At 63.6% G+C, this 54,274-nt stretch carries 46 protein-coding genes and 4 tRNA genes (1 of these 50 running past the window's edge); 31 read left to right on the forward strand and 19 right to left on the reverse strand.

The genetic code is table 11. The features are described from left to right. Positions 1 to 4, forward strand: the end of a protein-coding gene (locus CAF92_RS27495; RefSeq protein ID WP_173015136.1) for a hypothetical protein. The gene continues 164 nt to the left of window position 1, outside the view; the window shows 4 of its 168 coding nt (coding positions 165–168); its start codon lies off the left edge, out of view; its stop codon occupies positions 2 to 4. A gap of 44 nt (positions 5 to 48) precedes the next feature. Beyond that, entirely contained in the window at positions 49 to 2,178 is a 2,130-nt protein-coding gene (locus CAF92_RS20670; RefSeq protein WP_085601791.1) for a mechanosensitive ion channel family protein, read from the forward strand. Positions 2,179 to 2,278: 100 nt separating this feature from the next. Here the strand turns inward: CAF92_RS20670 and CAF92_RS20675 are convergent, their stop codons facing one another. After that, complete coding sequence (locus CAF92_RS20675; protein WP_085601792.1) at positions 2,279 to 2,992, reverse strand: UTRA domain-containing protein; 714 nt, start codon at positions 2,990 to 2,992, stop codon at positions 2,279 to 2,281. A gap of 317 nt (positions 2,993 to 3,309) precedes the next feature. Between CAF92_RS20675 and CAF92_RS20680 the strand changes: the two genes are divergently transcribed. The 6 genes from CAF92_RS20680 (at position 3,310) to CAF92_RS20705 (ending at position 8,618) form a co-directional block, all read left to right on the forward strand. Next, entirely contained in the window at positions 3,310 to 4,374 is a 1,065-nt protein-coding gene (locus CAF92_RS20680; RefSeq protein WP_085601793.1) for an ABC transporter substrate-binding protein, read from the forward strand. A gap of 146 nt (positions 4,375 to 4,520) precedes the next feature. After that, positions 4,521 to 5,327 carry an alkaline phosphatase family protein gene (locus CAF92_RS20685; RefSeq protein ID WP_085601816.1) on the forward strand — a complete coding sequence of 269 codons (807 nt, stop codon included), beginning with the start codon at positions 4,521 to 4,523 and terminating at the stop codon, positions 5,325 to 5,327. Beyond that, complete coding sequence (locus CAF92_RS20690) at positions 5,324 to 6,175, forward strand: ABC transporter permease subunit (RefSeq protein WP_046616725.1); 852 nt, start codon at positions 5,324 to 5,326, stop codon at positions 6,173 to 6,175. Before CAF92_RS20685 ends, CAF92_RS20690 begins: the two co-directional genes overlap by 4 nt. Next, positions 6,165 to 6,959, forward strand: coding sequence for an ABC transporter permease (locus CAF92_RS20695; RefSeq protein ID WP_013971414.1), 795 nt, complete (start codon positions 6,165 to 6,167; stop codon positions 6,957 to 6,959). The genes CAF92_RS20690 and CAF92_RS20695 overlap by 11 nt, the downstream gene beginning before the upstream one ends. Position 6,960: 1 nt before the next feature. Continuing rightward, entirely contained in the window at positions 6,961 to 7,950 is a 990-nt protein-coding gene (locus CAF92_RS20700; RefSeq protein ID WP_046616727.1) for an ABC transporter ATP-binding protein, read from the forward strand. Between the two features lie 14 nt (positions 7,951 to 7,964). Next, positions 7,965 to 8,618 carry an HAD family phosphatase gene (locus CAF92_RS20705; protein ID WP_046616728.1) on the forward strand — a complete coding sequence of 218 codons (654 nt, stop codon included), beginning with the start codon at positions 7,965 to 7,967 and terminating at the stop codon, positions 8,616 to 8,618. 117 nt (positions 8,619 to 8,735) lie between these two features. Here the strand turns inward: CAF92_RS20705 and CAF92_RS20710 are convergent, their stop codons facing one another. Then, on the reverse strand, positions 8,736 to 9,698 hold the full coding sequence (locus tag CAF92_RS20710) for an NAD(P)H-quinone oxidoreductase (protein ID WP_085601794.1): 963 nt from the start codon (positions 9,696 to 9,698) through the stop codon (positions 8,736 to 8,738). A 144-nt stretch (positions 9,699 to 9,842) separates the two neighbouring features. On the opposite strand from CAF92_RS20710, the gene CAF92_RS20715 reads away from it, so the two are divergent. Then, positions 9,843 to 11,924, forward strand: coding sequence for a carboxy terminal-processing peptidase (locus CAF92_RS20715; RefSeq protein WP_161797640.1), 2,082 nt, complete (start codon positions 9,843 to 9,845; stop codon positions 11,922 to 11,924). 118 nt (positions 11,925 to 12,042) lie between these two features. Then, positions 12,043 to 13,020 carry an EAL domain-containing protein gene (locus CAF92_RS20720; RefSeq protein WP_046616733.1) on the forward strand — a complete coding sequence of 326 codons (978 nt, stop codon included), beginning with the start codon at positions 12,043 to 12,045 and terminating at the stop codon, positions 13,018 to 13,020. Positions 13,021 to 13,068: 48 nt separating this feature from the next. Here CAF92_RS20720 and CAF92_RS20725 read toward each other — a convergent pair whose 3' ends face one another. The 4 genes from CAF92_RS20725 to CAF92_RS20740 form a co-directional block, all read right to left on the reverse strand. Continuing rightward, positions 13,069 to 13,437, reverse strand: coding sequence for a hypothetical protein (locus tag CAF92_RS20725; RefSeq protein ID WP_013971408.1), 369 nt, complete (start codon positions 13,435 to 13,437; stop codon positions 13,069 to 13,071). Continuing rightward, positions 13,434 to 13,772 (reverse strand): helix-turn-helix transcriptional regulator, encoded by a 339-nt coding sequence (locus tag CAF92_RS20730; RefSeq protein WP_003257349.1) that lies wholly within the window; start codon positions 13,770 to 13,772, stop codon positions 13,434 to 13,436. The genes CAF92_RS20725 and CAF92_RS20730 overlap by 4 nt, the downstream gene beginning before the upstream one ends. Positions 13,773 to 13,883: 111 nt before the next feature. After that, positions 13,884 to 14,324, reverse strand: coding sequence for a YkvA family protein (locus CAF92_RS20735; protein ID WP_085601795.1), 441 nt, complete (start codon positions 14,322 to 14,324; stop codon positions 13,884 to 13,886). 294 nt (positions 14,325 to 14,618) lie between these two features. Beyond that, entirely contained in the window at positions 14,619 to 15,383 is a 765-nt protein-coding gene (locus CAF92_RS20740; RefSeq protein ID WP_003257347.1) for an FKBP-type peptidyl-prolyl cis-trans isomerase, read from the reverse strand. A gap of 270 nt (positions 15,384 to 15,653) precedes the next feature. Here CAF92_RS20740 and CAF92_RS20745 point away from each other — a divergent pair, with 270 nt between their 5' ends. From CAF92_RS20745 to CAF92_RS20795, 11 genes are all read left to right on the forward strand, one after another. After that, positions 15,654 to 16,391, forward strand: coding sequence for an AraC family transcriptional regulator (locus CAF92_RS20745; RefSeq protein WP_085601796.1), 738 nt, complete (start codon positions 15,654 to 15,656; stop codon positions 16,389 to 16,391). 191 nt (positions 16,392 to 16,582) lie between these two features. Next, a complete protein-coding gene (locus CAF92_RS20750; protein WP_085601797.1) occupies positions 16,583 to 17,656 on the forward strand; it encodes an SDR family oxidoreductase in 1,074 nt (357 codons plus the stop codon). A 4-nt stretch (positions 17,657 to 17,660) separates the two neighbouring features. Then, positions 17,661 to 18,917: an aspartate aminotransferase family protein gene (locus CAF92_RS20755; protein ID WP_085601798.1), complete on the forward strand. Its 1,257-nt coding sequence runs from the start codon at positions 17,661 to 17,663 to the stop codon at positions 18,915 to 18,917. 9 nt (positions 18,918 to 18,926) lie between these two features. Further along, the gene (locus CAF92_RS20760; RefSeq protein ID WP_046616739.1) at positions 18,927 to 19,370 is read left to right on the forward strand and encodes a type II toxin-antitoxin system RatA family toxin; all 444 of its coding nucleotides are present in this window, start codon (positions 18,927 to 18,929) and stop codon (positions 19,368 to 19,370) included. 3 nt (positions 19,371 to 19,373) lie between these two features. Next, entirely contained in the window at positions 19,374 to 20,519 is a 1,146-nt protein-coding gene (locus tag CAF92_RS20765; RefSeq protein WP_085601799.1) for an acyl-CoA dehydrogenase family protein, read from the forward strand. Next, positions 20,516 to 21,343 carry an SDR family oxidoreductase gene (locus tag CAF92_RS20770; protein WP_085601800.1) on the forward strand — a complete coding sequence of 276 codons (828 nt, stop codon included), beginning with the start codon at positions 20,516 to 20,518 and terminating at the stop codon, positions 21,341 to 21,343. The genes CAF92_RS20765 and CAF92_RS20770 overlap by 4 nt, the downstream gene beginning before the upstream one ends. Before the next feature lie 10 nt (positions 21,344 to 21,353). Next, entirely contained in the window at positions 21,354 to 22,325 is a 972-nt protein-coding gene (locus CAF92_RS20775; protein ID WP_085601801.1) for a fatty acid desaturase, read from the forward strand. A 38-nt stretch (positions 22,326 to 22,363) separates the two neighbouring features. Then, entirely contained in the window at positions 22,364 to 23,158 is a 795-nt protein-coding gene (locus CAF92_RS20780) for a DUF3050 domain-containing protein (RefSeq protein ID WP_085601802.1), read from the forward strand. A gap of 73 nt (positions 23,159 to 23,231) precedes the next feature. Continuing rightward, complete coding sequence (locus tag CAF92_RS20785) at positions 23,232 to 24,296, forward strand: HlyD family secretion protein (protein WP_085601803.1); 1,065 nt, start codon at positions 23,232 to 23,234, stop codon at positions 24,294 to 24,296. Next, the gene (locus CAF92_RS20790; RefSeq protein WP_085601804.1) at positions 24,293 to 25,864 is read left to right on the forward strand and encodes a DHA2 family efflux MFS transporter permease subunit; all 1,572 of its coding nucleotides are present in this window, start codon (positions 24,293 to 24,295) and stop codon (positions 25,862 to 25,864) included. The genes CAF92_RS20785 and CAF92_RS20790 overlap by 4 nt, the downstream gene beginning before the upstream one ends. Further along, positions 25,834 to 27,174, forward strand: coding sequence for a TolC family outer membrane protein (locus CAF92_RS20795; RefSeq protein ID WP_046616746.1), 1,341 nt, complete (start codon positions 25,834 to 25,836; stop codon positions 27,172 to 27,174). Before CAF92_RS20790 ends, CAF92_RS20795 begins: the two co-directional genes overlap by 31 nt. Here CAF92_RS20795 and pcaQ read toward each other — a convergent pair. The 4 genes from pcaQ to CAF92_RS20815 all read right to left on the reverse strand — a co-directional run bounded on the left by pcaQ (position 27,165) and on the right by CAF92_RS20815 (position 35,492). Further along, complete coding sequence (pcaQ, locus tag CAF92_RS20800; RefSeq protein WP_085601805.1) at positions 27,165 to 28,097, reverse strand: pca operon transcription factor PcaQ; 933 nt, start codon at positions 28,095 to 28,097, stop codon at positions 27,165 to 27,167. The genes CAF92_RS20795 and pcaQ overlap by 10 nt on opposite strands. 150 nt (positions 28,098 to 28,247) lie before the next feature. Then, entirely contained in the window at positions 28,248 to 28,610 is a 363-nt protein-coding gene (gene nirD / locus CAF92_RS20805) for a nitrite reductase small subunit NirD (RefSeq protein ID WP_085601806.1), read from the reverse strand. Beyond that, positions 28,610 to 31,162 carry a nitrite reductase large subunit NirB gene (gene nirB, locus CAF92_RS20810; protein WP_085601807.1) on the reverse strand — a complete coding sequence of 851 codons (2,553 nt, stop codon included), beginning with the start codon at positions 31,160 to 31,162 and terminating at the stop codon, positions 28,610 to 28,612. The genes nirD and nirB overlap by 1 nt, the downstream gene beginning before the upstream one ends. A gap of 304 nt (positions 31,163 to 31,466) precedes the next feature. Further along, positions 31,467 to 35,492: a bifunctional nitrate reductase/sulfite reductase flavoprotein subunit alpha gene (locus tag CAF92_RS20815; RefSeq protein ID WP_085601808.1), complete on the reverse strand. Its 4,026-nt coding sequence runs from the start codon at positions 35,490 to 35,492 to the stop codon at positions 31,467 to 31,469. Positions 35,493 to 35,757: 265 nt separating this feature from the next. Between CAF92_RS20815 and map the strand changes: the two genes are divergently transcribed. Continuing rightward, positions 35,758 to 36,606, forward strand: a complete 849-nt coding sequence (gene map / locus CAF92_RS20820; RefSeq protein ID WP_085601809.1) for a type I methionyl aminopeptidase — start codon at positions 35,758 to 35,760, stop codon at positions 36,604 to 36,606. A 214-nt stretch (positions 36,607 to 36,820) separates the two neighbouring features. On the opposite strand, the gene CAF92_RS20825 is transcribed toward map, so the two are convergent. The 4 genes from CAF92_RS20825 to CAF92_RS20840 form a co-directional block, all read right to left on the reverse strand. Beyond that, positions 36,821 to 36,897 (reverse strand) — tRNA-Asp (locus tag CAF92_RS20825). 13 nt (positions 36,898 to 36,910) lie between these two features. Beyond that, a tRNA-Val gene (locus CAF92_RS20830) sits at positions 36,911 to 36,986 on the reverse strand. Positions 36,987 to 37,156: 170 nt separating this feature from the next. Further along, positions 37,157 to 37,233 (reverse strand) — tRNA-Asp (locus CAF92_RS20835). Positions 37,234 to 37,246: 13 nt separating this feature from the next. After that, positions 37,247 to 37,322: transfer RNA gene (locus tag CAF92_RS20840), tRNA-Val, on the reverse strand. Positions 37,323 to 37,539: 217 nt separating this feature from the next. On the opposite strand from CAF92_RS20840, the gene rdgC reads away from it, so the two are divergent. The 3 genes from rdgC to sugE all read left to right on the forward strand — a co-directional run bounded on the left by rdgC (position 37,540) and on the right by sugE (position 40,161). Beyond that, positions 37,540 to 38,460: a recombination-associated protein RdgC gene (gene rdgC / locus CAF92_RS20845; protein ID WP_013971401.1), complete on the forward strand. Its 921-nt coding sequence runs from the start codon at positions 37,540 to 37,542 to the stop codon at positions 38,458 to 38,460. A gap of 188 nt (positions 38,461 to 38,648) precedes the next feature. After that, a complete protein-coding gene (locus CAF92_RS20850) occupies positions 38,649 to 39,614 on the forward strand; it encodes a bile acid:sodium symporter family protein (protein WP_085601810.1) in 966 nt (321 codons plus the stop codon). Positions 39,615 to 39,843: 229 nt separating this feature from the next. Beyond that, a complete protein-coding gene (sugE, locus tag CAF92_RS20855; RefSeq protein WP_085601811.1) occupies positions 39,844 to 40,161 on the forward strand; it encodes a quaternary ammonium compound efflux SMR transporter SugE in 318 nt (105 codons plus the stop codon). An 8-nt stretch (positions 40,162 to 40,169) separates the two neighbouring features. Here sugE and CAF92_RS20860 read toward each other — a convergent pair whose 3' ends face one another. Next, positions 40,170 to 42,047: an MFS transporter gene (locus tag CAF92_RS20860; RefSeq protein ID WP_085601812.1), complete on the reverse strand. Its 1,878-nt coding sequence runs from the start codon at positions 42,045 to 42,047 to the stop codon at positions 40,170 to 40,172. A 258-nt stretch (positions 42,048 to 42,305) separates the two neighbouring features. Here CAF92_RS20860 and CAF92_RS20865 point away from each other — a divergent pair, with 258 nt between their 5' ends. Together CAF92_RS20865 and CAF92_RS20870 are read left to right on the forward strand one after the other, a co-directional pair. Then, positions 42,306 to 43,484, forward strand: coding sequence for an MFS transporter (locus tag CAF92_RS20865; RefSeq protein ID WP_046617169.1), 1,179 nt, complete (start codon positions 42,306 to 42,308; stop codon positions 43,482 to 43,484). Between the two features lie 231 nt (positions 43,485 to 43,715). After that, positions 43,716 to 47,192 carry a hybrid sensor histidine kinase/response regulator gene (locus tag CAF92_RS20870; protein ID WP_085601813.1) on the forward strand — a complete coding sequence of 1,159 codons (3,477 nt, stop codon included), beginning with the start codon at positions 43,716 to 43,718 and terminating at the stop codon, positions 47,190 to 47,192. Here CAF92_RS20870 and rmuC read toward each other — a convergent pair. Together rmuC and CAF92_RS20880 are read right to left on the reverse strand one after the other, a co-directional pair. Beyond that, positions 47,164 to 48,537 carry a DNA recombination protein RmuC gene (gene rmuC / locus CAF92_RS20875; RefSeq protein WP_161797643.1) on the reverse strand — a complete coding sequence of 458 codons (1,374 nt, stop codon included), beginning with the start codon at positions 48,535 to 48,537 and terminating at the stop codon, positions 47,164 to 47,166. The genes CAF92_RS20870 and rmuC overlap by 29 nt on opposite strands. 231 nt (positions 48,538 to 48,768) lie before the next feature. Beyond that, complete coding sequence (locus CAF92_RS20880; RefSeq protein ID WP_085601817.1) at positions 48,769 to 49,188, reverse strand: tetratricopeptide repeat protein; 420 nt, start codon at positions 49,186 to 49,188, stop codon at positions 48,769 to 48,771. A 951-nt stretch (positions 49,189 to 50,139) separates the two neighbouring features. Here CAF92_RS20880 and CAF92_RS20885 point away from each other — a divergent pair. The 3 genes from CAF92_RS20885 to CAF92_RS20895 all read left to right on the forward strand — a co-directional run bounded on the left by CAF92_RS20885 (position 50,140) and on the right by CAF92_RS20895 (position 52,507). Then, positions 50,140 to 50,364: a hypothetical protein gene (locus CAF92_RS20885; RefSeq protein WP_003257337.1), complete on the forward strand. Its 225-nt coding sequence runs from the start codon at positions 50,140 to 50,142 to the stop codon at positions 50,362 to 50,364. Positions 50,365 to 50,613: 249 nt separating this feature from the next. After that, positions 50,614 to 51,096 (forward strand): hypothetical protein, encoded by a 483-nt coding sequence (locus CAF92_RS20890; RefSeq protein ID WP_025338041.1) that lies wholly within the window; start codon positions 50,614 to 50,616, stop codon positions 51,094 to 51,096. Between the two features lie 145 nt (positions 51,097 to 51,241). Beyond that, positions 51,242 to 52,507 carry an OmpP1/FadL family transporter gene (locus CAF92_RS20895; protein WP_046617166.1) on the forward strand — a complete coding sequence of 422 codons (1,266 nt, stop codon included), beginning with the start codon at positions 51,242 to 51,244 and terminating at the stop codon, positions 52,505 to 52,507. 42 nt (positions 52,508 to 52,549) lie between these two features. Here the strand turns inward: CAF92_RS20895 and CAF92_RS20900 are convergent, their stop codons facing one another. Then, complete coding sequence (locus CAF92_RS20900; protein WP_085601814.1) at positions 52,550 to 53,479, reverse strand: LysR family transcriptional regulator; 930 nt, start codon at positions 53,477 to 53,479, stop codon at positions 52,550 to 52,552. 113 nt (positions 53,480 to 53,592) lie between these two features. Between CAF92_RS20900 and CAF92_RS20905 the strand changes: the two genes are divergently transcribed. Then, the gene (locus CAF92_RS20905) at positions 53,593 to 53,853 is read left to right on the forward strand and encodes a DUF2798 domain-containing protein (RefSeq protein WP_046617164.1); all 261 of its coding nucleotides are present in this window, start codon (positions 53,593 to 53,595) and stop codon (positions 53,851 to 53,853) included. Here the strand turns inward: CAF92_RS20905 and CAF92_RS27085 are convergent. Further along, positions 53,760 to 54,041, reverse strand: coding sequence for a hypothetical protein (locus tag CAF92_RS27085; protein ID WP_143516185.1), 282 nt, complete (start codon positions 54,039 to 54,041; stop codon positions 53,760 to 53,762). The genes CAF92_RS20905 and CAF92_RS27085 overlap by 94 nt on opposite strands. Between the last annotated feature and the right edge of the window lie 233 nt (positions 54,042 to 54,274).

Genomic DNA, 54,274 nt, shown 5'->3' on the forward strand with positions numbered 1-54,274 from the left:
GTGAACCTCTACACTCGGCCAATCGTTTGACCTGAGGTAGTTTTGCCAGTGCCTGCCCTCCTGCGTTGCCTGCTCCTGCTGCTGTTTCTGTTTGTCACCCCGCTACAGGCTGCGGGCCTGCCAGGCCTGCTTGGTGGCAGCGCGCCCGCGCAGCCAGAGGCCAGCGAACCGCTGGGCAAGTCGCTGGACGAGGTGATCAAGAACCTGGAAAACGACCAGCAGCGCGCCAAGCTGCTGGCCGACCTGAAAAAGCTGCGCGACGCCACCAGGCAATCGCAGCCCACCGTCGAGCAGGGCGTGCTCGGCCTGATCGGTGGCGCCCTGCATGACTTCGAAAAACAGTTCAGCGGCGATGCCAGCCCGTTCCATCGCTGGGCCGCGGAAATCGAACAGGCCCAGGCCGAATTGACCGAGTTGATGGTGCCAGTGCACCAGTGGCCGGCCATTCTGTTCGGCTTTGCCGCCGTCATTGCCGTCTGGAGCGTGCTGGCCTACGCCTTCAACTGGGTCGGCCACCGGGTACGCCTGCGCTTTGGCCTGAGCGAAGAATTGCCGCAACACCCGCGCACCTGGGACCTGGTGCGCTTTGCCCTGCGCAAGCTGGGCCCGTGGCTGGTGGCGCTGGTGTTCACCGTGTACCTGAGCTTCGTGCTACCGCCATCGCTGGGCAAGTCCCTGGCCATGGTGCTGGCCTACGCACTGGTGGTCGGCACCTGCTTCTCGGCCATCTGCGTGATCGCCTTCTCGCTGCTCGACGGCCCCCACCGCCACCGCGCCCTGTACATCCTGCGCCACCAGGCGTTCCGCCCGCTGTGGCTGATCGGCAGCTTCGCCGCGTTTGGCGAAGCGATGAGCGACCCGCGCCTGATGGTTGCCCTCGGCACCCACCTGGCCAACGCCCTGGCCACCCTGGCCAACGTGATTGCAGCGCTGTGCACCGGGCTGTTCATCCTGCGCTTCCGCCGCCCGATTGCCCACCTGATCCGCAACCAGCCGCTGTCACGGCGCCTGACCCGGCGCACCCTCAGCGACACCATCGAGATCCTCGGCAGCTTCTGGTTCGTGCCAGCACTGATCCTGGTGGCGATTTCGCTGTTCGCTACCTTCATCTCGGCCGGCGACACCAGCACCGCCCTGCGCCAGTCGCTGATGTGCACGGTGCTGGTGGTGGTTTGCATGGTGCTCAATGGCCTGGTACGCCGTCACGCCGCCAACCCCAAGCGCGCCAACAAGCGCCAGGCTGTGTACGCCGAGCGCCTGCGCAACTTCGGTTACCTGCTGGTGCACCTGTTCATCTGGCTGGTATTCATCGAGCTGGGGCTGCGCGTGTGGGGCCTGTCGATGATCAGCTTCGCCGAAGGCGAAGGCCACGACATAAGCGTGCGCCTGCTGGGCCTGGCCGGTACGCTGATCGTCGCCTGGCTGGTGTGGATCCTTGCCGACACCGCCGTGCACCACGCACTGGTGCGTTCGCGCCGGGGCCTGGCCAACGCCCGCGCGCAAACCATGATGCCGCTGATCCGCAACGTGATGTTCGTGGTCATCTTCATCATCGCGGTGATCGTCGCCCTGGCCAACATGGGCATGAACGTCACCCCACTGCTGGCGGGCGCCGGTGTGATAGGCCTGGCCATCGGTTTTGGTGCACAGTCACTGGTGGCCGACCTGATCACCGGGTTGTTCATCATCATCGAAGACTCGCTGGCCATCGACGACTACGTGGATGTGGGCGGGCACCTGGGCACGGTGGAGGGGCTGACCATCCGTACCGTGCGCCTGCGTGACATAGACGGCATCGTGCATACCATCCCGTTCAGCGAAATCAAGAGCATCAAGAACTACTCCCGAGAGTTCGGCTACGCGATCTTCCGCGTGGCGATCCCGCACAGCATGAACATCGACCAGGCGATCACGCTGATTCGCGAAGTGGGGCAGAAGCTGCGCAACGACCCGCTGATGCGCCGCAACATCTGGTCGCCGCTGGAGCTGCAGGGGGTGGAGAGCTTCGAGTCGGGGTCGGCGATCTTGCGGGCGCGGTTCAAGACTGCTCCGATCAAGCAGTGGGAAGTGTCGCGGGCGTTCAACCTGGCGCTGAAGCGGCAGCTGGATGAGGCCGGGCTGGATTTGGCGACGCCGCGGTTGTCAGTGCAGGTAGTGACTGCCAGTTCCTCCAGTTAGGGCCTCTTCGCGGGTGAACCCGCTCCCACAAGTACTATGCAAAGGCTGAAACCTGTGCGGTCGCTGTGGGAGCGGGTTTACCCGCGAAGAAGCCAACATTTCATCCAGCCTGGGCGCGGATGCGGATGGCATCATGCCGCCAATACTCCAGGTCACAGTCGATCAGGTGCCCATGCTGGTCACTGTTGACACGGGTGATATGCAACCCCGGGCTTCCCGTCGACACCTTCAAGGCACTGGCCGCCTCCACCGGCAACGCCGTCGGCAAGATCTCGAAGCACACCTGCCCATACCGGATGCCATACACCCGTCCATAAATCTCGGTCAGCGACTGGGCCAGGTCCTGTTCGAGTATCTCCGGAAAGTACCGGGGGTTGAGGTAGTGCTCGGCATACAGCACCGCCCGCCCATCGATCCGCCGTAACCGGCAGATACGTACCACGCTGGACAACGCAGGCAACTGCAAGCGCGCACAGATGGCCGCCGAGGCCGGCTGCAGCCGCGCCGACAACAGTTCGGTACTGGGCACCCGCCCCTGGTCGCGGACCATGGCATGGAAGTGGCTGCGCTCGATCAGGTCGTAGGTCAACCGTTCGGGCGCGACGAACCAGCCGCGACGCTCTTCGCGGTAGATCAGCCCCTGCGCTTCCAGCTGCACCAGCGCCTCACGCAGGGTAATGCGCGTGGTATCGAACACATCGCTGAGCTTGCGCTCGGCCGGCAGCTTGCCGCCCGGCGCCAGCAGGCCGTGCTCGATCTGCTCCTGCAGGGCGTGACAGATGGCTGTTACCGCACGCGGTGGCATCGACTGCATCAAAGGTTACCTATCTGGACTAGTCCAGCCCCAGAACAGGGCACTTGGAGAATAGTGCAAGCCTAGGCAGGGCTGATGAACATCCTGTGACAAAGGCTTTCGCCAGACACTGCCAGAAACGCGCCAAGCCAGCAGAACCGGGGCGGCTCCGTGGTCTACGCTGTAGCTTCAGGGCCTTCATCGGCCCTTCCTTACATCAAACTGTCACGCAAGCAGCCTACCTTGGCTCAAGGTTTGCTGACCTAGACCAACGGTCACCAGTCAACGGCTTCACTCATAACAACCATCGCTAAAGGCACCCACCCAAGGAGCTTCGGATGAAAAAGTTGTTCATGGCGTCACTGCTCGGTTCGGCCATCGCTCTGTGTACCACGGCCATGGCCGCCGACACCGACCTCAAGGCCCTGGAAGAAGCCGCCCGCAAGGAAGGCAACGTCAACAGCGTGGGCATGCCAGATGCCTGGGCCAACTGGAAAGGCACCTGGGAAGACCTGGCCAGCAAGTACGGCCTCAAGCACAGCGACACCGACATGAGCTCGGCCCAGGAAATCGCCAAGTTCGAAGCCGAGAAGGACAACGCCAGCGCCGACATCGGCGACGTGGGTGCCGCCTTCGGCCCGATCGCCGTGAGCAAGGGTGTGAGCCAGCCGTACAAGCCGAGCACCTGGGATCAGGTGCCGGAATGGGCCAAAGACAAGGACGGCCACTGGGCGCTGGCCTATACCGGCACCATCGCCTTCATCATCAACAAGGACCTGGTCAAGGAAGGCGAGCGGCCAACGACCTGGCACGACCTGGAAAAAGGCAAGTACAAGGTTGCCATCGGTGACGTCGGCACCGCTGCCCAGGCCGCCAACGGCGTGCTGGCAGCGGCTATCGCCTACAAGGGTGACGAGAGCAACCTGGCACCGGGCCTGCAACTGTTCACCAAGCTGGCCCAGCAGAAGCGCCTGTCGCTGGCCAACCCGACCATCCAGACCCTGGAAAAGGGCGAGGTAGAGGTGGGCGTGGTGTGGGACTTCAACGGCCTGAGCTACCGTGAACAGATCGACCCCAAGCGTTTCGAAGTGCTGATCCCGTCGGATGGCTCGGTGATCTCCGGCTATACCACCATCATCAACAAGTACGCCAAGCACCCGAATGCGGCCAAGCTGACGCGTGAATACATCTTCAGCGACGCCGGGCAGATCAACCTGGCCAAAGGGCATGCGCGGCCGATCCGTGCCGAGCACCTGAAGCTGCCGGCCGATGTGCAGGCCAAGCTGCTGCCCAACGAACAGTACAAGGCTGCACTGCCGATCAAGAATGCCGAGGCCTGGGAAGCGAGCTCGAAGAAACTGCCGCAGATGTGGCAGGAGCAGGTGATCATCGAGATGGAGTAAGGGGCTATCTTCTGTAGCGCCTGAACAGGCCTCATCGCCGGCAAGCCAGCTCCCACAGGTACCCCACTGGGTCTGAATCCTGTGGTAGACCTGTGGGAGCTGGCTTGCCGGCGATGAAGGCAACGCGGTTTATGATTGGAGCCACCATGCAACACAACGTCATCCTGGTCCTGCTCGACGGCCTCAACTACCAGGTCGCCCACCACGCCATGGGCCACCTGCACGCCTACGTCGAGGCCGACCGTGCCGCGCTGTACCGCGTGGAATGCGAACTGCCGTCGCTGTCGCGGCCGCTGTACGAGTGCATCCTCACCGGTGTGCCGCCGATCGACAGCGGCATCGTGCACAACAACGTCAACCGCCTGTCCAACCAGCGCAGCGTGTTCCACTACGCTCGCGAGGCCAACCTGGGCACTGCGGCGGCGGCCTATCACTGGATGAGCGAGCTGTACAACCGCTCGCCCTTCGACCCGCAGCGCGACCGCCATACCCACGCACCGAAGCTGCCGATCCAGCACGGGCTGTTCTACTGGGACGACCGTTACCCCGATTCGCACCTGCTGGCCGATGGCGAATACCTGCGTCGCCGCCATGCACCCAACTTCCTGCTGGTGCACCCGATGAGCATCGACGATGTCGGCCACCACCACGGCCTGGACAGCAGCCAGTACCGCAACGCCGCGCGCAGCGCCGACATCCTGCTGGCCGATTACCTGCCGGGCTGGCTTGAAGAGGGCTACCAGGTACTGGTCACTGCCGACCACGGCATGAACAACGATCGCTCGCACAATGGCCTGCTGACCGAGGAGCGCGAAGTGCCGCTGTTCGTCTTCGGCGATGCCTTCAGCCTCGACCCTGCGGCCAAACCGCTGCAGACCGAGTTGTGCGGGACCATCTGCGAGCTGCTCGGCGCAGCGCATGACAAGAGCGTCTGCCGGGAGTTGCTGAAGTGACCACACCCAAGAGCAGCAGCGCCCGCGGCCGCTACCTGGCCCTGCTCTGCCTGCTACCGTTCGCCGTGTTCTTCGTCATCTTCCAGATCGCCCCGCTGGCTTGGGTGGCGATCAACAGCCTGCAATCGGAAGCAGGTTGGGGCGTGGACAATTTCAGCAAGGTATTTGCCTCGAAGTTCTACCTGCAGGCCCTGCAACGCAGCCTGGAGATCAGCTTCTGGTCGAGCCTGTTCGGCATCGTCATCGCCACCCTCGGCGCCTATTCGCTACGCCAGGTGGACTCGAAGCTGCGCGACTTCGTCAGCGCCTTCGCCAACATGACCAGCAACTTCGCCGGGGTGCCGCTGGCCTTCGCCTTCATCATCCTGCTCGGTTTCAACGGCGCACTGACCCTGCTGCTGAAGCAGGTCGGCCTGCTGGAGGACTTCAGCATCTATTCCAAGAGCGGGCTGATCCTGGTGTACACCTACTTCCAGATCCCGCTTGGCGTGTTGCTGCTGTACCCCGCGTTCGACGCCCTGCGTGAAGACTGGCGCGAGTCGGCCGCATTGCTGGGCGCCAACCACTGGCAATTCTGGCGGCACATCGGCCTGCCGGTGCTGACCCCGGCCCTGCTGGGCACCTTCGTCATCCTGTTGGCCAACGCCCTCGGTGCCTATGCCACCGTGTACGCGCTGACCACCGGCAACTTCAACGTACTGCCGATCCGCATCGCCGGCCTTGTGGCCGGTGACATAAGCCTCGATCCCAACCTGGCCAGCGCCCTGGCGATGGTACTGGTGGGGCTGATGACGCTGGTCACGGTGGTGCATCAATGGCTGCTGAAAAGGAGCTACCATGCGCGCTGACGCCCGTTCCGGCGGCTGGTACCACCGCGCCGTGGTCTACCTGCTGTTCCTCATCCTGCTGCTGCCGCTGGCCGGCACCCTGCTCTACTCGCTGGCCACCAGCTGGTCGGCCAGCCTGCTGCCCAGCGGCCTGACCTTCAAGTGGTACATCGCGCTGTGGAGCGAGCCGCGTTTCCTGGCTGCCTTCGGCCAGTCGCTGCTGGTGTGCGTGGGCGCACTGCTGCTGTCGGTGGTGCTGATCCTGCCGCTGCTGTTCGTGGTGCACTACCACTTTCCAAGGCTCGACGCGCTGATGAACATCCTCATCCTGCTGCCCTTCGCGGTGCCGCCGGTGGTGTCGTCGGTGGGGCTGCTGCAGCTTTATGGCAGCGGGCCCATGGCCATGGTCGGCACGCCGTGGATCCTGATCGGCTGTTACTTCACCATCGCCCTGCCCTTCATGTACCGGGCCATCACCAACAACCTGCAGGCGATCAACCTGCGCGACCTGATGGATGCCGCCCAACTGCTGGGCGCCAGCACCTGGCAGGCGGCGCTGCTGGTGGTGCTGCCGAACCTGCGCAAGGGCCTGATGGTGGCACTGCTGCTGTCGTTCTCGTTCCTGTTCGGCGAGTTCGTGTTCGCCAACCTGCTGGTCGGCACCCGCTACGAGACCCTGCAGGTGTACCTGAACAACATGCGCAACAGCAGCGGCCACTTCAACAGCGCGCTGGTGATCTCGTACTTCGCCTTCGTGCTGGTACTGACCTGGGTCGCCAACCGCCTGAACAAGGACAAGACCTGACATGAGCTTCGTCAGCGTACAGAAACTGCAAAAAAGCTATGCCGGCAGCCCGGTGTTCGAGAACATCGACTGCCGTATCGAACGCGGCGAGTTCGTTACCTTGCTTGGCCCGTCCGGTTGCGGCAAATCCACGCTGCTGCGCTGCATCGCCGGGCTGACCCCGGTGGACAGTGGTCAGATCCTGCTCGACGGCCACGACATCGTGCCGTTGAGCCCACAAAAGCGTGGCATTGGCATGGTGTTCCAGAGCTATGCACTTTTCCCCAACATGACCGTGGAGCAGAACGTCGCTTTCGGCCTGCGCATGCAGAAGGTGAAGGCTGACGAAAGCCAGGCCCGGGTGCGCGAGGCGCTGGAGCTGGTGGAGCTGGGCAACTTCGCCGGGCGCTACCCGCACCAGTTGTCCGGCGGCCAGTGCCAGCGCGTGGCCCTGGCCCGCTCCCTGGTCACCCGCCCGCGCCTGCTGCTGCTCGACGAGCCGCTGTCGGCGCTGGATGCGCGTATCCGCAAGCACCTGCGCGAGCAGATCCGCGCCATCCAGCGCGAGCTGGGGCTGACCACCATCTTCGTCACCCACGACCAGGAAGAGGCGCTGACCATGTCCGACCGCATCTTCCTGATGAACCAGGGGCGCATCGTCCAGAGCGGCGATGCCGAAACCCTCTACACCGCGCCGGTGGACCTGTTTGCCGCCGGCTTCATCGGCAACTACAACCTGCTCGACGCCGACAGCGCCAGCCGCCTGCTGCAGCGCCCAGTGGCCAGCCGCCTGGCAATCCGCCCCGAGTCGATCACATTGGGCACCAACGGCGAACTGGACGCCGAGGTGCGCAGCCACAGCCTGCTGGGCAACGTGATCCGCTACCGCGTGCGGGTGCGCGAGGTGGAACTGGTGGTCGACGTGCTCAACCGCTCACCGTCCGACCTGCACGCAGACGGGCAACGGGTAAGCTTGTCGATCGACCCCACGGCGCTACGGGAAGTGGCCTAAGGAGAATCAACACCATGGCACTGGCAATTTTCGATCTGGACGAAACCCTGATCAACGGCGACTGCGCGTCGCTGTGGAGCGAGCAGATGGCCCGGCTGGGCTGGGTCGACGGCAAGGACTTCCTGCGCCGCGACCATGAGTTGATGGAGGCCTATGGCAAGGGCCACCTGCGGATGGAGGAGTACATGGCCTTCAGCCTGGAGCCGATTGCCGGGCGTACCCTGGAAGAGGTCGAGCACCTGGTGGAGCCGTGGGTCGAAGAGGTGATCGAGCCGATCATCTACGGCGACGCCTGCCGCTGCATTGCCGAGCACCGCAAGCGTGGGGATCGCATCCTGATCATTTCGGCGTCGGGTACGCACCTGGTCGGGCCGATTGCGGCGCGGCTGGGAGTGGACGAGTACCTGGCGATCGAACTGGAGGCGGTGAACGGGGTTTATACCGGCAAGACCCATGGGGTGCTGACCTATCGCGAAGGGAAGATCACGCGGTTGCTGGAGTGGCTTGACCAGGAGCAGGAGAACCTGGAGGGGGCGAGTTTCTATTCTGATTCGCGGAACGATTTGCCGTTGTTGCTGAAGGTGGATCATCCGCATGTGGTGAACCCCGATGCGGTTTTGCGGGAGCATGCCGAGATCAACAAGTGGCCGATCCTGAGCTGGACTTGAGGGCCATGGAGGCGCTTTGCGCCCCTTTCGCGACACAAGGCCGCTCCTACAGGAGATCGCATTACCTTGTAGGAGCGGCCTTGTGTCGCGATGGGCTGCAAAGCAGCCCCGGCAATCTCAAGCCAGGCCTGGGTCGATCACCATCACCAGCTTGCCCGACACCTGGTTGGTCTCAAGCTCGGCATACGCCGCCTGGGCGAACTCCACCGGGTAGGTATCCACCAGCTGCGGCGACAGGCGCCCTTCGGCAAACAGCGGCCACACCTGCAGTTGCAAATCGCGCAGCAGCTCGGCCTTGAAGCCGTCATCGCGGTTGCGCAGCGTAGAGCCGGTAATCTCCAGACGCTTGCCCAGTACCTGTGCCAGGTCCAGCTCGAACTTGCGCCCGCCCATCAGGCCGATGATCACCCAGCGCCCGTCACGCGCCAGCAACTTGAGGTTGAGCTCGCCGTAACTGGCACCCACCGGGTCGAGAATCACATCGAACGGGCCGAAACCTTCCAGCGCTTCCAGGTTTTCGTTACGTACCACACCACCGGCGGCGCCCAGCGCCTCGCAGTAGGCCAGGCGGTCCTGCGAACCGACGCTGACCCACACAGGGCTACCGAATGCCTTGCACAGCTGGATGGCGGCCGAGCCAACGCCGCTGGCGCCAGCATGTACCAGCACCTTCTCGCCAGCTTTCACGCCACCGAGCTGGAAGATGTTCAGCCAGGCAGTGGCGTACACCTCCGGCAACCCCGCCGCCTCGTGCAGGCTCAGGCCTTCGGGCACAGACAGCACGTGGCGGGCATCCACCACCACTTCCTCGGCCATGGCGCCGCTGGCCAGCAGCGCGCAAACACGGTCACCCACCCGCCAGTCGGCACCGGCGCCCACTTCTTCGATCACGCCGGAACACTCCAGGCCCATGTATGGGCTGGCGCCTGGCGGTGGTGGGTACAAACCTTTCATCTGCAGCAGATCGGCGCGGTTCAGCCCCGCAGCAGCCACGCGAATGCGCACTTGGCCCGCGTCACAGGTCGGGCGTTCGGCCTCGACCCAGGCCACATGTCCGTCAACGCCTTGCAATGCCTTCACAGTGCCTCCATAGTTGAATCATATGACCGAGCCTGGGAACGCCAAGTCCCCAGGCTTTTTGCAGTATGCATCCGGTTTTTTGCAACCGGTGAACAGAAAAGACGGCCTACTATGCGTGATCAATTGTCTCCACGTCGAATCAGCATGAAGCATTTCCTCCCAAGCACCGCCCTGGCGCTGATGGTCGGCCTGGGCAGCCTCACGCTCGGCGGCAATGCGGCGGCCGCCAACAAGTGGGACAGCCTGCAGCCGGACCGCGACGAGATCGTAGCCAGCCTCAACGTGGTGGAATTGCTCAAGCGCCACCACTACAGCAAGCCGCCGCTGGACGACGCCCGTTCGGTCATCATCTATGACAGCTACATCAAGCTGCTGGACCCGGCGCGCAGCTACTTCACCGCCGCCGACATCGCCGAATTCGACAAATGGAAAACGCAATTCGACGATTTCCTCAAGAGCGGTAACCTGGACCCGGGCTTCACCATCTACAAACGCTATCTGGACCGTGTCAAGCAACGTCTGGACTTCGCCTTGGCCGAGCTGAACAAGGGCGTGGACAAGATCGACTTCAACGCCAAGGAAACCTTGCTGATCGACCGCAAGGACGCCCCGTGGATGAAGAACCAGGCCGAGCTCGACGATTTGTGGCGCAAACGCGTCAAGGATGAAGTGCTGCGCCAGAAGATCGCCGGCAAGGAACCCAAGCAGATCCAGGAAACCCTGACCAAGCGCTACAAGAACCAGCTGTCGCGCCTGGACCAGACCCGTGCCGAGGACATCTTCCAGGCCTACATCAATACCTTCGCCCAGTCCTACGACCCGCACACCAACTATCTGTCGCCGGATAACGCGGAAAACTTCGACATCAACATGAGCCTGTCGCTGGAAGGTATCGGCGCAGTGCTGCAAAGCGACAACGACCAGGTCAAGATCGTGCGCCTGGTGCCGGCAGGCCCGGCGGCCAAGACCAAGCAGGTGGCACCGGCCGACAAGATCATCGGTGTGGCCCAGGGCAACAAGGAAATGGTCGACGTGGTCGGCTGGCGCCTGGACGAAGTGGTGAAACTGATTCGCGGCCCGAAAGGCTCGGTGGTGCGCCTGGAGATCATCCCGGCCAGCAACGCCCCTAGCGACCAGACCAGCAAGATCGTGTCGATAACCCGCGAGGCGGTGAAGCTCGAAGAGCAGGCAGCGAAGAAGTCGGTGCTCAAGCTCAAGCAGGACGGGCGTGACTACAAGCTGGGCATCATCGAAATCCCGGCCTTCTACCTCGACTTCAAGGCCTATCGCGCCGGTGACCCGGAGTACAAGAGCACCACGCGCGACGTGAAGAAGCTGCTCACCGAACTGCAGAAGGAAAAAGTAGACGGCGTGGTCATCGACCTGCGCAACAACGGCGGCGGCTCGCTGCAGGAAGCTACCGAGCTGACCAGCCTGTTCATCGAGAAAGGCCCGACCGTGCTGGTGCGCAACAGCGACGGCCGTGTCGACGTGCTGGAAGACGAAAACCCCGGTGCCTTCTACAAGGGCCCATTGGCACTGCTGGTCAACCGCCTGTCGGCCTCGGCTTCGGAGATTTTCGCTGGTGCCATGCAGGACTACCACCGTGCGCTGATCATCGGTGGCCAGACCTTCGGCAAAGGCACCGTGCAGACCATCCAGCCACTCAACCATGGCGAGCTGAAGCTTACCCTGGCCAAGTTCTACCGGGTTTCCGGGCAGAGCACCCAGCACCAAGGCGTACTGCCGGACATCGATTACCCGTCGATCATCGACACCAAGGAAATCGGCGAGAGCGCCCTGCCCGAGGCCATGCCATGGGACACCATTCGCCCGGTGGTCAAGCCGGCAGCCGACCCGTTCAAGCCGTTCCTGGCCCAGCTCAAGGCGCAGCATGAAGCACGCAGCGACAAGGATGCGGAATTCACCTACATCCGCGACCGCCTGGCCCTGACCCAAAAGCTGATGAACGAGAAGACCGTCAGCCTCAACGAACAGGACCGCCGTGCACGCCACGACGAAATCGAGGCCAAGCAACTGGCGCTGGAGAACATTCGCCGCAAGGCCAAGGGTGAAGAGCCGCTGAAAGAACTGAAGAAAGAGGACGAGGACGCGCTGCCGACCGAGGATGAAAACACCAAGCCAGAGGACGATGCCTATCTGTCGGAAACCGGCCGCATCCTGATCGACTACCTGAGTGCAAGCACCAAGGTGGCCAAGAAGTAAGGCACTGTGGCAATGATGGCAAATTAGTCACATATGTCATCAAACAGTCATCGCGCTGTCGTGAAATAGAGGGGCCGGGCGTGGAAACGCCCGGCCCTTTCATTTTCAGGAATACGTCATGACCGTCGCCGAACAGCTCAGTGCCTTGAGTGCCATCCTGGCTCAACGCAGTATTCACAGCCTGTTCCAGCCGATCATGTGCCTGAGCGAGCAACGGGTTTTCGGCCATGAAGCATTGAGTCGCGGGCCGTCCAACAGCCCGCTGCACGCACCGCTGAACCTGTTTACCATCGCCCGCCAGGCCGGCCGCCTGACCGAGCTGGAGGCTGCCTGCCGGGAAAGCGCCTGCCGGCGTTTCAGTGAACAGCAGTTGCAGGGCAAGCTGTTTCTCAACATCTCGCCGGAATCGCTGCTCGAGCCGCACTACCCCTCCGGACAAACCCTTAAACTGCTCGAACAGGTCGGCCTGCCGCCCAGCCGGGTGGTGATCGAGCTGACCGAACATACCCCGACCGACGACTTCCAGCTGCTGTCCAATGCCCTGCACCACTACCGGGACATGGGCTTCTCGATTGCCATCGACGATCTGGGGGCGGGTTATTCGAGCCTGCGCCTGTGGTCGGAGCTGCGCCCCGAATACGTGAAGATCGACCGCCATTTCATCGACGGCATCCATCGCGACCCGCTCAAGCGTGAATTCGTCGGTTCGATATTGCAGATTGCCCGAGCGTCGAAGGCGCAGGTGATTGCCGAAGGTATCGAGCTGGTGGAAGAGCTGGCGGTATTGCTGGAGATGGGCGTGGACCTGGTGCAGGGCTACCTGCTTGGGCGGCCGCAGGAGCTGGGGGCGCGCGAAAGCCGGCCACTACCGGCGCTGATGAACGCTCCGCAAGCCGAACAGCCGACGGTGCGGCTCAATGCCACGATTGGGCAGTTGCTGGAGTTGTTTGGCCGGCACCGGCACCTGGAGGTATTGGAGGTGGTGGATGCCGATGGCAGGGCTTGCGGGCTGATCCACAGGGATGCTTTGCCCGTTGTTCCGGCCTCTTCGCGGGTAAACCCACAGGTAGAACACAAGGCTCAAGACCTGTGGTGAACCTGTGGGAGCGGGTTTACCCGCGAAGAGGCCGGAACAGGCAACGAATCAGGCTGTTTCAGGGTAGCTGTACTCGAACACCCGGACGACTTCGGAGGCATGCCACGACGCCGCCTCCATACCATCCACGGGCCCGGAGAAACGCCCCAGGCGCTCCACGCACTCGAAAAAACCGGTACGCGGCAAACGGCTGGCACCTTGGCTGATTACCAGCGAGCTGCGCAATGGCTGCTCGGCGCGGGCATCCAGCACCGCCAGGTACTCCAGCGCGGCTGTGAGCGTCTGCATGGCCGGGCTGGGCAACTGCAAGCGCTCGATCAGCGCTCGATACGTCAGCAAGTGACGTTGACGACGGGCCAGGTCAAGCTCGCCCAGCAGGTTATCCCAGTGCTGACGGCTGATCCTGACCTGGCTCATGATGGCTCGCTCCAGCCAGCCACCCCCAGATGCCACGCCAGAGCACGGCGGATAGCAGCATCTGGCTGGCGTTCGCCCGATTCGATCATGGCCAGGTACGCCGGGCTTACCCCGACATTGCGCGCCAGTTGCTCAGGGGCAATGCCCTTGGCCTGGCGAATCTGTGCCACTTCGCTGAAGGCCGGCAATGGCGCACTGGCCACATCGCCCTGCGCTTCACTGGCAAGCACCTCGGCTGGTGCCTGCCCAGCGGCCTTGAGCAGTGCCTGGTACTGTTCCCAGGGAACGACGGCGTACTCGGGTTGACCGTCCCGGCTGATGACCTGAATACCCATTACAAACCCCTTTAAAAAGGATTACAGCATGTAATCCGTAGGCATAACCCTTATGCCAATTATATTACCAACTCTGGGGTCTGTGCAGTTGCGCTGCGGTTGCGGCCGGTTTCACTGGGTGTTGCGTTCCAACCGCAGGGCTTCAGGGGTGGCCGGCAGGCGCTCGACCACGCGCAGCCGTTCGGGCGCCTGGGAGTCACGCCAGGCCTTGAAGCGTGCCAGTTCGTCGGCCACGGTCTTCAGCACCCAACCCAGCACCGCGATGTCGTCGAGGAAACCCACGCCCAGCAGCCAGTCTGGGATAGCGTCGATGGGGCTGACGAAATACAGCAGCCCAGCGACGACAGTGACCAGCGCCTTGGGGCTGATGGCGCGGTACTCGCCGCGCCACCAGGCCAGGCATAGCGACTGCAGCAGCTTCACATCTTCACGCAACTGGCCAATGCGCGGGCCTTTGCGGGCGACCGCAAACAGCAAGGCGGGCAACCGGCCACGGCTGAGCAGGCGCTCGGCCAAGGGCAGGAAACGGGCGAAATTCCAGGGTGCGCTCATGAAGCCTCCAAGAGGAAAAGGTTATCCACATTTATTGTGGATAACCTTGTGAACAGGGCGACGTTTCCGACCCCAGGTGCCTGCCAGGCAAGGGCCCCGGTCAGATCGGGCGTTTTTTACACAGTCATTTCATACCGTGGGGTGCGTACGCCGCAAACGGTTTGCGCCAAAAGCATCCTGCTTCCTGACGCTGCATTTCCTCGGACAGTATCAGCAGTTGCAGGTTCGTCCAACCACCCGGCACAAACGAAAACGCCCCGTCAGGACGGGGCGTTTTGCGTGGGCCAGCCAGTGTTACTTGGCAGGCGCTTCGGCCGGGGCCTCGGCAGGAGCTTCCGCTTCCGGCTCGGCGCCTTGCAGCTGGGCCGGATCCTTGATGGCGATCAGTTCCAGGTCGAATACCAGTACCGAGTTGGCCGGGATCAGCGGGCTAGGGCTCTGCGCACCGTAGGCCAGTTCAGCCGGGATGAACAGCTTGTACTTCTCGCCGACGTGCATCAGCTGCAGGCCTTCGACCCAACCCGGGATCACGCCGCTGACAGGCAGGTCGATCGGGCTTCCGCGCTCGACGGAGCTGTCGAACACCTTGCCATCGATCAGCTTGCCTTCGTAGTGGACGGTAACCACGTCGGTCGCCTTGGGCTGCGGGCCGTCGGCCTTCTTGACCACTTCGTACTGCAGGCCCGAGGCAGTGGTGACCACGCCTGGTTTCTTGGCGTTTTCCTCGAGGAACTTCTTGCCGGCGGAGGCGGCTTCTTCGCTGGCCTTGGCCAGGCGCTCTTCGGCACGCTTCTGCAGCGCGGTGAAGGCCTCTACCAGCTCTTCATCCTTGATGCGCTGTTCCTTCTTGCCAACGGCGTCTTCGATGCCGAGGGCTACTGCTTTCGAATCAAGGTCTTCCATGCCTTCCTGAGCCAGGCTCTTGCCCATGTTCAGGCCGATACCGTAGGAGGCTTTCTGTGCCGGAGTCTTCAGCTCGGGGCTGCTGGTCTGTTGATCACAGCCAGCCAGTACCAGGCCAACCAGGGCAACCGCAGCCGCCAAACGATGCTGTTTCATGTAATTTCCTTGTTCATGCGCCATAAGGGCAATCAGGGTAGAAGCCGCGAGCTTATCAGGCGCCCCCAACCCATGGCTACCGGCATAAGAGCCAGTAAAGCCGGATTAGTTCCACAACCTTGCACTCGGCAGAAAAGCCATAATTGCAACGACAGATCATTCGTTACGCTTTGTGTCGACCAAGATATACCATAACGCTATCATCTGCCGCTTTCAGGATACTGGCCCGGATGTGGCCAAGCTATCTAGAACAGGCTTCAGGGATGCACAATGAGATGGGACGGAGCAGTAACCTTCGGTGACTACTGGTTGGGCTACACCGGCAAAAGCGACCAGACCGAAGCCCATGCCCATGTCGCCATCCAGCTGTGCATCGGCCTGCGCTACGACATCACCGTGGAGTTCGGCAAGCAGGTCCTCACCGCGCCCGGGGTTCTGATAGGGCCATCGGTCGACCACCGTTCACTGCCCAACCCGGACCGCGTCGCCTTCCTCTACTTGTATCCGGATGCGCCACTTGGCCGCGCGCTCAAAGCCCTGCTCGACGACAGCGGCAAGGCGGCTGTCAGCCAGGATATCGTCGATTGCGTGCGCCAGGCCGCCAACTTCCACGAGGTGGTGGCAGCCCTGGAGCTCAAACTGGTCCCCCCCGAAAGCTTCGACCCACGCCTGTCCAATGCCCTGAACCTGCTGCGCCAGGACTGGGCCGGCATTGGTGCGGTCTCGCGTGCAGCCAGCGCGGTGGGCCTTTCCAGCCCACGCCTGCGCTTTTTCGCCACGCGACAGATGGGCGTGCCCCTGTCGCAATGGATCATCTGGCGCAAACTCGAACGCGCCTGCCACGCCCTTGCCCATGAAGCCAGCCTCAGCGATGCCGCTGTCGCCGGCGGCTTCGCTGACCAGGCCCACCTCACCCGCACGATGCGACGGATGGTCGGCATGTCGCCCAGCCGCGTCGCCATGGTGCTGCGCAATACAAGCGATTCATTCAAGAATCCACAGTTCTAAATCGCCATCATCCCCTCCAGCCCGCGCCAACCGGGGTCTCCACCATCAGGCGCAGGGCCACTTGCCGGCCATGTGATCACAGGTCGGCTTTTTTAATCGTTCCGGTTCCTTGGCCCCCTTGCGGCGGCCAGGCAGACGGGCGCCATGGCACATGCCAGTTCATCAACCTAGCGAGCAAGGAGTGCTAGCCCATGTCAGGACCCTCGCGGCTGACCGTTTTCCTTACCGGCGGTGCCGGCGTACTGGGTGATACCCTGATCGGCCAACTGGCCGAGCGCTATCACCTGGTCTGCCTGACCCGTCGCAGCAGCATCCGCCATCCAGGGGTAGAAACCCTGCGCGGTGATATCTGCCAACCGCGCCTGGGCCTGTCCGGCGCGGACTACCTGGCACTGACCAGGCGCGTCGACTGGGTCATCCATTGCGCAGCTATCACCCGCCTGGATGGCCACGCCGAAGCGGTGTTCTCGGTCAACTACCAAGGCACCGAACAAGTGCTGGAGTTTGTCCGCGACGCCGATGTGCCGCTGTACCACATCAGCACCGCTTTCACCCACCCGTGCGACTATCACCCCGGCGTGATGCCTTCGACCCCGTACGAAGTGGTCAAGCGCCAGGCCGAGAGCCTGGTTCGCGATGCAGGCGTGCCGGTGTCGATTTTCCGCCCGTCGATCATCATCGGCGACAGCCACAGTGGCCACATGCCCATGCTTCAGGGTTTTCACCTGACCATGGGGCTGATGATGTCCGGCTACCTGCCGATCATCCCGTGCCCGGAGAACGGACGAGTCGATGTGATCGCCCGTGATGTTGCCGCGGCCGGCATCGCCAGCGCACTGGACCAGCGCCTGATCGGCGACGACTACTTCCTCAGCAACGGCCCGCAGGCGCTCGATATCCGCACCCTGCTCGACCTGATGTGCGCAGAAATGCAGGACCAGGGCAAGCCGTTCCAGCGCCCGCGCTGCATGAACCCGGATATCTACGAACGCCTGGTGCGCCCGGTGTTCCTGCCAGCCCTGGAGGAGAACATCCGCGCAGCCCTCGGCCGCGCCACCCAGCTGTGCCGCTACGCCAGCCTGCTGCAGCCATTGCCAAGCTCGCTGGAGCAGCTGTTGCCAGCCCGGCGCCTGGCCATGCGTTCGCCGCGCCAGGAGCTGGCACTGACGCTGGCCCGCCTGTCCCCCAAGCTTTCGGCCATGCAACGCATGCTGAGAACACCGGCCTCAGGTGAGCGCCACGGCGAACTGGCCATGGAGGCCTGAGACGATGAACAGCTTCACTCCCCTGCCTGAAGGGCTGGACGCCGAGCACGTACGCGCCCAGTACCGTGACCATGTCAATGCCGGCTATGCCCGCCTTGCGTCGATGATGAACCTGCCGATCGAGGTAGCCGGCGAAGGCGTCTACCTGTTCGACATGGACGGCAACCGCTATCTGGATGCCGGCGGCTACGGCGTGTTCCTGCTCGGGCATTCGCACCCGCAGGTGGTTGAAAAGGTCAGCCACCAGCTGCACAGCCACCCGATGGCCAGCAAGCTCATGCTCAACCCGTTCCAGGCCCAGGCCGCTGCGGCCTTGGCCGCGGTATGCCCGGCGCCCCTGCAGTATGTGTACTTCTGCAACTCCGGTACCGAAGCCACCGAGGCGGCGCTGAAACTGGCCTGGCTAAACGGTTGCCAACAGGTGATCTCGACCCAGGGTGGATACCACGGCAAGACCCTGGGTTCGCTGGCGGTCACTGGCCGGACGCTGTATCGCTCACCCTTTGCCGACCGCCTGGGCGACAGCCACTTCGTACCATTCGGTGATGCCGATGCCCTGCGCCAGCAGTTGCAGGCGCAGCCCGAACGCGCCTGCGTCATCCTCGAGCCGGTACAGGCCGAGGCCGGGGTGATAGTACCTCCAGCCGGCTACCTGCAGCAGGTGCGCCAACTCTGCGACCAGTACGGCGCTGTGCTGATTGCCGACGAGATCCAGTCGGGCATGGGCCGTACCGGGCGCTGGTGGGCCTGCGAGCACGAGGGCGTGGTACCGGACATCCTGCTGGTCGGCAAAAGCCTCTCCGGCGGCTGCGTGCCAGTAAGTGCCATGGTTTGCACTGCCGACATGCAGGCACCGCTCAATCGCAACCCGCTGATGCACACCTCCACCTTCGGCGCCAACCCGCTGGCCATGGCTGCGGTAATGGCGACCTTGCAGGTGATGCAGCACGAACAGCTGGTACCCCGTGCCGAAGCCTTGGGGCAACGCCTGCGCCAGGGCCTGCAGAACGTGCTGCGGCAACACCCTTGCGGCAACCAGGTGCAACTGCGTAGTACCGGGCTGTTGCTGGGGGTCGAGTTCGCCGATGCCGGCCTGGCGGCCAACATGGTCATGCACCTGATCGACCAACGCATCGTGGTCAACCACTCCCTCAACGATCACCGGGTGATCCGCCTGACGCCGCCTGCCTTGTACAGCGACAGCGACGTTGAATGGCTGCTCGGCGGTTTCGCCCGCGCCCTTGCCCGTACCTTTGAATAGGACACCGAAATGAACGAAGTCAGCCTGAACGCCCATGTACCCAGCCAGAGCGCCGAACAGGTCTACGCCGCCATCAGTAACTTCAGCGCCTATCCACAGTTTTGCGAGTCGGTGCGCAACATCGAAATCGAAGCCGTGCATGAACATGAGGTGCTGAGCAACTGGGAGGTGAACTTCCACAGCGGCATCCTCAAATGGCAGGAGCGTGATGTGTTCGACCCGGCCAACCTGCATATCCATTTCCGCCAGACCGCTGGTGATATCGACCACTTTTCCGGCTCGTGGCAAGTCAGCGAAACCGCCGAAGGCGCCAGCATTGCCTTCCGCTCGAACTTCGACCTGGGTCTGCCGATGCTGGCCGACATGCTTGACCCGGTCGCCCGGCAAGCGATCCGCGACAACATCAGCGCCATCATCCATGGCCTGTTCCCGAACAGCCAGATCAAGGATTGAGCCATGCCCCTGTCACTCCTGCACAACGCCAGGCAGACCTTGCAACGCTTTGCCCCGGACTTTGCCAAACTGCTGACGGAGTTGCCCTTCGAACAGCGCGAAGCCGCTGACAGCCCGGTTGTGGACTGGTTCAAGCATACCGGCCCGGTTGCCTTGCTGGTGCCGAAGGCTGGTGGTGGCCTGGGCGCCAGCGCATGCGAGGCGCTGCAGGTGCAGCTGGCCCTCGGTGCGTTGTCACCTTCACTGGCCGTGGCCAGCACCATGCATCAGTTTTCCGTGGCCAGCCTGGTTGCCGTCGCCGCCCGGGGCGCAGGTGCCGAAGGCCTGCTGTTGTCGGCCATTGCCAAGCAGCGTCTGCTGCTGGCCTCTGGCTTCGCCGAAGGCGTACCGGGAGGCGGCATCCTGGATGCCGGCATGGAAGCCGTGCAGTTGGCTGACGGAGTCCGCCTGAGCGGCAGCAAGCAACCGTGCAGCCTGAGCAGCTCGATGGACCTGCTGACTGCCAGCTACAGCCGCACCAGCGAGGACGGCGAGGAGCTGATGATCGCGCTCATCCCCGCCTCCGCCCCCGGCATCAGCCGCCACCCGTTCTGGGGCAACAGCGCGCTGGCCGCCGCACAGAGCCAGGAGCTGCGCCTGGAGGACGTCTACGTCAGCGACAAGATGATCTTCTCCGCCGGGCTGAAATCGCAGCTTGGCGATGTGCAGACCATCGGTTTCATCTGGTTCGAGCTGTTGATCAGCGCCAGCTACCTGGGCGCCTGCATGGGCCTGGTCGAGCGGGCGATCGACGAGCGCCGCTGGAGCGACCAGCAGCGCGTGCAGCTGGCCTGCCAGCTGCAACTGTGCCTGAGTGCGCTGGAAGGCCTGGCGCACGAGGTGGAACACCTGCAAGGCAACGCCGACGACCTGCTGGCGCGCCTGCTGCTGACCCGCTACGGCATCGAACAGCAACTGGCGAGCGCGTCCGACCTGGCCCACCAGATGCTCGGCGGCCTGTCGTTCATCCGCTCGAACCAGGGCTGCGACTGGCTGGCCAGTACCCGCGGCCTGCAGTTCCACCCGCCCGGACGCTTCAGCATGACGGCCAACCTCGACCGCTACCTGCAAGGCGCCACCTTCAGCATTGCCAATGGAGTCACCCCGTGAAACTGCACAACAAGATCGTCGTCATTACCGGCGCGGCACGCGGCCTGGGCCTGGAAACCGCACGCAAACTCAAGCATCAAGGGGCAACCGTTATCGGCATCGACCGGCTCGAGCCGCATGGGGCACTGAACTTCGATGCCTACTACCTGCTCGACCTGTGCGACCGCGAACGCCTGGACGAAGCTGCTGCCTCCATCCTGGAGCGCTTCGGCGACATCGACATCCTGATCAACAATGCCGGGGTGCTGACCCTGGAACGGGGCGAAACAGGGGTGAACGATGATGTGCGTCGCGCACTGGAAGTCAACCTGCTGGCTCCGTGGCAACTGACCTCGCGGTTCTTGCCGGCATTGCTGCGCAAGCGTGGCAAGGTGGTCAACGTGTCTTCGCTGTTCGCGCTGGTCAACGCCCCGTACGTGGCCGCCTACGCCACCAGCAAGCGAGCCTTGAGCGCCTATTCGGATGTGCTGCGCATGCAGTACCCCGGGCAACTGGATGTGGTCACGGTGTTCCCCGGGTTCATCGACACGGCCATTCACGACCCGGCCGAACGGGTCGGTCTGTCGGTGAAGCGCCTGGTCAGCTTCAAGCGCGGCGAGCGCGTGCTGCTGTCGCTTGAGGAAAAACTCGATGACGCCAGCAATGGCCTGGTGCGTGCCTGCACCCGCCACGACCTGCGCAACCGCGGCCTGACCTTCCTCGGCAGCGTGGCCATGTACACCGCACGCTGGCTGCCAAGCCTGGTGGATGCCTTCATCGGCCTGCGCTTGCGCAGCCTGAGCAAGGCCGGGCAGCTGTCGCTCAAACCCGAACTGATCGACTGAGGCCAGGCCGATGACGCAACTGGCACTGGACAAGCCCCTGCTGCGCCCTGAGCGAAGCCTGCTGACGCCGTCAGCGCTGGAAACCACCCTGGTGATCGGCTACGCGTTGCTGCTGTTCGCCGCACCGCTGGCACTGCTTGTGGCCATCGTCGACCGCGCCCCCCAGGCATGGCCGCTGGCTTTGCCATTGCTGCTGCTGGCGGGCTACGGCCTGTTTCTGCAGGGCATCCTGGGCCACGAGGGTTTCCACTTCAACCTCAGCGACAACCGCCTGTACAGCTGCATGCTGGCGGTGGTGCTGAGCTCGATGCTCACGGGCTTCTGCGTCACCGGCTACTTTGTCGACCACTGGCAGCACCATCGCTACAACGGTAGCCCCCAGGACCCGGACTGGCGCCTGTTGCGGCGCTATCGCCTGGCCGCCACCCGGTTGCTGGTGTCACGCCTGCATGCCACCGCCTGGTATCTGCTGCAAACCGTGCGCCTGGCCCTGCCCGGCGCCAAGGTCAGCGGCACATTGCCACTGCCCGACCGGCAGATCCGTTTGCTGGCCAGAGCCAACCTGGCCTGCCAGCTGCTGTGGCCGGCACTGTGGCTGCTGCTGGCGGCAAAGTGGCCACCGCTGCTGCCTGCCGTGGCGGGCTGCCTGCTGCTGGCCTTGTTGATTTCTGCCCTGAACGCCTACCAGGAGCATGCCTTCGAAACCGATGTAGCGCTGCCGGTGGCCCGCTCGCGTACCGCAGCACTGAGCACCCTGCTGCACCTGGGCTCCAACTACCACCTGGAGCACCACCTGTATCCGCGCGTGCCGTGCTGGCGCCTGCCTCGCCTGCACCGCCAACTGCTCGCCAGCGGTTGGTACGAAGGCCGACAGGCGCTGATCGAACCGCGTTTCTTCGGAGCCTTGCGCTACTGCAAGGCACGTTTCCCCTATGCCGGCGCCTGGCAGACGATGCCACCGCCAGGTAGCCCCGGGCTGTGATGTACGCCTGGCGAGCCCCAAAACTCAAGGAGCCGAGTATGTCTTTTGACGTCGATGAACTGATTGAAAACGAACGCCGCACCCTGCTGGCACACCCACTGTTCGCCCGCATCAGCACTCTGGATGATGTACGCCTGCTGATGGAGAACCACGTCTTTGCCGTGTGGGACTTCATGACGCTGCTCAAGCGCATCCAGCGCGACCTGACCTGCGTCTCCCTGCCCTGGCTGCCACCCAGGCATATCCTTGCCGCGCGGCTGATCAACGAGATCGTCACCGGCGAGGAAACCGACGAACACCCCGACGGCGGCTTCATCAGCCATCTGGAGCTGTACCTTGGCGCAATGGACGAGATCGGCGCCGATACCGGCCCGTTCCGCCAGTTCCAGGCACTGCTGCAAGCAGGCGTGCCCCTTGCCCAGGCGTTGACCAATGTCGACATTCCGCTGCCGGCCAAGGTGTTCGTCAGCAAGACCCTGGAAGTTGCCCTGCACGGCTCGACCGAGCAGGTGCTGGCGTATTTCTTCTTCGGCCGCGAAGACATCATCCCGGACATGTTCGGCGGCCTGCTGCAACGCTGGGCCATCGATGAAGCCAGCGTGCCGATGCTGACCTACTACCTCAAGCGCCACATCGAAATGGACGGCGACGATCACGGCCCGGCAGCCAAACGCATCATCGCCGAGATCGTCAGCGAACCGGCGCAACAGCAGACCCTGGCGAAAAGCGCCGCCGACGCGCTGGTAGCCCGCACCGTGCTGTGGGATGGCGTGCTGGAGCAACTGCATCAGCGCGCGGCAGCACAGGCCCCGTGCGCGCCAGCAACCAGCTGAGCATCACCCCTTGCCTGCGCCCGACGCAGGCAAGGGGTTCTGGCCCCCAACGACATGGACGAGAGCGTGTGACATGGTGAAAGGCAAGTACGCCAAGTTGGCAGTATCGGTGCTGGTCATCGCAGGCCTGGCAGCACTCGGGCTGCAGCGCTGGCAATACGCACGGCAGTACGTCAGCACCGACAATGCCGAAGTGGAAGGCGTGATCATCCCTATCAGGGCGCGGCTGAGCGGCGTGGTGGTGGACGTGCCTGTGCACGAAAACACGCGCGTGAACAAAGGGGACCTGCTGTTCCAGGTGCGCGATGACGAATATCAGCAGCGGGTTGAACAGGCGCGGACCAATTACCTGAGCGCGCTGGTGGCCACCGGGCAAGGCGGCATGCCCGGCCTGGTGGACAGCCAGGTCCGCAGTGCAGCTGCGCGCAGTCAGGCAGCACAGGCCACCATCGGTCAGTTGGCGGCCAATGTCGAACAGGCCCGCAGCGATTATCAACGCACCCGGCGCCTGGCCGACCAGGGCGTTGTAAGTACCCAGGACCTGGAAGCCGCCCGCGCACGCTTCAGCGCCCTGAGCCACCAGCTGCAGGCGGCCCGCGACAACTCCACCGCAGCCCGCGAAGGTACCCTGGCCAACCAGGCCGCGCTGAAAGTTGAAGAGTACCGGATCAAGGCCGCTGAGTCGGCCCTGGCACTGGCCCGCATCGAACTGCAGGACACCCGGCAGGCATCCCCGCAGGGTGGGGTGATCGTGCACAAGGATGTGCAGCCCGGGCAATTCGTGGTGGCCGGTCAAAAACTCTTGAGCCTGGTCAGTACAGAACACATGTGGGTAGTGGCCAACTTCAAGGAAACCCAGATCGGCAGGGTTCGTGTCGGCCAATCTGCACGCATCAGCGTCGATGCCTTCCCGGGGCAGCAGCTGGAGGGCGTGGTACATAGCCTGGTGCCGGCCACTGGCGCGCGTTTCTCGCTGCTGCCACAGGAGAACGCCAGCGGCAACTTCACCAAGGTGGTGCAACGCATCCAGGCGCGCATCGAGTTCCGCCAGCTGCCCAAAGACATGCAACAGGCGCTCAGCCAGGGCATGAGCGTGTTCGTCGAGGTCGATACCCGCGACAGCGGGCAGCCGCTATGAAGTCGCCGTGGCTGGTGGCAGTGACAGTCACCCTGATCTCGATGATGGAGCTGCTCGACGTCACCATCGTCAACGTCGCCATCCCCAGCCTGATGGGCGGTTTCGGGGCGTCGGTGGACGAAATTTCCTGGGTTTCGACCGGCTACATCGTCGCCAACGTGGTGATCCTGCCGGCCAGCGGCTGGCTGTCTGCCTGGTTTGGCCGGCGCCGCTACTACCTGGTGTCATCGGCGCTGTTCGTGCTGGCCTCGCTCGGTTGCGCGCTGTCGCAGGAGCTGTGGCAGATGGTGCTGTGGCGAGTGGTGCAGGGCCTGGCCGGGGGCGGCTTGCTGGGCATCTCGCAGGCGATCATCTACGACGTGTTCCCCAAGGAAAAGGTCAGCGCCGGCCTGGCCTTGTACGGCGTCGGGGTGATGATGGGGCCAACCCTCGGCCCCTCGGTCGGCGGCTACCTGATCGACGAGTTCTCTTGGCACTGGATCTTCCTGATCAACCTGCCGATCGGCGCGCTGGCCCTGCTGCTGGCATGGCTGTGCGTAGGCGATTCACCCAACGAGCGACGCCCGCAAAGCATCGACTATCCGGGCTTCGTGCTGCTCGCAATCGGCGTCGGCAGCTTGCAGATCCTGCTGGAGCGTGGCGAACACTGGGACTGGCTTGAGTCAGACCTGAGCCTGCTGTGCCTGGCACTGGCGCTGCTCGGCCTGATCGGGTTCTGCTACTGGGAGCGGCGGGTGGCCAACCCGATCGTCAACCTCGCGCTGTTCAGCAACCGCGAGTTTCTTCTGGGATCGATCTGCGCCTTCTGCGTCGGTTTCGGCCTGTACAGCACGCTGTTCATGGTGCCTCTGCTGCTGCAGACGCTGCTTGAGCAAAGCGCCTACCAAAGTGGCCTTGTGATCTTCCCCGGTGCCCTGGCCAGTGCGGTCAGTACCCTGGTGATCGGCAAGCTGTCGCAGGAAAACCGCATCGATGAGCGCTACTTCATCTGCGTGGGCATCCTGGTCTACGGCTACGCCATGTACCTGCATACCCAGTTCACCCTGCAAAGCAACCCCGACACCCTGTACTGGCCATTGATCATCCGTGGCTTCGGGCTGGGCATGATCTTCGTGCCACTGACCAACCTGGCCATGCGCCAACTGCCGGCGCAGCTGATCTCGGTGGGCTCCGGCGTGCTCAACCTGATGCGCCAGTTGGGCGGCAGCGTGGGCATCGCCATCGCCGCCACCCTGCTCACGCGTTTCTCCTGGGCACGCTACCGGCAACTATCCGAGCACGTCGACGAAAACAGCCTGCTTGCCAGCGGCTGGGACCTGGCCAACCTCGACCCGCGACGGCTCTCCACCGACCTGCTCGGTGCAGACCAGGCCAACGCCGTACTGGCCTTCATGCAGGCCCAGGAGCAGGCACAGATGCTCGGTTTCAGCATGCTCTTCGGCCTGCTCGGTGCGGTGATGCTGATCGGCGTGCCCATGGTGCTGCTGATGCGCAACTCCCGCCTACCCAAGCCCTCACTTGCAAAGGAGTCCGTGACGTGTTCGGACAAAGCACACGAACCTGCCTAGCCGTGCTGGCGCTGGCTTGCGCCAGCACGGTCCAGGCCAGCGACCTGTACCAGACCTACCAGCAAGCCCTGGGGCATGACCTGGCCTACGCTGCGGCGCAGCAACGTCAACAGGCAGCGGCGCAGAAGGCACCACAGGCGCTGGCTAAATTGCTGCCGCACCTGTCCCTGGAAAGCGGCGCAGCCTGGGTCGACCGCGAACACAGCGGCCCTGCACACCGCAACCGCGACAACTCCAATGCCTACGCGCTGGTATTGATACAGCCCCTGCTGCGCTGGCAGAACGTCGTCGGCCATGAACAGGGCAAGGCCTTGGCCACCGCCGGTGAAATCGACCTGCTCGCTGCGCGCCAGGACCTGATGCTGCGCGTGGCCGACGCCTACTTCGAACTGTTGCTGGCCGAAGACCAGTTGGCTACCAGCCGCCAGCAGGTGCACACCCTCGGCCAGCAACTGGACAAGGCACAGCGCTTGCGCCGCGAAGGCTCGGGTACCGAGAACGAGGTGCAGCGCATCCAGGCCCGTTACGACCTCGCGCAGGCCGAGCAGATTGCCGCCGACAATGCCCTGCGCCTCAACCAGCAGGCGCTGGCCAGGCTGACTGGCAGTATGCCGGGCGAGCTGGCCAGGCCTGATGACCTGGTCTCCTTCAGTGGCCCGCAACCGGCCCGGCTGGATGCCTGGACCGACCAGGCCCGCCAGCACAATCTGAAGGTGCAGGCAGCCGAAGTACGCCAGCTGATCGCCGAACAGGAAGTGGACAAACAACGGGCCGGCCATCTGCCAACCCTCGACCTGGTGGCCGCGCACGGCCGCTTTGCCTCCGTGGGAGGCAGCCTGTACGACGTGACCGTACCCGAGGAGAAGTACACCCAGACCGTGGTCGGTGTGCAGCTCAGCGTTCCCCTGTACGCCGGTGGCGGCACCCAAAGCCGCACGCGCGAGGCACGTGCCCTGCAGGGCGCCGCCGAGAGCGAGCTGGAAGATGCTCGACGCGAGGCAGATTTCATGGCCCGTCAGGCCTACCTCAACCTCACCGGTGGCATCAGCCAGTACCAGGCCCTGCAACAGGCCTTGCGTTCCAGCCAGAGCGATCTGCGCATTACCACGCACGCCTACGAGGCCGGCGCACGGATAAGCAACGATGTGCTGGATGCCGAGCAGCAGTTGACTCGCACGCGCCTGCAACTGGCCCGCCAGCGCTATGCCATCCTGCAGGCACAGTTACGCCTGATGGCGGCCAGCGGCAGCCTGAGCGACGACAGCCTCAAGGCCCTCAGTGCCCTGTTGACGGAGCGGGTTCAAGGGTAGGCACCCTCTCGGTACTGCCCTGCCACCTCGCGCAGTACCTCGCATACCCACTGCCCCGGCAGGCTCTGTGGCAAGGCGGCATTGCGGCAGATACCGACCGAGCCGCCGGGCTCGCGCACGCCCAGGTCGAGTTCGACCAACTCGCCACGGCGAAGGTCCAGCAGCACGGCATCGCGTGGTGCCACCCACAGCGCATCACTGCCCAGCAGGTAGCGTCGGCTCAGGGCCAGTGACAGGGTTTCCAGGCGCTGGGCCGGCATCTGGATGCCACATTGCACGAACAGGCTGTCGGCATGCTGGCGGATGGTGGTGCCTGCAGGCGGCAATACCAACGGGTAACGGCCCACCTGCGCCCGCTCCACCGGCGTGCCGGCCAGCAGCGGGTGGCCGGGCCGCACCACCAGGCTCATCGACTCGCTGTACAGGTGCTCGAACGACAGCCCCTGGATCTGTGGGCTGTCGGTCATGCGCCCGACCACCAGTTCCAGTTCGCCCAGGCGCAACTGGCCGAGCAACTGCGCGCTGACCCCAGTGACCACACTGATCACCAGCGCCTCATGCCGCTGGTGCAGGCGGCACAGCACTTCGGGCATGAGCAGGCCTTCGACTGTAGACAACACGCCGATGCGAACTTGCGACGGCGCCCGCGCCTCGCCACGCAGGCTGCTGACGCCATCGCGCAGGGCCTGCACGCTGGGCCCGGCATAGCGCATGAAACGCGTGCCGGCCGGGGTCAGCTCGACGCCCTGGCGGCTGCGCGCGAACAGGCGCGTTTCCAGCAGGTCTTCGAGTTCCTTGAGGGTCTTGGAGATGGCCGGCTGGCTGATTGCCAGGATGTCGGCAGCCCTGGCCAGGCTGCCCTGCCGGGCAATCTCCAGGAAGCACAGCAGGTGGCGGTACTTGATGCGGGTGTCGAGGTTCATGGGCTCAAGCTTACCGCATGCAGATGACCTGTACGGCCCTTTCGCGGGTAAACCCGCTCCCACAGCGATCTCCACAGTTCTCCAGACCTGTGCAGTACCTGTGGGAGCGGGCGTGCCCGCGAAGAGGCCGGTGCAGGCGGCAGATGACTATCAGGCCACAGCCAACTCCACCGCCTCCCCATTCAACCGCACCGGCCACACCCGCAGGCGCTGCCCGCTATCCTCCAGGCACTCCCCGCTCTCCAGGCTGAAGTGCTGCTTGTACAACGGCGCCGCCACCACCAACTCCCCCTGCAAGCTACCGACCAGCCCGCGGCCGATGATGTTGGCGCCGGACCGCGGGTCGCGGTTGTCCACCGCGTACAGCGGCTGCGCCTGCCCCGGCAGGTAGAACAACGCCACCTGGGCCCCGTCGAGCCAAACCACCACCCCGGAATCGGCCACCAGGTCATCCGCCTGGCACACCGCCTGCCAGTTCTCGTGGGTCTTTACAGCAGCATTGGACAGCTTCATCAGACAGCCTCCTCGACGGTTGGGATCAGGTGCAGCGGCGCAGCAGGCCGGCGCTGTTCGCGTTCGCGCACGAAATGCACGTCCGGGTCGGCGCGGCGGTCGTTGACGAACGTACGGAAGCGCTTGAGCTTCTCGGGGTCGTTGAGGGCGTTGGCCCACTCGCATTCATACTGGTCGACCACATGCTGCATCTGCGCTTCCAGCTCGCTGGCCAAGCCCAGGCTGTCGTCGATGATCACCTGCTTCAGGTAGTCCAGCCCACCTTCCAGGTTCTCGCGCCACACCGAGGTGCGCTGCAGTTTGTCGGCGGTGCGGATATAGAACATCAGCACGCGGTCGATCAGGCGCACCAGGGTCTCGTCGTCGAGGTCGGTGGCGAACAGCTCGGCGTGCCGCGGGCGCATGCCGCCATTGCCGCACACGTACAGGTTCCAGCCCTTGTCGGTGGCGATCACGCCGATGTCCTTGCTCTGTGCCTCGGCGCATTCGCGAGTGCAACCGGACACCGCGAACTTGAGCTTGTGCGGGCTGCGCAGGCCTTTGTAGCGGTCTTCCAGGCGCAGGGCCATGTCGACGCTGTCCTGCACGCCGTAACGGCACCAGGTGCTGCCAACGCACGATTTCACCGTGCGGGTCGACTTGCCGTAGGCATGGCCGGTTTCGAAGCCGGCCTCGATCAGCTCGCCCCAGATCAGCGGCAGCTCGTGCAACTGGGCGCCGAACAAGTCGATGCGCTGGCCGCCGGTGATCTTGGTGTACAGGTCGTACTTTTTCGCCACCTGGCCGATCACGATGAGCTTGTCGGGGGTGATTTCACCACCGGGGATGCGCGGCACCACCGAGTAGGTGCCGTTCTTCTGCATGTTGGCCATGAAGGTGTCGTTGGTGTCCTGCAGCGGCACCAGCGCCGGGTCCATGATCGGCTGGTTCCAGCACGAGGCGAGGATACTGCCCACCGCCGGCTTGCAGATGTCGCAGCCAACGTGGCCCTTGCCGTGGCGTTCGAGCAGTTCGTTGAAGGTGCGGATACCCTCCACCCGTACCAGACCGTACAGTTCCTGGCGAGTGTAGGCGAAGTGCTCGCACAGGCTCTTGTCCACCGCCACGCCGCGGGCGGTCAGCTCATGCTCGAACACCTGCTTGAGCAGTGCCGCGCAACCACCACAACCGGTAGCTGCTTTCGTGCAGCCCTTGACTGCGGCAAGGTCGCCGCAGCCGCTGTCGATGGCGGCGCACACCGCGCCCTTGCTGACGTTGTGGCACGAGCAGATGGTCGCACTGTCGGGCAGCGCATCGGCGCCCAGGGCCGGTGCATCACCGCCTTGCGGCAGGATCAGTGCCGCGGGGTCGGCTGGCAGGGCGATACCGTTCTGGGCGTATTGCAGCAGGGTGTCGTAGTAGCTGTTGTCGCCGACCAGCACCGCACCGAGCACGTGCTTGCCGCTGGCATCCACCACCAGCCGGCGGTAGGCGCTGTTGGCTTCGTCGATGAAGCGGTAGCTGCGTGCGCCAGGGGTAGCGCCATGGGCATCGCCGATGGAGCCGACATCCACGCCCAGCAACTTGAGCTTGGTAGACATGTCGGCACCGGTGAATTCGCCAGTGCTTTCCCCCATCAGCAATGCCGCCAGGTTGCGCGCCATGCTGTAGCCCGGGGCGACCAGACCGAACACGCTGCCGTTCCACGAGGCGCACTCGCCGATGGCAAAGATGCGTGGGTCGCTGCTGCGGCAATGGTTGTCGATCACCACGCCACCACGCGCGGCGATGTCCAGGCCACAGGCACGGCCCAGGGCATCCTGCGGGCGGATACCCGCGGAGAACACGATCAGGTCGGTTTCCAGGTGCTCGCCGCCATCGAAGTTCATGCGGTAGCGGTAGTCTTCACCCGCACTGATCGACTGGGTGGCACGCGACAGATGCACGCCAACACCCAGCGCTTCGATCTGTGCCTTGAGCGCGGCACCGCCCTCGCCGTCCAGCTGCACCGGCATCAACCGTGGGGCGAACTCCACCACGTGGGCTTCCAGGCCCAGCGACTTGAGGGCGTTGGCTGCTTCCAGGCCAAGCAGGCCACCGCCCACTACCACGCCACGGCGGGCACTGGCTGCGGCAGCGCGGATGGCGTCGAGGTCGTCGAGGGTGCGGTAGACAAGGCGGGCATTGCCGCTGGAACCTTCGATCGGCGGCACGAAGGGGTAGGAACCTGTGGCCAGCACCAGTTGGTCGTAGCCGTAGCGGCCCTCGGCGGTGACCACTTCGCCGCACTCACGGTCGATTTCCAGCACCGCTTCGCCGAGGTGCAGGTGCACCCCGTTGCTGCCGTAAAAGTCCTGCCCGCACAGGGCCAGGGTTTCGGCACAGCTGCCGCCGAAATACTCGGACAGGTGCACGCGGTCATAGGCGCGTTGGCGCTCTTCGCCGAACACATGCACTTCGAAGCGCTGCAGGGCGCCGCGGCTGACCAGTTGTTCGACACAATGGTGGCCGACCATGCCGTTGCCGACGATGACCAGTCGCTCTCGTTGCCCGCTGCTCGCTGTTGCCTTCATAAGCCGATCCTCGATCAAAAAAAAAGCGCCTGGAGCCGAAGCTCCAGGCGCCTTTGCCTGTATTCATCACGGAAGGGGCCCGGGTTGATCGCCGTTGATCAGTGGGCTTTGTTGTAACTGGGATAAAGCAGGGAGTGTGCCAATTGGGTTGCCTGTGCCGGCCTCCTCGCGGGTGAACCCGCTCCCACAGGGGATCTCAACATCTTTCAGACCTGTGCAGTGCCTGTGGGAGCGGGTTCACCCGCGAAGAGGCCGGCACAGGTCATGCACATTCACAGTGCACAACACCCCATCCCGGTGCACATCAATACACATCCCGCCGATACCGCTTGGCCCTGCCCAGCGCTTCGACATAAGCCGCAGCAGCCCCTGCATCCATGCCGCCATGCTCGGCGACGATCGCCCGCAACGCCGCATCCACATCCTTGGCCATGCGCTGCGCATCGCCACACACGTAGAAGTACGCCCCCGCCTCCAGCCACTGCCACAACTGCGCGCCCTGTTCGAGCATGCGCTGCTGCACATAGACCTTCTCGGCCTGGTCGCGTGAAAACGCCGTGTCCAGACGCAGGTGCCCTGCAGCCTGCCAGGCCTGCAGCTGCTCCTGGTAATAGAAATCGGTGGCCGCGTACTGCTCGCCGAAGAACAGCCAGTTGGCCCCTTTCGCCCCACGTGCCTCTCGCTCTTCGAGAAAGGCCCTGAACGGCGCAATGCCGGTGCCGGGGCCGACCATGATCACCGGCACGCTGTCATCCTCGGGCAGGCGAAAGTGCTTCGACACTTGCGGGAAAATGGCCACTTTCAGCGCCTGCGCACGGTCGGCAAGGAAGCTTGAACACACCCCTTTGCGCGCTCCATAGCGCACCGTGGAAACGGTCAGGTGCACCTGCTGCGGGTGTGCCAGCGGGCTGGAGCTGATCGAATACAGGCGCGGCTGCAACGGTTTGAGCAGCTTCAGCCAGCTGGCCAGCGGCAGCTTTTGGGGGAAGGCGCGCAGCACATCGACCAGTTGCCGTCCCCACAACCAGTCCTGCAGCTCGGCCTTGCACTCGGGCTGCAGCAGGCGCTGCAGGTCCGGGGCATTGCCGGCGAAGGCCAGCAGCTGCTGCGTGGTGACCCTGGCAATCTCCAGGTGCGCTTGCAGGGCTTCGGTCAGCGGCATGGCGGGTTGGCCTTTCAGCTGAACCATGGTCTGGCCATCGAGCTGCATCAACACCAGCAGCTCGTCGACCAGGGCCGGACAGTTGCGCGGCCACACGCCCAAGGCATCACCGGCGGCATAGGTAAAACCGCTGCCGCTCAGGTCGAACACCAGTTGACGGGTTTCCTTGCTGGCACCCGGGCCGTTGAGCAGGCGGTTTTCCAGCAAGGTGGCAGCCCAGGGTTGCTGCTTGCCATAGGTCGCCACGGGCGCAGGCTCGGTGACCGCTTGCAGTGCAGCAGCGCTGCCTAGCGTAGGCAGCAGCGCATCCAGCCAGGCGGCGAAGGCGTCGTCGAAGTCCGGCTCGCAGTCCACCCGCTGCAGCAGGCGCCGCCCGCCCAGCTCGGCCAGGCGTTGGTCGAGCTTGCGGCCAAAGCCGCAGAACTGGTCGTAACTGGAGTCGCCCAGGGCCAGCACGGCAAAAGGCAGTTCGGCGCAGTGGGCGCCCTCCTCGCCCTGCAAGGCCTGCCAGAACGCCGCTGCGCTGTCGGGCGCGTCGCCATCGCCAAAGGTGCTGGCGATCAGCACCACGCTGGCGGCGCCCTGCAGTTGGCGCGGGCTGACCGCTTCCATGCAACTGAGCTGCACGTCGAGGCCGGCACCGCGCAGGCGCTCGGCACAGCGTTCGGCCAACAGCTCGCCGTTGCCGGTTTGCGAAGCCCAAAGCACCTGGTGCCGTGGTGCTATCAACGCTGCATCGGGCAGCACCGCCGGCTGGGCGAACAGCCCGGCCAGCAAGCCATCGATGAACAGCCGGCGGTTTGCGGCCAGCGGCGCACTGGCCGGCAGGCAGGGCACGCCCTCGGCGCGCGCCTGGTCCAGGCCTAGCAGGAAGCCTTGCAGATAATGGCGCTCTTCCTCGGCCAGCACCGGGGCTGGCAGGGTGTCCAGGCCAAGCAGACGGGACAGGGTGGCGGTCGGCATGCGGGCAGGCTCCGGATTGGCAGTGTTCAGATCAAGGGCTTCGATGCGCTCACCGGCAACCCGCTCCAGGGTCACGGCACAATGCTTGAACGCCGGCTGCAACGACAGCGGGTCGACCGCATCGCAGGTCACGGCGTTGATCGCCAGTTGCTCGCCGACCAGGTCGTTCCAGTGGAACGGGGCAAAGCAGTTGCCAGGCATGACCCGGTCGCTGATCCGCGCGGGTAGCACGGCCTGCCCGCGGCGCGAGCGAATGGCCACCTGGTCCTTTTCGGCGATGCCTAGCCGGGCAGCATCTTCGCGGTGGATTTCCACGAAGGGGCCGGGCTCCAGCTTGTTCAGCGCCGGTACCTTGCCGGTCTTGGTCAGGGTGTGCCACTGGTGCTGCACGCGGCCTGTATTCAGCACCATGGGGTAATCGGCATCCGGCAGTTCCGCTGCTGGCAACCAGGGCCGGGCCAAGAAGCGGGCCTTGCCGCTGGCGGTCGGAAAGGCCAACACCGGGCACTCGCCCTGGGCATGGTGCAACAGCGTCTGGCTGCTGCCGTCGTTGCGATAGCGCAGCGGGCTGCGCGGGTTGTCACGGCCCGGGGCGCAGGGCCACTGGCGCGGCTGCTCGCGCAGTTCGGCATAGCCGATGCCACGTAGGTCGTAGCCGGTGGTTGGGTTGTGAAAGCGGCGAATCTCCTCGTACACAGCTTCCGCATCGGGGTAGTCGAAGGCGTCGGCGTAGCCCATGGCACAGGCGACCCGGGCGATGATCTGCCAGTCTGGCAGGCTCTGCCCGGGCGGCTCGACGGCGCGCGGCATGAGAGTGAGGTTGCGCTCGCTGTTGATCATCACGCCCTCGCCTTCGGCCCACAGCGCAGCCGGTAGCAGGATGTCGGCGTAGCGGTTGGTCTCGGTGTCGAGGAAGGCATCCTGGGTAATCACCAGTTCGGCCTGACGCAGGCCGTCGATCACCTGCTGCCGGTTGGCGACACTGGCCACCGGGTTGCTGCAGATGACCCAGCAGGCCTTTACCGCACCGCTTTTCATCTGCTCGAACAGCGCCACCGTGCCATCGCCGCCTTCGCTGCGCAGGCTGCCCGGAGGCAGTTGCCACTGCTGCTCGACGAAGGCGCGGTCTTGCGCCACCAGCGCCGAGCGCTGGCCAGGCAGGCCAGGGCCCATGTAGCCCATCTCGCGGCCCCCCATGGCATTGGGTTGGCCGGTCAGCGAAAACGGCCCGCTGCCGGGGCGGCAGATGGCGCCAGTGGCCAGGTGCAGGTTGCAGATCGCATTGGTGTGCCAGGTGCCGTGGATGCTCTGGTTCAGGCCCATGGTCCAGCAGCTCATCCAGTTGCTGGCGCTGCCGATCCATTCGGCTGCCCTGATGATGTCGGCCTCGGCCAGCCCGGTTATTGCGGCCACCCGGTCAGGGGTGTAGTCATCGAGAAAGGCCGGCAGGTCGTCCCAGCCTTCGGTGTGGCGGGCGATGAAGTCGGGGTCGGTGTGGCCGTTACGCAGCAGCAGGTGCAGCAGGCCGTTGAGCAAGGCCATGTCGCTACCGGGGCGCACCTGCAGAAACAGGTCGGCCTTGTCGGCGGTGGCGCTGCGCCGCGGGTCGACGACGATCAGCTTGGCCCCCGCCTTGACCCGGTCGAGCAGGCGCAGGAACAGGATCGGGTGACAGTCGGCCATGTTGGCGCCAATCACCAGGAATACGTCGGCGTGCTCGAAGTCCTGGTAGCTGCCGGGCGGGCCATCGGCACCGAGCGACAGCTTGTAGCCGCTGCCGGCACTGGCCATGCACAGGCGCGAGTTGGACTCGATGTGGCGGGTGCGGATAAAGCCCTTGGCCAGCTTGTTGGCCAGGTACTGGGCCTCCAGCGACATCTGCCCGGACACGTAGAGCGCCACGGCGTCGGGGCCGTGCTGATCGATGATGCCGCGCAAGCGCGCAGCGGCGGCGGCGATGGCCTGGTCGATGCCGGTACGCGCTGGCTGCTGGCTGCGCTGCTGGCGCACATAGGCATCATTCATGCGCCCGGCGGCGGTCAGCGGCAGGTGTGCGGTGAGGCCTTTGGTGCACAGGCGGCCGAAATTGCTGGGGTGCTGCTTGTCGCCGCTGATCTTGCCAACCTTGCCATCGGCAACGCTCATGACAATGCCGCAACCGACGCCGCAGTAGGGGCAGACGCTGCGCACTTCGCTGTTGGCCATGGGCGGGCTCCTGTAGGGAACGCAAAAAGGCGCCGGCTGCCCTGCTTGCTAGGCAAGCGGGGCAACACGGCGCCTTTGTCGTGAAGTTTTGTGGGCTGTCGACGTTGATAGCCCTGGATGGAGGTGAAACAGCAATTTATGGGCCAGCTGTGCCGCCCCTTTCGCGGGCATGCCCGCTCCCACAGGGATATCGCAAGGCCTGAGGGCGTTGCTGCACCTGTGGGAGCGGGCGTGCCCGCGAAGAGGCCGGTACAGGCTATGCACCATGCAATGGCAACCCCACACCCCATGGCGCTATGCTGGGGCACATTCCAGCACGAGCCACTGCCCTCCGCCCATGTCCCAGGTGATTATCAAGACCCCCGCCCAACTCGACCTGATGCGCCGCGCCGGCCAGCTGCTTGCCCAGGTGTTCGCCGACCTCGACAGCTTCATCCGCCCCGGCGTGACAACCATGCAGATCAACGACCGCGCCGAGGCGTTCATCATCGGCACGCTCAAGGCTCGCCCGGCGAGCAAGGGCCAGTATGGCTTCCCCTATTCGCTCAACACCTCGGTGGACCATGTGGTGTGCCATGGAATGCCCAAGGTCGGTGAAGTGCTGAAAGAAGGCTCGATCATCAACGTCGACATCACCCTGGAACAAGGCGGCTATATCGCCGACTCGTCGAAGATGTACAGCATCGGGCCGATCAGCGATGAGGCGCAGCGCCTGATCGACACCACCTATGGCGCGCTATGGAAAGGCATCGAACAGGTACGCCCCGGGGCTACGCTGGGTGATATCGGCCATGCCATCCAGACCCATGCCGAAGCGGCGGGCTACAGCGTCGTGCGTGAGTATTGCGGGCATGGCATTGGCCAGCAGATGCATGAAGGGCCCGAGGTGCTGCACATTGGCCAGCGCGGGATGGGCCTGAAGTTGGAGCCGGGGATGGTGTTTACCATCGAACCGATGATCAACCAGGGCGGACGCGGGACGCGCACGCTGAAGGATGGCTGGACGGTGATTACCCGCGACCACAGCTTGTCGGCGCAGTGGGAGCATACCGTGGCGGTGACCGAGGATGGGGTCGAGGTGCTGACCTTACGGGAAGAAGAGCGTCGCCGCTGAAATTGCTACAGATCCTCTGAGGGAGCGGGTTCACCCGCGAACACCGGCAAAGCCGGTGCCATGCACCGTGTCGCATTCTTCGCGGGTAAACCCGCTCCCACAGGGGCCAGGCAGCGCCTGTTGGTTTTTTGCTCAATGCAGAAACAAAAAAAGCGACCCTAAGGTCGCTTTCTCTGTTACTTCCGGGTGTTCAGTAGGCCCTGGAAGTGGAATATGGCGCAGCGGACGGGACTCGAACCCGCGACCCCCGGCGTGACAGGCCGGTATTCTAACCGACTGAACTACCGCTGCGCTAAACATCGAGTGGTGGGTGATGACGGGATCGAACCGCCGACCCTCTGCTTGTAAGGCAGATGCTCTCCCGGCTGAGCTAATCACCCATGTCTCTCGGTGTGGCGCGCATTCTACGGGCGACTTTCCGCTCTGGCAAGCACTTATCAAACTTTTTGCAAATTTCTCGAAAACACCAAATCACAGGCACAAAAAAAGCGACCCTGAGGTCGCTTTCTCTGTTACTTCCGGGTGTTCAGTAGGCCCTGGAAGTGGAATATGGCGCAGCGGACGGGACTCGAACCCGCGACCCCCGGCGTGACAGGCCGGTATTCTAACCGACTGAACTACCGCTGCGCTAAACATCGAGTGGTGGGTGATGACGGGATCGAACCGCCGACCCTCTGCTTGTAAGGCAGATGCTCTCCCGGCTGAGCTAATCACCCTTCGTCTCGGTGTGGCGCGCATTCTACGGACGGCCCCGTACCCTGGCAAGCACTTTTTAAACTTTTTTCAAAAAAAACCTCAGGTCTTTCAAAGACCTAGCGTTGCCACGTGCATCTTTACATCCAGCCACAGCTACTGGCACTCCGACAGGGTTGGCCTGAGAGCACCGCTCGGAGAATAATGCCCGCCTTATGCATTAAGGAGAGATTGCCCCTCATGTGGTTCAAGAACCTGCTGACCTACCGCCTGACCCAGGAAGTCCCGTTCGAGCCTGAAGCGCTGGAAGCGGCCCTGGCCAGCAAGCCGGCCCGCCCCTGCGCCAGCCAGGAGCTGACCACCTATGGTTTCGTCGCGCCATTCGGCAAGGGCGAAGACGCTCCCCTGGTGCATGTCAGCGGCGAGTACCTGCTGATTGCCGCGCGCAAGGAAGAACGCATCCTGCCCAGCAGCGTGGTCAACGACGCGGTGAAGGAAAAGGTGGAAGAGATCGAGACCGAGCAGATGCGCAAGGTCTATAAAAAGGAACGCGACCAGATCAAGGACGAGATCATCCAGGCCTTCCTGCCGCGCGCGTTCATCCGCCGCTCGATGATCTTCGCCGCCATTGCCCCGCGCCTGGGCGTGATTCTGGTCAACTCGGCCAGCGCCAAGCGTGCCGAAGACCTGTTGTCGACCCTGCGTGAAGTGATGGGCTCGCTGCCGGTGCGCCCGGCCACCGTGAAAATCGCACCGGTTGCCACCATGACCGAGTGGGTCAAGTCGCAGGAAGCTGCCGAAGGGTTCTATGTGCTGGACGAATGCGAACTGCGCGACACCGCCGAAGATGGCGGTATCGTGCGCTGCAAGCGCCAGGACCTGACCGGCGAGGAAATCCAGCTGCACTTGAGCACCGGCAAGGTGGTTACCCAGCTGGCCCTGGCCTGGCAGGACAAGCTGTCGTTCATTCTGGATGACAAGATGGTGATCAAGCGCCTGAAGTTCGAAGAGCTGCTGCAGGAGCAGGCCGAGCAGGATGGTGGCGATGAGGCTGCCCAGCAGTTCGATGCCAGCTTCCAGCTCATGATGATGACCTTTGCCGAATTCCTGCCGGTGCTGTTCGAGGCGCTGGGTGGGGAAGAGATTCCGCAAGGGGTCTGACTGGTTTTGAAATGCCGGTGCTGGCCTGGGATATATCCTCAGACAGTACTGGCCTCTTCGCGGGCTTGCCCGCTCCCACAGGTACACCACAGTTTCTGAGTACTGTGGTGTACCTGTGGGAGCGGGCAAGCCCGCGAAGAGGCCAGTGAAATTCTTGAAGCTATGAAAACAGAAAAGGAATTGCCCCCATGCGTGCCCTCGCCGCCCTCAGCCGCTTCGTCGGCAATACCTTCGCCCTGTGGGTGCTGGTGTTCGCCGTACTGGCCTTCCTGCAACCGCAATGGTTCGTCGCCTTGAAGGTGGCCATCGTGCCGCTGCTGGGCCTGGTGATGTTCGGCATGGGCCTCACCCTCAAGCTCGATGACTTCGCCGCCCTCGCCCGCCAGCCCTGGCGAGTGATGCTGGGGGTGGTCGCGCACTTCGTGATCATGCCGGGCATGGCCTGGCTGTTGTGCCAGCTGTTCCACCTGCCGCCGGAAATTGCCGTGGGCGTGATTCTGGTTGGCTGCTGCCCGAGCGGGACAGCGTCGAACGTGATGGTCTGGCTGTCCCGCGGCGACCTGGCGCTGGCGGTGGCAATTGCCGCGGTGACCACCCTGCTCGCGCCGCTGCTGACCCCTGCGCTGATCTGGTTCCTGGCCTCGGCCTGGCTGCCGGTGTCCTTCATGGACATGTTCTGGTCGATCCTGCAACTGGTGATGCTGCCGATCGTGCTCGGCGTACTGGCCCAGCGGCTGCTTGGCGCGCGGGTGCAGGCGGCGGTGCAGGTGCTGCCGCTGGTGTCGGTGGTGAGTATCGTGATGATCGTGTGCGCGGTGGTGGCGGCCAGCCAGGCGAAAATCGCCGAGTCGGGACTGCTGATAATGGTGGTGGTGATATTGCACAACAGCTTCGGCTACTTGCTGGGGTACCTGACCGGCAAGCTGTGCAAGCTGCCATTGGCACAGCGCAAATCGCTGGCGCTGGAGGTGGGCATGCAGAATTCCGGGCTGGGCGCGGCACTGGCGGCGGCGCATTTTTCGCCGCTGGCTGCGGTGCCGAGTGCGTTGTTCAGCGTTTGGCACAATATTTCCGGGGCGCTGCTGTCGACCTGGTTCCGGCGCATGGGGGAACCTGTGGCAGAAGCTGAAGGTGGGGAGCCGGCCAGGCATTGATGTTGCCTGCACTGGCACTTTCGCGGGCACGCCCGCTCCCACAGAGATCTCCACAATCTTCAGACCTGTGCAGTACCTGTGGGAGCGGGCGTGCCCGCGAAAGGACCGGCACAGGCTTGCCCCTAGGGCTGCAGGTGTGCACCATGTATCCACTGTGAGGACGACCTCACGACGCACCGCGTGACCATTCCGGGGACGGCCCCATCATTCACAACGATGGAGATACACAATGTCCTGGGTCATCCTGTTCTTCGCCGGCCTGTTCGAGGTCGGCTGGGCCGTCGGCCTGAAATACACCGATGGCTTCAGCAAGCCACTGCCCACCGTCCTCACCGTCGCCGCCATGGCCATCAGCCTGGGCCTGCTGGGCATGGCCATGAAAGAGCTGCCGCTGGGTACCGCCTATGCCATCTGGACCGGTGTTGGCGCTGTCGGCACGGTGATCGCCGGCATCATCCTGTTCGGCGAGTCCATGGCCCTGGTACGCCTGGTCAGCGTGGCGCTGATCGTTACCGGCCTGGTCGGCCTGAAAGTCAGCGCCAGCTAACCCCCCCCTTAGCGCAGGTTGCCGCGCAGGCGGCTGACCTGCTCACGCAAGGCTTCTGGCTGCGCCGCCTCCACCGGGATGGCGGCGCCTGCCACGATGGTCACCCGCGACCACAGGCGCTTGAAAAAGCCCTTGGCCGGGTCACGACTGAAGAAGCTGCCCCACAAACCCTGCAAGGCCAACGGAATGACCGGCACCGGGGTTTCTTCGAGGATGCGGTTGACGCCGCCCTTGAACACATCGATCTCGCCATCCCCGGTCAGCTTGCCTTCAGGGAAGATGCATACCAGCTCGCCATCGGCCAGGTACTCGGCAATACGCGCGAAAGCACATTCGTAGATGGCCAGGTCTTCGTTGCGCCCGGCAATCGGGATGGCGCCTGCGGTGCGGAACACGAAGTTGAGTACCGGCAGGTTGTAGATCTTGTAGTACATGACGAAGCGGATCGGCCGGCGGATCGCCCCGCCCAGCAGCAGCGCATCGACAAACGACACGTGGTTGCACACCAGCAGCGCCGCGCCTTCGTCGGGGATGCGTTCGAGGTCGCGGTGCTGAACCCGGTACATCGAATGGCTGAGCAGCCAGATCAGGAAGCGCATGGTGAACTCGGGCACGATCCTGAAGATATAGGCGTTGACCGCGATGTTGAGCAGCGACACCACCAGGAACAGTTGCGGGATGGTCAGCTCGGCCAGGCCCAGCAGGATGATGGTGAGCACTGCCGACACCACCATGAACAGGGCGTTGAGGATGTTGTTGGCAGCGATCACCCGGGCGCGCTGGTCTTCGGCGGTGCGGGCCTGGATGAGTGCGTACAGCGGAACGATGTAGAAGCCGCCGAACACTCCAAGGCCGACGATCGACAGAAGGATCCACCAGGCCTGGCCCATGCCCAACAGCGCCAGCCAGTCATGCGGTGCCGCCGCAGCCGGCACATCGCCGGAGTGCCACCACCAAAGCAGGCCGAACAGGCTCAGCCCGAACGAGCCGAACGGCACCAGGCCGATTTCCACCTTGCGCCCGCTCAGGCGCTCGCACAGCAGCGAACCCAGGGCGATCCCCACAGAGAACAGGGTCAGCACCAGGGTCACCACGGTGCCATCACCGTGCAGCCAGTCCTTGGCATAGGCAGGGATCTGCGTGAGGTAGATGGCACCGACGAACCAGAACCACGAGTTGCCGACGATCGAGCGCGACACCGCCGGCGGCTGCCCAAGGCCCATGCGCAGGATCGCCCACGACTGCCTGAAGATGTTCCAGTCCAGCGACATTTGCGGCGAAGCGGCAGCGGCCCGCGGGATCCAGCGGCTGGCCAGGTAGCCGAGCACGGCGGTGCCGACCACGCCACCGGCCACCACGGTGGCATAGCTGTCGGCCGACATCATCACCCCGGCACCGATGGTGCCGGCAAGGATGGCCAGGAAGGTACCGGTTTCCACCAGCCCGTTGCCGCCGACCAGTTCTTCCTCGCGCAGTGCCTGCGGCAGGATCGAGTACTTCACCGGGCCGAACAGCGCCGAGTGGGTCCCCATGCCGAACAGCGCCACCAGCATCAGCGCCAGGTGGTTGGTGATGAAGCCGAGCGCGCCTACTGCCATGATCGCGATCTCGGCCAGCTTGATGGCCCGGATCAGCGCATCCTTGGCGAACTTCTCGCCAAACTGCCCGCCCAGCGCAGAGAACAGGAAGAACGGCAGGATGAACAGCAGGGCGCACAGGTTGACCCAGATCGAACGGTCACCCTCGCCCAGGCTGAGCTTGAACAGGATCGCCAGGATCAGCGACTGCTTGAACAGGTTGTCGTTGAAGGCACCCAGCGACTGGGTGATGAAAAACGGCAGGAAACGCCGCTTGCCGAGCAAGGTGAATTGCGAGGAGTGACTCATCGTCCTTGGTCCTGAGGGCTTTTCAATTGGAGGCGCGCCGGGCGCGACAAGCCACAAATCTGCATGGGAAATGCGCTGGCTGGCAAGCGCTCAAGGAGTTTGCAGGACTGTACCGGCTCTTTCGCGGGCACGCCCGCTCCCACACGGATATCACATCGCCGCACCTGTGGGAGCGGGCGTGCCCGCGAAAGGCCTGCGCAGCAAGCCTCTGTTGGCATATGCTGGCGCCCGGCAAAACAGAACAACAAGGATGTGGTCATGCTCGCCGCCATAAAACGCTACCCGCACACCGTACGCCTGCTGCTCACCACCACCTTCACCCTTACCGTCGCTCGCGCCCTTACCCTGCCCTACCTGGTGGTGTACCTGGCCGACAACTTCCAGCTGCCAATCAGCCAGATCGGCCTGCTGATCGGTGGTGCGCTGATCATCGCCTCGCTGCTGAGCCTGTATGGCGGCCACCTGGTGGATACCTTGCGCAACCACACACTGGTCAGCGCCAGCACCCTGCTGTTTGCCGCGGCCTTCATCGGCGCGGTCGTCAGCAATTCGGCGCTGCTGTTCTTTCTCTGCCTGGTACTGATCAACCTGGCCCTGGCAGTGGTCGACATCGCCGCCAAGGCGGGCTTCTGCGCCTTGCTGCCGGTGGAGGAACGGGCCGAGGTGTTCGCCATCAAGTACACCCTCAGCAACGTCGGCTACGCCGCCGGCCCGCTGCTGGGCGTGGCCATGCTGGAGCTGAACGACCATATGCCGTTCATCGCCTCCGCCCTGCTCGGCCTGGCTATGTGCCTGGCCTACTGGCGCCTGGGTGACCGCAGCCTGCAAGCCAATGCGCCGGACAAGCCCGGGGCCGGCTTTGGCCAGGTGGCGCTGGGGCTGGCCCGTGACCGGCGGCTGGTATGCTTCACCCTGGGCGGGGTGCTGAGCGCGGTGGTATTCGGCCAGTTCACCGCCTACCTGTCGCAGTACCTGGTGGTGACCAGCAGCCCGGCCGAGGCGGCGCGTCTGATCGGTTACCTGGTGACCACCAACGCAGTGACGGTGATTGCCCTGCAGTACCTGATCGGTCGCCGCATCAGCCGCCAGCGCCTGATCCCCTGGTTGCTGGCCGGCATGGGCCTGTTCATCGCCGGGCTGCTGGGCTTTGCCCTGGCCGGTTCGGCGCTGGCGTGGTGCCTGGCGATGCTGGTGTTCACCCTGGGCGAGATCATCGTGATCCCGGCCGAGTACATGTTCATCGACCTGATCGCGCCGGAGCACTTGCGTGGGGTGTATTACGGTGCGCAGAACCTGTCCAACCTCGGCGCGGCGCTGGGGCCGGTGATGGTGGGGTTTGCCCTGGTGCATCTGTGGCCAGGGGCGATCTTCTACCTGCTGGTGTTGTCGGTGATACTGGCGGGGGTGTTTTATTGGCTGGGTACCCGCAAAGGATGATGTCTGCTCTGCTGGCCTCTTCGCGGGTGAGCCCGCTCCCACAGGAACAGCGCCCCTTTCGAAGCCTGTGCAGTAACTGTGGGAGCGGGTTCACCCGCGAAAGGGCCGGCACAGGTTAAAGAGAACCCTGCGACCACCTGCCACTGCGACCATCGTCTGCGCTGACGAAGCGGCACCTGCGTGCCAGACTGATTGATCGGGACCGCGTTATCTTTTTGCTTCGGAGTATTCATGTCGTTGTCCAGCGGGCTGATCGCCGTGGTCGCCCTGGCCTATATGGCCATCATGTTCGCCATCGCCTTCTACGGCGACCGCCGCAGCACGCCGTTGCCGCCGAAGCTGCGTGCCTGGGTGTACAGCCTGTCGCTGGCCGTGTACTGCACCAGCTGGACCTTCTTCGGCGCGGTCGGCCAGGCCGCCGAACAGCTCTGGGCATTCCTGCCGATCTACCTTGGCCCGGTGCTGCTGCTGATCTTCGCGCCCTGGGTGCTGCAGAAGATGGTGCTGATCAGCAAGCAGCAGAACATCACCTCGATCGCCGACTTCATCGCCGCGCGCTACGGCAAGTCACAGTCCCTGGCAGTGGTCGTGGCGCTGATCTGCCTGATCGGTGTGCTGCCGTACATCGCTTTGCAGCTCAAGGGGATCGTGCTGGGCGTTAACCTGCTGATCGGCGCCAATGCCGACGCTACCGGCACCCGCGTGCAAGACACCGCGCTGGTGGTGTCGCTGGTACTGGCACTGTTCGCCATCGTCTTCGGTACCCGTAGCCTGGACGTGACCGAACACCACCGTGGCATGGTCCTGGCGATTGCCTTCGAATCGCTGATCAAGCTGCTGGCCTTCCTCGCCGTAGGCATCTTCATCGTCTTCAACCTGTATGACGGCTTCGACGACCTGTTCAGCCAGGCCCGCCAGTCGATCCACCTGCAGGACTATTGGCAGGAAACCATCAACTGGCCGTCGATGGTGGTGCAGACCGCCGTGGCGATGATGGCGATCATCTGCCTGCCACGGCAATTCCACGTCACCGTGGTGGAAAACATCGAACCCCAGGACATGCGCCTGGCACGCTGGGTATTCCCGATGTACCTGGCGCTCGCCGCGCTGTTCGTGGTGCCGATCGCGCTGGCCGGGCAGATGCTGCTGCCGGGCACGGTAATCTCCGATTCGTTCGTTATCAGCCTGCCGCTGGCCGAGGCACACCCGAGCCTGGCCCTGCTGGCATTCATCGGTGGTGCCTCGGCGGCCACCGGCATGGTCATCGTCGAGGCCGTGGCGCTGTCGACCATGGTCTCCAACGACATGCTGCTGCCCTGGCTGCTACGCCGTACCAACGCCGAGCGGCCGTTCGAGGCGTTCCGCCACTGGATGCTCTCGGTACGCCGAGTGACCATCGTGGTGATCCTGCTGCTGGCGTATGTCAGCTATCGTCTGCTGGGCTCCACCGCCAGCCTGGCGACCATCGGCCAGATCGCCTTTGCCGCCGTGACCCAGCTGACCCCGGCCATGCTCGGTGCACTGTACTGGAAACAGGCCAACCGCCGCGGTGTGTTCGCCGGCCTGGCCGCAGGTATTTTCCTGTGGTTCTACACCTTGGTGCTGCCGATTGCCGCGCACAGCGTGGGCTGGTCGCTGCAGCTGTTCCCAGGGTTGGCGTGGCTGCACGGCAACCCGCTGAGCCTGCCGATCAGCCCGCTTACCCAGGGCGTGGTGCTGTCGCTGGCGGGCAACTTCACCCTGTTCGCCTGGGTTTCGGTGCTGTCGCGCACGCGGGTGTCCGAGCATTGGCAGGCCGGCCGCTTCATCGGCCAGCAGACCAGCGCCAGGCCCAGCAGCAAGCCGCTGCTGGCGGTGCAGATCGACGACCTGCTGACCCTGGCCTCGCGCTTTGTCGGCGAAGAACGCGCCCGACAGAGCTTCATCCGCTTCGCCTACCGCCAGGGCAAGGGCTTCAACCCCAACCAGAACGCCGACGGCGACTGGATCGAACACACCGAACGCCTGCTGGCCGGCGTGCTCGGCACCTCGTCGACCCGCGCCGTGGTCAAGGCCGCCATCGAAGGCCGCGACATGCAGCTGGAAGACGTGGTGCGTATTGCCGACGAAGCCAGCGAGGTGCTGCAGTTCAACCGCGCCCTGCTGCAAGGGGCCATCGAGAACATCAACCAGGGCATCAGCGTGGTCGACCAGAACCTGCACCTGGTGGCCTGGAACCGCCGTTACCTGGAACTGTTCAACTACCCCGACGGGCTGATCAGCGTGGGCCGGCCGATCGCCGACATCATCCGCTACAACGCCGAGCGTGGCCTGTGCGGCCCGGGCGAGGCGCAGGTGCATGTGGCGCGGCGCCTGCACTGGATGCGCCAGGGCCGTGCGCACTCTTCCGAGCGCTTGTTCCCCAATGGCCGGGTGATCGAACTGATCGGCAACCCGATGCCGGGCGGCGGTTTCGTCATGAGCTTCACCGACATCACCCCGTTCCGCGAGGCCGAGCAGGCCCTGCGCGATGCCAACGAAAGCTTGGAACAACGGGTGGCGGAACGCACTCAAGAGCTGTCGCAGCTAAACCAGGCGTTGTCCGAAGCCAAGAGCCGTGCCGAAGCGGTGAGCCAGTCCAAGACCCGTTTCCTGGCTGCGGTAAGCCATGACCTGATGCAGCCGCTGAACGCCGCCCGGCTGTTCTCCGCTGCCTTGTCGCAGCAGGCCGAGGGCATGAATGAAGAGGCCCGGCAACTGGTGCAGCACATGGACAGCTCGCTGCGCTCGGCTGAAGAGCTGATCAGCGACCTGCTGGATATCTCGCGCCTGGAAAACGGCAAGATCACCCCGGATACCAAGCCATTTGCCCTCAACGAACTGTTCGACACCCTGGGCGCCGAATTCAAGGTGCTGGCCGCCGAGAAGGGCCTTGAGTTCCGCCTGCGCGGCAGCCGCCTGCGGGTGGACAGCGACATGAAACTGCTGCGCCGGGTGCTGCAGAACTTCCTGACCAACGCCCTGCGCTATGGCAAGAGCCCGATCCTGCTGGGCGCACGGCGCCAGGGTGAACAGTTGTGGCTTGAGGTGTGGGACCGTGGCCCGGGCATCGCCGACGACAAGCTGCAGGTGATCTTCCAGGAGTTCAAGCGCCTGGACAGCCACCAGACCCGCGCCGAGAAGGGTCTGGGCCTGGGCCTGGCGATCGCCGACGGCCTGTGCCGTGTGCTGGGGCACAAGCTGGAGGTGCGCTCATGGCCGGGCAAGGGCACGGTGTTCCGCGTCAGCGTACCGATTGCCCGGCAGGCCGCCACGGCGCCCACCGCCCCGGTGGAACAGGTCGGCCAGCCACTTGCCGGGCTGCAGGTGCTATGCGTGGACAACGAAGACAGCATCCTGATCGGCATGAACAGCCTGCTCAGCCGCTGGGGTTGCCAGGTGTGGACCGCGCGCAACCGTGCCGAATGCGAAGCCCTGCTGACCAAGGGCATGCGCCCGCACCTTGCACTGGTGGACTACCACCTGGACGACGGCGAGACCGGTACAGGGCTGATGGGCTGGCTACGCGCGCGCCTGGGTGAGCCGGTGCCGGGCGTGGTAATCAGTGCCGACGGCAGCAAGGAAACCATCGCCATGGTGCATGCCTCTGGCCTGGACTACCTGGCCAAGCCGGTCAAGCCGGCGGCCCTGCGCGCCATGCTCAATCGCCATCTGAGCCTGGTTCAGTAAGCGCTTCGTCCGGCAACGCCTCGTCGGAAAGCGCCCGCTCCAGCAGGTCGGCCGGCAGGCTCTTGCTGGCGCGGGCGCCCAGCAGCTTCAGCTGTTCGCTGCGGCTGACCAGGTTGCCGCGCCCTTCACACAGCTTGTTGCGCGCGGCGGCATAGGCCTTGTCCACCTGCTGCAGGCGGCTGCCCAACTCGTCCAGGTCCTGGATGAACAGCACGAACTTGTCGTACAGCCAGCCGGCGCGCTCGGCGATCTCGCGGGCGTTCTGGCCCTGGCGTTCCTGCTTCCACAGGCTGTCGATCACCCGCAAGGTGGCTAGCAAGGTGGTCGGGCTGACGATCACTATCTGCCGGTCGAAGGCTTCCTGGAACAGGTTCGGCTCCGCCTGCAGGGCTGCCGAGAAGGCGGCCTCGATCGGCACGAACAGCAGCACGAAATCCAGGCTGTGCAGGCCCTCGAGGCGGTTGTAGTCCTTGCTCGACAGGCCTTTGACGTGGCTGCGCAGTGACTGCACATGCTGCTTGAGCGCGGCCTCGTCGTTGCCGGCGACGAACTGCTGGTAGGCGGTGAGGCTGACCTTGGCATCCACCACTACCTGCTTGTCGCCGGGCAGCATGATCAGCACATCAGGCTGGAAGCGCTCGCCATCGGCGCTCTTGAGGCTGACCTGGGTCTGGTATTCGCGGCCCTTTTCCAGGCCGGCATGCTCCAGTACCCGCTCCAGGATCAGTTCCCCCCAGTTGCCCTGGGTTTTCTGGCCCTTCAGCGCCTGGGTCAGGTTGGTAGCTTCGTCGGACAGGCGCAGGTTGAGTTGCTGCAGGCGCTCCAGCTCCTTGCCCAGCGAGAAGCGCTCGCGGGCTTCCTGCTGGTAGCTTTCCTCCACACGTTTTTCGAAGGCCTGGATGCGCTCCTTGAGCGGGTCGAGCAACTGGCCGAGGTGCTGCTGGCTGGTCTGGGCGAAGCGCTGCTCGCGCTCGTCGAAAATCTTGGTAGCCATGTCGGCGAATTGAGCGCGCAGTGTGTCGCGGGCTTCCTGCAGGTCTTCCAGACGCTGTTGGTGGCTTTCCTGCTGCTCGCGCAGTTCGGCGTCCAGGCGTGCGGTCTGGGCCTCCAGGCGGCGCAGTTCGGCTTCGCGGTTGGCACGCTCGAGGTTCCAGGCGTGGGCGGCGTCACGGGCGTTGTCGCGGTCGATCTGCAGCAGTTCCAGCTCACGACCCAGGGCGGCCAGCTGGGTCTGCTTGACGGTGTTGGCTTCGCTGAGGTCGCTGACCTCGTCGCGGCTGGCGTCCAGTTGCGCCTGCAGGCCGGCCAGGGCCAGTTGGGCAGCATTGAGGCGCTCTTCGAGCAAGGCCTGCTCGCCTTGCCGCGCGCCCTGGCGGCGCTGCACCTGCATGACCCAACCCAGGCAAGGTACTGCACCTGCCACCAAGCCCAGCAGAATGCTGGCCAGATCCACTGTCATGCTTACCCCGAATGATCCTGGATGAATGCATCGCAGCTTATCAGCCTGAGCGGTGTGTTGCCTGCTCCGGCCTTTTCGCGGGTTCACCCGCGAAGAGGCCACTGCTGGCAATACACCTCAGGCATGGAACCACTGCCTCAAAAGCCGCCGCGCTTCCTGCGACCCCTGTCCCGCCGCCAGCTCCAGCCAGTACCGAGCCTGCTCCGGCTCGCTGTGCTGGCACAGCCGCGCAAACTCCAGCTGCGCACGCCGGTCACCAGCACGGGCGGCCTGGCGCAGCAGTTCATGGCCAATACGCCGGTCACGGGCATTGCCGCAATCGCGGCACAACATCTGCCCCAGGCGGCTTTGCGCCACGACCACGCCCTGACGCGCCGGCTGTTTCAACAGGCGCCCGGCAAGGTGCTTGACCTGCGGCTTGTCACCCAGGCGCGGGTTATCGAGCAGCCACAAAGCCACTTTGAGGGAGAAACGTTTGGGGGGAGGCGCAGGCATTGATGCAGAGGGGCTGGCGAGGGGTTTACCGCGAAACTTCATGAGCAACAGGTTTGGCAACTCGAAAGGCGCGCCACTCTACCCTTTTTCTTGCGCCTTGGCCTTTCTATTTCCGGAGGATTGAAAAAATTTTCAATGATCTTTTCTTGACGTTTTCAAGAGGATGACCAACAGGTCTTTCGGAGCACGTCGATTGTCGGACAGTACAATGTAGTGCTGGCACGCCCGTCCTAGAGCAAGCGCCGGGGACAATCCACAGTTCCTGTGGATAACTCGGTGGACAACCCCCTCCCATCCCCCGCAAACCCCTATGAACTGGGGCTTTCGCTCAAACTGACGATTTTTTCACCAGCTAAAAATAGTGTTTTTTTTCATTGACTTAACCGCCCAGTCAAGGCATTGGCGAGGCTGCCGCAGCGTGCTGCGAGGCAGTTGCAAGCAATGCTCCGAATGTGAACAAGTGCACCATAAACCTCATTTGAGTGCACGAAATCGGTACATCAGCCTGGATGCGGGCCTTTTGCTCCCTCTTCACAGCAGGGCAAATACGCGCCATACTGCCCGGCTCAGCTGAACAAACATGAAATGCTTGCCAAGCAGCGGTATTTCCGCTAAGGTGCGTCTCGTTAGTACCAAGCTGAAAGTCAATTCTGGCCTGAAGCGTCCTTGCAGAACCGCTCCTCCCAAGGGTGGCGCTGCTGAAACCAGGACCGGCCCATTCGATGATTCACTCGCAAGCCACGCGCTGCTCAAGCACGAATCACGTGACAGATTGATCAGGATCCCATACCGACGGCCTAGAACCTTGGCCCCGGCGTGCTGCCTGCCTTCCGAAGTACCTACCAGTCAGCCCATGCGCCCACCTTTGAATGCGCTCCCTCTGGCTGCCCTGTTCCAGTCAGGTTCGTTCGTCCCTTAATAAAGGCGTCACTGGAACGTTTCTATCATGCACGGATCATAACCCCCGTGTTTAAAGCAGGAACATCCAACAATATGCAAACTCATCATCAGATTCAGGCTGCAATTGGCACCCTCTCCCAGGCCTTCTCGCCGTTGAAGTGCCTCATCGTTGCCCCACGCAAGGGCAGCTTCAGCTTCACCCTGGTAGACGAACACGGCGTCGCTTGCCACACCGAGCGCCTGTACCCTGAACAGTACAGCCGCAGTGAACCGCTGCAGGCGGTCATCGCCCGAACCCGCCAGTCGCTCACCGCGTGAGCGGCGAATACTGCGGTATTCAAGCGCTGAATCATCCCATCGCAAGCCTGCCTGAACGTTCGTGGCGTAATTGCCTTAAGGCATATAGCCAGGAACGTCAGGCAGCAATCGATTTAAAAACAGCCCTTTACACCACGATTATCACACTACACTTCAACTCGAGCGGTGCTTGCCGCTTCCGGCGGGCCTGATCACTTACCAGCTGCCAAGCTCCAGCGCCCGTCCGGCCCTTAACTGCTCGAGGGCATCATGGGTATCGCGGCGAATGAATTGTGTCAGTATGTGATCCGACCTACCCTGGTCTACCTGAACCGTCACTGCGCCAGCGCCGAAGCCTTGTTGCTGGGCATCGCCGCCAGCCAGTCGGCCCTGGGGTCGGCCTTGCACGACCGTCGTGGGCATGGCCTGTACCGTATCGGCGAACACCGTCACCAGGCGATCTGGGACGACTACCTTGCCCGTGACCCCGACCTGGCAAGCCTGGTCCGCGGCTTGGCCAGCCAGCATGCCTTCCTGGGCGGCCCGCACCTGGAACTCACCGTAAACCTGCGCTATTCCACCGCAATTGCCTGGATGCTCGTTGAAGAGCAGGCCACGCCACTGCCTGCCGCCGACGACCTTCTCGCACTGGCGCGGATCTGGCGGCAGATTTTCAACCCCCAAGGTCGCCTGCGCGACTTCACCCACGCCTGGCATACCTGCATAGATCAGAGATTGCCGCAGGCATCTTAGGACGCGTCCTACAACGCACCCGGAAAAAAGGGAATTTTGGTCGGATTGTCCTACAAAACCGCTCTATCTCCTGCGATTGAGGCTATAGCGCGGCGCGTGAATTGTTGGTAGCTTTTCGCCCCGGAGATCCCAAGGAGTTCTAATAATGAAAAAAGTAATGCTCAAAGCCTCCCTCGGCGTAGCCGTCGCACTCGCTTCCAGCCAACTGCTCGCGAGCGGCTTCGCGCTGAACGAACAGAGCATCAGCAGCATGGGGACAGGTTTCGCGGGACGTTCTTCCTCTGCCGAAGATGCCAGTACCGTTTTTGGCAACCCGGCCGGCATGTCCCGCCTCAAGCGCGAACAGTTCACCGTGGGCGGCGCAGCCGTCATCGCCAAGACCGACATCTCGGGCCCGGGCAGCAATCTCGGGGGGGAAACCGATGGTGATATGGTGCCTGTCGTTGGCGTACCCATGGGTTACTACGTCAAACCGATCGACGACCACTGGAGCGTCGGCTTTGGTGTCTACGTACCGTTCGGCCTGGTAACCGACTATGGCAGCGATGACGCCGCACGTTACTGGGGCAAGAAGAGCCACGTACAGGTTGTCACATTCCAGCCGACCGTCAGCTACGCATTCAACGACAAGGTCTCGATCGGTTTTGGCCCGACCATCAACCGCATCGAGGGGGAATTGGGCTCGAACCTGATCAACCCGTTCACCCCGGGTCGTAATGACGGCGAAGTGAAGATCAAGGGTGACGATACTGCCGTCGGCTACAACATCGGTATCCTGGTACAAGCCACCGACCGCACCCGCGTCGGCCTGACTTACCACTCGATGGTCGACTACAAGCTCGAGGGCAAGACCCGTGTCAGCACCCCGCTGATCGGGCCGTTCAACGGCAACAAGTTCGACGCTACGCTGAAAATCAAGACACCAGAATCGGTCGACCTCTCGGTTACCCATGAACTGGACGACCAGTGGACCCTGTACGCAGGTAGCACCTGGACGCGTTGGAGCCGCCTGAAAGACATTACCGTGCAGAACGATGTTCCGGCACCACTGGCAGGTTCGGCGTTCCAGACCATCACCGAAGAGCAGAACTGGCATGATACCTGGGCTCATGCCATCGGTGCATCGTACAAGGTCAACAAGGAGTGGGTGCTGCGTACCGGCTTCACCGTCGACCAGGCGCCCACCAACAACCACGACCGCTCGCCGCGTATCCCGACTGGCGACCGCCGGATATTCAGCCTGGGTGCAGGCTGGAGCCCGAACGACGACATGACCATCGACGTCGCTTACTCCTACCTGTGGGAAGAGGACGTCAAGGTGAATCTGGCCAGCGCGACCAAGGGCAGCTACCGGGCCAAGTACGAGAACAGTGCTCACGGTATCGGTGCATCCCTTACCTACCGCTTCTGATTCGTACGCGCTATATGAAAAACCGCCCTCGTGGCGGTTTTTTCATGCCTGCACCTGCCAGCTGTCGCCCAGGCATTCGCGCAGGTAGTCCATGAACACACGCACCTTGGTGGTCATGGCGAAGCGGTCGGCCAGGCAAAGGTAGATATCCATCGGTTCGGTCTGGGCATAGGCCTGGCCGCTATCTCTGTATTCGAACAACGGTACCAGCTCCCCAGCGGCCAGGTGCGGCCGCACGATGAACTCGGCCAGGCGGGTGATGCCGCCATCGTGCAGTGCCATCTGGGTCAGGGCGTCTATGTCGTCGCTGATCAATACGCTGCCGAACTCTGCCTCGAACCGCAGCCCGTCGCGCATGAACCCCCAACGCAGGAAGCGCCCATCCACCGGGTAGCGGAACACCAGGCAGCGGTGCTCACGCAAGGCCTCGGGCGTGGCCGGCACGCCGGCGCTTTGCAGGTAACCGGGCGAGGCACAGCAAATGAACGGGATACGGGCGATATGCCGGGCCAACAATTGGTCTTCGAGTTGCGGAGCAATGCGCAGGCTCACGTCCACATCCTCCCGGGCGTGGTTGACCCGGCGATCAGTCGTTATCAACTCTATCGAAAGCAGTGGGTAGCGGGCACTGAACGCGGGTATCAATGGCGCCAGCACGTGACGACCGAAGGCGGACGTCGAAGCAATGCACAGCCGCCCTTGGGGCTCACTGTCGGGGGTGGTGACGGCCTGTTCGGCCAAGGCCAGGTCGCGCTCGATGTGCCTGACGCGTTCGTAATACTGGGTGCCAGCGGGTGTCAGCGCCATACTGCGGGTGGTGCGGCTGAGCAGGCGAACCTGCAAGTGGCCTTCCAGTCGCGCCAGGTTCTGGCTGACCGCGGCCGGGCTCAGGCCCAGATTGCGGGCCCCGGCGGCGATGCTGCCGGCTTCGACCACCTTGATGAAGCTGCGAATGACGTTGAGCAGATCCATGCTGAGCCCTGGATTCGTAAGAATCTCTTTATAAAGAACTCAATGCGGCTGGTCTACAGTTGCTACCGGATGCGTTGCTAACCTGCGCCTCTACTTACCTTTCAGGAGTTCGCATGAGCAACCTGTCCCAGACGCGCAGCCGACGCAAATTGCACCCGGGCGCCACGCCCTATGTTTTTGCCTTCTACATGTCCTCCATCATGGCGCTATTGATGTGTTTCGTGATCACGGCAGCGAATGGGGGGATCAACCCTGAATACCTTGGCAACGTGCTGAAGGCTTACCAGTTGGCGATGCCTGTGGCGTTCGTTTGTGTGTTGATGGTCAGGCCGGTGGTGGTGCGGTTGGTGACGATTACGGTGCATTCAAAGTGAGAGTAACCTGAAACCCAGGCAAGTCCCCTGCTCTTGCTCTTGCTCTTGCTCTTGCTCTTGCTCTTGCTCTTGATCTTGATCTTGATCTTGATCTTGATCTTGATCTTGATCTTGATCTTGATCTTGATCTTGATCTTCGCGACTTCAGGAGGCCGAGCAGAGGTCTTGCGGAGGGAGGTGACGGGCATGGATGCCCGTCAAGCGCTGAGGCCCCATGGATGGGGCCTGCAGCGCGTACTCCCGGGAGCAAGACCGGCGCGAGGGAACCCCGGAGCGCAGCGCAGGGGCCGGATGATGGGAGCGCAGCGTTTTTTGGTTACTTTTTGTCGCGTTTGACAAAAAGTGACTCGCCGTAAGGGCGAAAAGGTGAGTAAGCGTCGCCATCGTAAATGGACTATGCGCGAGATCAAAACCAGCACTT

Origin of the sequence: Pseudomonas sp. B10(2017), assembly GCF_002113295.1 — a bacterium.
GTDB lineage: Bacteria > Pseudomonadota > Gammaproteobacteria > Pseudomonadales > Pseudomonadaceae > Aquipseudomonas > Aquipseudomonas pudica.

Excerpts from the sequence above, each read along its gene's own strand:
- CAF92_RS20860 (WP_085601812.1), bottom strand. The coding sequence starts at position 42,047 with ATGAGTCACTCCTCGCAATTCACCTTGCTCGGCAAGCGGCGTTTCCTG.
- CAF92_RS20850 (WP_085601810.1), top strand. The coding sequence starts at position 38,649 with ATGCGTGCCCTCGCCGCCCTCAGCCGCTTCGTCGGCAATACCTTCGCC.
- rdgC (WP_013971401.1), top strand. The coding sequence starts at position 37,540 with ATGTGGTTCAAGAACCTGCTGACCTACCGCCTGACCCAGGAAGTCCCG.
- CAF92_RS20755 (WP_085601798.1), top strand. The coding sequence starts at position 17,661 with ATGAACAGCTTCACTCCCCTGCCTGAAGGGCTGGACGCCGAGCACGTA.
- CAF92_RS20775 (WP_085601801.1), top strand. The coding sequence starts at position 21,354 with ATGACGCAACTGGCACTGGACAAGCCCCTGCTGCGCCCTGAGCGAAGC.
- CAF92_RS20890 (WP_025338041.1), top strand. The coding sequence starts at position 50,614 with ATGGGTATCGCGGCGAATGAATTGTGTCAGTATGTGATCCGACCTACC.
- CAF92_RS20900 (WP_085601814.1), bottom strand. The coding sequence starts at position 53,479 with ATGGATCTGCTCAACGTCATTCGCAGCTTCATCAAGGTGGTCGAAGCC.
- CAF92_RS20675 (WP_085601792.1), bottom strand. The coding sequence starts at position 2,992 with ATGCAGTCGATGCCACCGCGTGCGGTAACAGCCATCTGTCACGCCCTG.
- CAF92_RS20785 (WP_085601803.1), top strand. The coding sequence starts at position 23,232 with ATGGTGAAAGGCAAGTACGCCAAGTTGGCAGTATCGGTGCTGGTCATC.
- pcaQ (WP_085601805.1), bottom strand. The coding sequence starts at position 28,097 with ATGAACCTCGACACCCGCATCAAGTACCGCCACCTGCTGTGCTTCCTG.
- CAF92_RS20895 (WP_046617166.1), top strand. The coding sequence starts at position 51,242 with ATGAAAAAAGTAATGCTCAAAGCCTCCCTCGGCGTAGCCGTCGCACTC.
- CAF92_RS20715 (WP_161797640.1), top strand. The coding sequence starts at position 9,843 with ATGAAGCATTTCCTCCCAAGCACCGCCCTGGCGCTGATGGTCGGCCTG.
- CAF92_RS20790 (WP_085601804.1), top strand. The coding sequence starts at position 24,293 with ATGAAGTCGCCGTGGCTGGTGGCAGTGACAGTCACCCTGATCTCGATG.
- nirB (WP_085601807.1), bottom strand. The coding sequence starts at position 31,162 with ATGAAGGCAACAGCGAGCAGCGGGCAACGAGAGCGACTGGTCATCGTC.
- CAF92_RS20700 (WP_046616727.1), top strand. The coding sequence starts at position 6,961 with ATGAGCTTCGTCAGCGTACAGAAACTGCAAAAAAGCTATGCCGGCAGC.
- CAF92_RS20725 (WP_013971408.1), bottom strand. The coding sequence starts at position 13,437 with ATGAGCCAGGTCAGGATCAGCCGTCAGCACTGGGATAACCTGCTGGGC.
- CAF92_RS20685 (WP_085601816.1), top strand. The coding sequence starts at position 4,521 with ATGCAACACAACGTCATCCTGGTCCTGCTCGACGGCCTCAACTACCAG.
- CAF92_RS20765 (WP_085601799.1), top strand. The coding sequence starts at position 19,374 with ATGCCCCTGTCACTCCTGCACAACGCCAGGCAGACCTTGCAACGCTTT.
- CAF92_RS20680 (WP_085601793.1), top strand. The coding sequence starts at position 3,310 with ATGAAAAAGTTGTTCATGGCGTCACTGCTCGGTTCGGCCATCGCTCTG.
- sugE (WP_085601811.1), top strand. The coding sequence starts at position 39,844 with ATGTCCTGGGTCATCCTGTTCTTCGCCGGCCTGTTCGAGGTCGGCTGG.
- CAF92_RS20745 (WP_085601796.1), top strand. The coding sequence starts at position 15,654 with ATGAGATGGGACGGAGCAGTAACCTTCGGTGACTACTGGTTGGGCTAC.
- map (WP_085601809.1), top strand. The coding sequence starts at position 35,758 with ATGCAATGGCAACCCCACACCCCATGGCGCTATGCTGGGGCACATTCC.
- CAF92_RS20760 (WP_046616739.1), top strand. The coding sequence starts at position 18,927 with ATGAACGAAGTCAGCCTGAACGCCCATGTACCCAGCCAGAGCGCCGAA.
- CAF92_RS20885 (WP_003257337.1), top strand. The coding sequence starts at position 50,140 with ATGCAAACTCATCATCAGATTCAGGCTGCAATTGGCACCCTCTCCCAG.
- CAF92_RS20865 (WP_046617169.1), top strand. The coding sequence starts at position 42,306 with ATGCTCGCCGCCATAAAACGCTACCCGCACACCGTACGCCTGCTGCTC.
- CAF92_RS20750 (WP_085601797.1), top strand. The coding sequence starts at position 16,583 with ATGTCAGGACCCTCGCGGCTGACCGTTTTCCTTACCGGCGGTGCCGGC.
- CAF92_RS20735 (WP_085601795.1), bottom strand. The coding sequence starts at position 14,324 with ATGAGCGCACCCTGGAATTTCGCCCGTTTCCTGCCCTTGGCCGAGCGC.
- CAF92_RS20780 (WP_085601802.1), top strand. The coding sequence starts at position 22,364 with ATGTCTTTTGACGTCGATGAACTGATTGAAAACGAACGCCGCACCCTG.
- CAF92_RS20815 (WP_085601808.1), bottom strand. The coding sequence starts at position 35,492 with ATGGCCAACAGCGAAGTGCGCAGCGTCTGCCCCTACTGCGGCGTCGGT.
- CAF92_RS20730 (WP_003257349.1), bottom strand. The coding sequence starts at position 13,772 with ATGGGTATTCAGGTCATCAGCCGGGACGGTCAACCCGAGTACGCCGTC.
- CAF92_RS20695 (WP_013971414.1), top strand. The coding sequence starts at position 6,165 with ATGCGCGCTGACGCCCGTTCCGGCGGCTGGTACCACCGCGCCGTGGTC.
- CAF92_RS20905 (WP_046617164.1), top strand. The coding sequence starts at position 53,593 with ATGAGCAACCTGTCCCAGACGCGCAGCCGACGCAAATTGCACCCGGGC.
- CAF92_RS20880 (WP_085601817.1), bottom strand. The coding sequence starts at position 49,188 with ATGAAGTTTCGCGGTAAACCCCTCGCCAGCCCCTCTGCATCAATGCCT.
- CAF92_RS20720 (WP_046616733.1), top strand. The coding sequence starts at position 12,043 with ATGACCGTCGCCGAACAGCTCAGTGCCTTGAGTGCCATCCTGGCTCAA.
- nirD (WP_085601806.1), bottom strand. The coding sequence starts at position 28,610 with ATGAAGCTGTCCAATGCTGCTGTAAAGACCCACGAGAACTGGCAGGCG.
- CAF92_RS20740 (WP_003257347.1), bottom strand. The coding sequence starts at position 15,383 with ATGAAACAGCATCGTTTGGCGGCTGCGGTTGCCCTGGTTGGCCTGGTA.
- CAF92_RS20705 (WP_046616728.1), top strand. The coding sequence starts at position 7,965 with ATGGCACTGGCAATTTTCGATCTGGACGAAACCCTGATCAACGGCGAC.
- CAF92_RS20870 (WP_085601813.1), top strand. The coding sequence starts at position 43,716 with ATGTCGTTGTCCAGCGGGCTGATCGCCGTGGTCGCCCTGGCCTATATG.
- CAF92_RS27085 (WP_143516185.1), bottom strand. The coding sequence starts at position 54,041 with ATGCCCGTCACCTCCCTCCGCAAGACCTCTGCTCGGCCTCCTGAAGTC.